Consider the following 57,671-nt stretch of genomic DNA (forward strand, 5'->3'; position numbering starts at 1 on the left):
TCATTAAATTTGTGATCTTGTTGTGCGCAGAGAAAATGCATCAGGGCAAGACGCTTGATTGAGCAATAGCTGGCTATTGTGATTGAGAGCACCGTAGCCTTGGTGTATTTTAACCAGCACAAGTGAGCAATAACTTAATGAAATTGGTATTAATCTTCAGTGCGCATGGCGAGCAACTCATACCCTGCATTAAAAATAAGCTAGCTTAAGTGCAGTGGCTGATGAACTAACTCTCTAACCTTCGACATTGATTTTCCGTCAAAAATAAACTCAAAGTGTTTAGTTTGAATAGCGCTAGTGACATGAATAGGTGAAAATAATCCCCAACAGGTGGCACCTTGATTTCTTACCGAGTAATATTGAAAACCTTGCTGAGCATTCTTTTTAAGCTCTGCGCCAAGCCGCCTTGGTAGCGAGTAATCCTCTGGTTCATAAATACCTTTAACCTGAAATAAATCAACAACACTTGCACTAAAGGTTACTTTTAAACAACGCATATCCACAGTATCATAATGTAAACCCTGCAGGTTTTGAAAGTATTTGTCTTGATGGTAAAGGGTTTCTTTAATGGCGGTATCAATCGTGTCGGCAAGATAAAGCACACCAAAGTCACCATTGCTAAAGCGTGAGCCTTCAGGATTAATATGGGTAAAAGGCGCGGTTACATAATTTACACCATCAATGCCAAAAGGAATTTCATTACTTGATAGTAGTGATAAGTCGCCAAGCTCATTTAATATTCTTGGGTTGGTTAGTGCTTGAATAGCGTAAACCGTTGCAAAGTCTTCTTGACTGACAACATCATCAAAAAGCGTCATAGGAGGAAATTTTGAGTTTACTAACCTAAAAGCAATTTTGTTCAGCAACTTTACTTTTTTAGTGTTGGCCTTCATCTTACCACTGCCCGTTACGCATGGCGTCTATCCGCTTGAAAACTTCGTATAAGGTGCCAAAATTTCCACTTGAGATCAGCGACAGTGGCGAATGGCCATTAAAGTAAGGATTATCATTTTTCATTGCCATAAAGCCATAAACATTGTCAGGATTAGAAAAAACCATTTTTAATGCTTGATGAATATTAGCAATGTAACTAATACGCTCTAATTGGTCGTTAGAAAGGCTGGCGCTTTCATTATGATTAAAACGATAATAGCTACTTTTGCTCAAGCCTAGAATAGCTTGCTTGTCGCTGGCACTGCATTGCCACTTCTCTAATATATTACTACCGAGTTTAAAAGCCACGGCGCTGTTAATTTTTGGTGCTTGATGTTGCTTATTTGCAGCCTTCATTGAGATCTCCTGATAAAATCGATGTGCCATAAAAGTCGCTAATCTTATTATATCAACTTAAGTGTAGTTTCAAATGGTACTTTTATCAATAATTCGCCTCAAATGATTCGGTTTTTTAAATGATAAGGTAATTAGCAAGCTAGTTATGCTTGGGTGCTGTGCTTTTTTTTGATAATTTTTTTAATGGTTTTTTCTGATAAGAGTAAAAATATTACCGCAGAAAGTATGGCGGAGGCGAAAATCATACACATGACAATAATTTGATATCTTACGGCGATCAAAGGAGAAATCCCTGACAGAATTTGCCCTGTCATCATGCCGGGTAATGAGACTAAACCCACAGCGAATAATGAATTAATGACGGGTATTGTCGCCGCATTAAGTGCCTGCTTACGTGCTATTGGATAGGGGGTTTTATTGTCCAGTTCTGAAAATATTCGTTCTGCAGACAAACTAATGCTGTTCATCGCGGTGGCGAATATCATACCAGCCAGTGGAATAATAACTTGTGCTTGATACCAGGGCTTTAAAGACAATGCGCCTTGGCTGATCACCAATAAAGTAAAGCCACCGCCACATAATATGGCAATAAAACCTTGTTTAAACAGCACTAATCGATATTCAGGTAATGTGCGTAAGGCAATCCAGCAAGAAATACTGACCATAGCTAATAAAATTGAGGTGATTAACCACACATTGTCGGAATAAAAAATGTAGCTTAGTGCGTAGCCGATAAATAATAACTGTATCAGCATACGTGAAAGGGCATAGCTCGCTTGTTTTACATTGAGTGACCATAAATATAAAAAAGCCAGCGCAATAACAACGGGGATAAAAGCAATAGATAGATCAACTAAGCTGATCATTTGCAGGGTATCATTCATGGGCATTAAAAGTAGTTAACCTAAGATTTTAATAAGCGTTTTATTATCAACAATAACAGGCATTAAAAGCGCGTTATTAGGAAAATTCGCTTATGGGTTGATCAAATTATTTATAAAGGTGAAACTATTATTTAGTATATTCCCTTTAGATACAAATTTAGTGTATAACACGGCGATAACATATTTAATAAAAACGCTAGTAACAAGCTCTAGTAACAAGGAACACTCAGTGAATGACACCCGTAAAAAATTTATACTTTTACTCTTAATAATAACAGGACTTTTTTCGTCATTTTCACTGTTGGCTCACGGCGTAGACGATGTTACAAAACAGTTTTTAGAGGCTAATGAAGGGAGCGCAATATTCCCATTTATTTATATTGGCGCAAAACACATGCTAACAGGTTATGACCATTTATTATTTCTGGTTGGTGTGGTGTTCTTTTTATTTCGCAGCAAAGACGTGTTGCTTTATGTCAGCTTATTCACGCTAGGCCATAGTTTAACTTTGCTCTATGGCGTATTTAGCCAGATTGAAATTAATCCCTATATTATCGATGCCATTATCGGGTTATCTGTGGTCTATAAAGGTTTTGATAACTTAGGCGGCTTTCAACGGCTATTTAACTACCAACCCAACACTAAAATTGCTGTAACAGTATTTGGTTTATTTCATGGTTTTGGTTTAGCCACTAAAATACAAGAATTTCAGTTACCCAGTAATGGCTTAGTGAGCAATATTATTTCATTCAATCTTGGGGTCGAAATAGGTCAGCTTTTAGCACTTGCCATGGTGTTAATCATATTAAGTTTTTGGCGTAAACATAGTAGCTATTTAAGCTTTGCAACCTTCACCAATACCGCGCTAATAAGCGCCGGCTTTATGCTGATAGGTTTACAACTCACAGGCTACTTTATCAGTTAGCGTGAGTGATTTACGCTCATTAAAGTACCATCAACTTTGGGCTATTTTAGCGAGTTGTTAGCGTATCAAGTAAATCAATAAAACAAATAAAAAGATATTTAGGATATAACATGCATAAATTTAATATACCTGTACATAGCACGACAACTTTAATTAAAGCCACTGCTATTGCGCTTTTAGTGGCAATAACGCTACTGATCACCTGCATTTTACCCGCAGAATATAATATTGACCCAACGGGTAGTGGCAAAGCATTAGGGCTAACGGCAATAGCCGAAGCGTCAGAAAAGTCGCCAACCTTGATCGTAGAGCGAGGTAAACAAAATGATCTATTACGCAGTGATAACGTTGAGATTATTATCCCTGCAGGCAAAGGGCTAGAATATAAATTATATATGGATAAATATGCCCATGTGGAGTACGAGTGGACATCGGGTGTTACAGCACTTTATTTTGATTTTCACGGTGAGCCAGCAGGGGATACAACGGGATATTTTGAAAGCTTTTCAATTGCCACCACAAACAATATGCAAGGTTCACTAACGACACCCTTTAAAGGCTCTCACGGTTGGTATTGGAAAAACACCACGCAAGAACCGGTAACAGTTTCGTTATCAATTAAGGGTTATTATACGATTAAAGGCTAAAGGCTTTGGTGATAAAAAGCTGTTGTTAGTGGCTTTATTAGCTAGTTTATTGACAAATTTTTATCAAATTTTTCAATGATTTATACGTTTTTTTTATATTCATTCCTTACTGAAATTTTTACAGCAGTTAGGAGTGTCTAGACCCTATATTCGCTATATTAAGTGTCTTATCACTCTATTATTTAGGCACTCTATTATTTAAACACACACTTTGTCAGTAAGGAAACGGCTTTGTTTTCACGTTTATATAACTTTATGCCTGGCTTGAAGGTTTTGTTCAATTATCAGCGTAAATGGCTCGCTGATGATGCAAAAGCGGCATTGTCGGTTGCAGCAGTCGCTTTACCGGTTGCTATCGCTTATGCACAGCTAACCGGTGTTAATGCTGTTGTTGGTTTATATTCCTGTGTATTACCCATGATCATATATGCGCTATTTGGCACCTCCAAGCAATTGATTGTTGGTCCTGATGCCGCGACCTGTGCGGTTATTGCCGCCGTGGTAACGCCTTTAGCCGCAGGTGACATTGTTAAGCATTGGCAATTAGTGATCACCATGACGGCGATGACAGGTTTTTGGTGCATAATTGCCAGTCGTTTTAAGCTTGGCGTATTGGCGGATTTTTTATCTAAACCTATTTTGATGGGACTATTAAATGGTGTCGCCATTACCATTATTGTGGGTCAGTTTTCTAAAGTTTTTGGTTTTACATTTGACGAAAGGCACCTGGTTGAGCGTTTAGGGGGTGTACCTGAATATCTCTCGCAAGCGCATGTGCCAACGCTATTAATGGCCTTATTTACTGTCAGCATTTATTTTGTTATCAAACGCTTAAAACCCACTTTTCCCGCTTCTATGTTCGCCATCGCTTTTGCAGCTACGTTAGTATGGTTTTTTAATTTAGAACAGTTTGAGATAAAAACCATTGGCATTGTTGAGGGTGGTTTACCCTTATTTAAAGCACCTGATTTTGATCTTGGTATTATGCGTGGGCTAGTTATGCCAGCACTTAACCTAGCGATAGTCAGCTTTGTGAGTATGATGCTAACCGCACGCAGTTTTGCTGAAAAAAATAGCTACGATATTGACTCAGATAAAGAATTTATGGCCTTGGGTATGGCAAATTTTGCGTCTGCTTTATCACAAGGCTTCGCAGTGAGCGGTGCAGACTCTCGCACGGCAGTGAATGATGCCAATGGCGGTAAAACACAATTAGTCTCTATTATAGCGGCGATTATTATCGCCATTATTGCGATTTTTTTAACGGCGCCACTTGAGTTTATTCCCAGCGCTGCATTGGGTGTTGTATTGATCATTGCGTCAATACATCTTTTAGATTTAAAAGCGGTATGGCGATTAAGATTAAAAGACCGGCAAGCATTTTACTTAACCTTAATCACATTATTTGCGGTGCTGTTTATTGGTGTTATTCCTGGTATTACGCTGGCGGTATTACTGGGTTTATTTCAATTTATTCGAACCGTAATGCGCCCTACAGACAATATACTTGGTGTTGATATCAATGGTGTGGTGCGAAGTTTAGATACTAGCGATAAAGCCAAAGCGATAGACGGTGTTTTCATCTATCGTTTTAATTCACCGTTAACCTACTTTAATTCTAGTTTTTTTAAACGTAGGTTATTAGAGCAATATGCCCGACAAAAAGATGGTGTTGAGTGTGTCATTATTGACGCGGTGCCATGCTTCACACATTTAGATTTAAGTGTTATGGCCATGCTGGCAGATTTGAATACTATCTTTAAAAAGCGCGGGGTACGCCTTGAGCTTGCCGGTAGAAAACGCCAACTGCTGGCGTGGTTTAAAAACGCAGATATTAAATCAGGTAGCGAGGGCATTTATGTTCATTCTGACTTGTATTTAGCGTTGAGAATAAATAAAAGTAAACAAATCGCCGATGAAGAGGCGCAAAGGTAAGGTCTTTATGCGATCAATGTGCCACTAAATATTAGTTTTTACACCATTATATTCTAGTAAAATTAGGCTGACTTGTTGAACACGTTTTACGAAACTCTTTTTACATGCTCGCTCGTCTTTTGTATGGTCGTGTTCCCCAAAGGGACCAAAACCGTCAAGTGTCACTACGCCCGCTGCTGAAACAATATTGGCATCACTAACGCCGCCTCTTGTTTCTGTCGGTAATTTTTCACCTAAAATAGATTCTAGCTTGGCGAGAAATTGAGCCTGCTTATCGTTAGCTTGCATAACGTCGCGTTGAATACCACCAGACAATTTGGCGCTGACCCCTTTTACCTGCTCGGTTGCGACGATACCATTGATTGCAGCGAGTAAACGATCTCGTTCGTTGTGTGTTTTGTAACGAATTTCCAGTAGCAAATGTGCATTGGGTGAAATCGTATTGGCACCGATTCCGCCGCTAATTTTTCCAACATTTACTGTTGTGCCTTGTGCAAGATTGGTCAGCTGATTTAGTTTGATAAGCATTTTTGCTGCCGCTAAATTAGCATCTGCACCCTGTAGATAATTATTACCGGCATGCGCGGCTTTACCGCTAAGATCAATAGCAAAAGTGCCAACACCTTTGCGTCCAACCACCACTTCTCCGTTTTTACCTGCGGCTTCAAATACCAGACAGGCCTGATAGCTTTTTGCTAATACAGCGGTGATCTGGCGGCTATCATCACTGCCTGTTTCTTCATCGCTTACTAGCAGCACGTCAATATTAGCAATACTTCCACGTCTTTTCGCTACTTCCCTTAGGGCGCAAATGGCGACATGAATGCCGCCTTTCATATCACAGACGCCTTGTCCATAGATCCACTCTTTATCTTCACTAAACAGGTTAGGTACTTCTGGCGGTAAAACAGTATCTAGGTGACCTAGCAGTAAAAGTTTATTGCCGCTGTTAGTTTGGGCGCTAAATAGCAGATGATCGCCGATATCATTTCTGGGGTATCGTTTGGTGTGATACCCCAGTTTTTCAAATAGGCTTTGATAGCGCTTACCTAAAAGATCGACGCCTTTTTTGTTGTGGGTATTGGAGTTCATTTTTATGAGTTCAGCGAGCTCTGAAAAATCATAATTTGATCCGTCAGGTTTCATTGGATCAGTATCAGCTTTTAAATCTAAATTAATCTTCATGTGGCTCCTTACCGGTTAATCATATAGGGGATAAAAATACAGATGACAGCTTAAAACAAAGGTTAAAAAATTTAATAATCCCTCACCCTGACATTTGTCAAATTAGTTGCAGGTTAATTAATTTATAATTATTCAGATGAGGTTAATAACTGCTCGAACTAAGCTTGATATTTGATAACGATACAAGCGTTTATTTTTTTGATTAACTTTACTGAGTGGCAACTATATGACTGATTACATTATTGGGATGTGGATGTACCGAAATGGCGGTGGGGAAGTAATACAGCAACGTATTATTAAGCAACTAAATCAAAATGGGATTGCAGTTATTAATAATTTGAGCTTGAAAAATGGCTATGCAAATAATGGTCATATATTTTCCGGCGAGGTAGACATGGCAAACCTAGATCTCTACTTTTCCTATAACGCTAGTGAGCAGAGTGATTATCAGGTGTATCTCTACCAAGCGCTTAATATGACGGTGCCTTGTATTAATAGCTTTGAAGCTTTTTGTGTGTCGGAAGACAAGTTTAAAACTTCTCATTTACTTAATCAAAATGGTATCCCAACCGCTAATTATCAATTATGTCATCACCAAGAGTTGGAAAGGGCCAGAGAGATATTGCGTAACTGGGGCGGCAAAGCACTGTTTAAACCCACTAACGGCTGGGGCGGTAAGGGTATTATTAACATTGAAAGTGCAGCCGAGTTCGAACGGTTATTACCGTTATTAAATGAGACTAAGCCTGGTTATTTTTATCTCGAAAGATGGATAGACAATGACTTTACAGATTTTCGAGTAGACGTGGTTGATGGGACGATTGTGGGTTGCTACGGACGCAAAGCAGCGCAAGGCGACTGGCGTACAAATATTTCTTGCGGTGGTTCGATAATTTTACGCGAGATAAACGATCAAATAGCCTCTATTTCGCTACGCGCAGCTAGGTTAACAGGCTTAGATATTGCGGGGGTTGACCTGATTTATGACCGAGAACGCGAACAATTTGTGGTATTGGAAGTCAACGGTATTCCTGCCTTTGCCACACCGGAACAAGAAAAATTCGGACTGGATTTTAATACGCGAAAAATTGATAAAATCGTCAATTTAATCAAACGCAAAGTTAAATTTAATTCTAATTCTATAGGAAATATTCATGAGCAAGCACTTGCCAAATACATTGCCTAAAATTGCCTTTTTATATCTCGACCATGTACAACGTTTTTTTGATTACTCTAATTTTAAAGGCTGGCCTGATAAAATAGAAAAGGTGGTTTATCATTGGGGTAAAGACAAAGAACGCTTTATTGCTGCGGTAAAAAGTAAAAAAATTGACGTATTGATCGGTAATATTCCGGCAACCGCTTATGAGACTTTTCGTGAGATTGCGCGCGCGTTACCGGCAGTACAATTTATCCCCTCCCTTGATAGCCAATTCTCAAATAAATCGAAGGAAAATGTGACCCGGTTTTGTAAAAAATATGCACTGCCGATCCCTAATACGCATATTTTTTATCAACCACAAAAGGCCTTTGATTTTCTGTCTAAGGCAGCGTACCCGCTCATCATCAAAAAATCTTATGGTCCCTCTAACTATGGCGGTTATTTCGTCCACAAAGTAGATTCATTTGCGCAGGCCTGTGAACTTTTGGAGTGCAAAAAATATTACCCCGTATACGTACAAGACTTTATCCCGATGGCAGCAGATATTCGAGTGATGTTAATCGGTAACAAACCAGTATGTGCCTTTTGGCGCAGACCCCCGCTAGGTAAATGGCTAACCAACACGAGCCAAGGTGGCTCTATGGATTATAAAGCAGTACCCCGAAAAGTTTTGCAATTATCGGTTAAGGCATCAAAAGCAGCAAACGCTGAATTTTGGGCATGTGATATCGCCGTGGGAAAAGATGGTCAATACCGCATTTTAGAATGCGCCACGGCTTTTGCCGCATTTTCTTATATCAGAGACTGGATAGGCCAGTACCTAATGTGGAGTTTGTCTTCAGGCCAATTTTCTAAGCCTTATATCCCCCTTTATAACTGGGAAGAGTTAGGGAAAATAAATTCTGCTTTGCTTCGCACTATGCGTCACATCAGTTTTTCAAGACAATGTCATCAGAGCGTCAACGATAGTGGTGAAACCTTCGACAACATAAGTGCAGACGGTTCCCCATTACTTAATACTGAGCCAAATCAGTACGAAGAATGGCCGAGTGATGTTTGGAATTATCAAGATAATTATGCGCGTTATCAACCAAGCCTTGATAAAACCTCTGAAGTGGCTGTTCAATCCGTTGGTGCACAGGAGAGTGATATACCTGCTTTTGAAAATGTAGGCAGAGAAGACATACAAGTAAAAGAGCAATTGCCGCCGGTACTGCCTGTTATAAGTGAATAACAGTAATATTATTCGATTGAAAAATAAAATGGCCTTCTATTATGAAAAAACAATATTCAACTTATCAGCAAACCTGTGAATTTTTGGCCAATGCGATGCGCGAATACCCTGATCTAATTCAGGTTAATAGCATTGGTGAAACGTGGGAAAAACGGCCCATCATGATGGCAACAATTTCCAATGATGTGAGCAACGCGGGCAATAAACCGGCTTTGCTTTATACCGGTTCAATTCATGCGCGCGAGTGGATTGGCAATGAGTTAGCGATAAAGTTTATTCAATATATTATTGATAACCATCAATATCATCCGATGTTAGCATCGGCACTCAATAGTAGTAGTCTTTATATTGTGCCTTGTCTTAACCCTGACGGTTTTGAATATTCGCATACCCATTTTTCATTTTGGCGCAAAAATAGGAGGGACAACGGCGACAATACCTTTGGTGTTGACCTTAATCGTAATTTTGGCGTGCGTTTTAAAAAAGGAACGGACACCAGTTCGGCGATATATTCAGGTCCAGCCGCATTTTCTGAGCCTGAAACTCAAGCCATCAAAGTGTTTGTTGAGACTCACCCCAATATTCGTGTTGCTCTTGATTATCATTCACAAGGTAATGTTTTTTTCCCCGCGCATAAATTCAATCACGAGAAAGAAATTGAAGGCACTGATTTGAATGTGTTGTGCGCCAACATGAACAATGAAATCAGGAAAGTTACCGGACGAGAATACGGTATTCATCGAGGAAAACCACCGTTTAATTTGATCCACGGTAGCGGCCGTGAGTATTATTATGATAGAGGAATAATGAGCATAGTGGTTGAAGTGGGTAGCCGAAATATTCCCGATTATTTGCAATATATGGCGCAATCGATTGATGAAAATATTCCGGCCTTGTTGCTTGCTTTCAGAACAGTGAGAAATTACGTTAAAGAGGCTCCACCGCGTATTGAAAATTTCAATGTGACTGATATCACTGCTGATAGCGTTAGTTTGAGTTGGGACAGTCTGGAAAATAAAGCGATATATTTTGAAATATTTCGCAGTGACACCTCTAAATCAGCTTGTTCAAGAGAGAATTTGATTGCGATCACTCATAGTGTCGAGTTTACCGATATTCAATTGAAGAGCGGTCAGATGTATTATTATAATCTTCACGCGATTGATCCCAGCAATATGCTAAATTCACCGTTTAGTCCCGAAATCAGGTTAAAAACAAAGTTGGCGCCGGATGAATTTTCTCGTGCCTTACTCCCAGCCAAAAGCGATATTGGTTACCTTGGCGAATATAGTCTTGATGCCAATAAAAAACATTTTGGTCGAAATTCTATGTTTATTGGTGTTTCTAGTAAAAAAGGGATCTGTTTTGGCTTAATTGCTTTTTCACTGAAAAACTTATCTCCTGAGCTAACCATTAAATCGGCCATTTTTTCTTTATATCCGATGAATAGAGTGGGTGCCAAAATTGAAACCTATGGCGAATGGAGTATTTCGATCCTTGACGCTAATACGCTGGAAGACATCTCTGATTTCAATCAGGTTCAAAATGCTGTGCCTTTACTTACCTTAGGGCAAACCATTGAGTCTGATCATCTCAGACAAGGTATATGGAAAGAATGGCGCTTTAACGGCGTTGAGCGTGCGTTATTACAAAATCAAATTACGAGTGGTCGTATTCTGTTTAGAATACAGGGACCAAACACATTGCCCTTAGGGCAAAAATCTCAGCTTATGCAGTTTGATATTGGTTATGGTCCATTTGGTGGAGGGGTCCATTATCGACCATTCCTTGATATTATTTATCGTGCGAAACCAACAGAGCTAAGATTAACGCCGGTAGCGTTAAACACCATTTCAATGCACAAAATTGACGAAGATTGTCTGAGCTGCGGGTTTGACAGTGAAGGGGGGGTTGTTTATGGTCAAATGGCTTTTACATTGGATCAGTTACCAGACCCCGAGGAAACGGTGATCACTGATGCTTACCTTGTTATGCAGAATAAAAACAGTATTAATACTAACAAAGATATTCGCTTTACGATTGAACTCGCAGAGCTTAAAGATCTGGATTATGTTAGCGTCAAGAATCGACAGAAAATTGAATTTATCGGTTATGAAATCAGTAACACACAACTTAAAAAAAGTGCCCAGCACCATCTGATTTTTGACAGCTATTGTCGTCAAGACCTGGAACGGCTTCACTCTGAAGGAAAGCCCGTTTACTTCATTATCAGACCGACGGCTATCTCCCAAGAACGTGACGCTATTATTGACTGGTCATGCAATGACAAGAATAACGAACCAAGTCTAATGATTGACTATGTCACACGTCGTAAAAATTCCGTGTCACCACCCACTAATTTATCGCTAACGATTGAAAATTCATTGGTGAAATTGAGTTGGGATAACCCAGAAGATAAAGATTTTATTGGTTGTTATGTGGTGAGAAATTGTTTTCATCCACCCATGTCACCTTTCGATGGGGTTAAGCTCTATGCGGGAAAAGACCAATATACCTACGATAAATATGGTAACGCCAATATTCCCAAATACTATTCTGTTTTTAGTTATGATGTGGTGCCAAACTATTCAAAACCCGCAAGTATCTGTTATAACGTGACTGATACCCTTGTTGTTAATGAAGATTTCATCGACTTCGATCATTTTGATGAAATGTTGAGCGAGTACGAAAATGATGACGGAGATATTGAATAGCCTGCTTGTTAAGTGTCATTGTACTCGCTCTAATTAAGACAATAATGGGCTTTGTCACTCACACATGAAAACCATCAATAATGATACTGGCTTTTTTTTCTCAAGTGTTTTATCAAGTTTTTGATGCTTGAACATTGTGCTGTTGTGTTATCTCCTGATTAATAACTTCTGGGTCATCAGTACGCTTATTAATACTCAGTGGTGCAGGTATCTCGGCAACATATATGCCTTTGCTACGCCATATTCCTGTATTCCAACGCTTTAAGGCTATAATTCCGCGAATACATTCATCTAAACTGGTTGCCAGCCAAATACCCACTAAACCATAGCCGAAATGTAGCCCTAACAGCCAAGCTAAGGGTAAAGCCATAAACCACATAATAATAAAGCCAACCATTGACACATAACGTGCATCGCCAGACGCTCGTAATGATGCGCCAACAATCAAATTAAAACTTCGGCCAAACTCACCGATGATGGCAATAATCAATATCAGCTTGCCCAACGCCCAAATTTCAATATTGCTGGTAAATATTGCAAACAACTGGTCAGAAAATGTCAATAAGGTGAAAACAAAAAACATCGCCCCGGCAATACCCAGCTTAAGTCCCAACATCAGTTGTTGATCAGCCTCTTCAAAACGCTTGGCACCGATATAATGGGCGACCTTAATTTGTACGCCTGAACTGATAGCAAAGCCATATAAAATAGCGGTAAAAAGTAAATTAAAGCTATAAACACGCGTGGCTAAAGCAAGCTCACCCATACTGACGATCATAACTGTCATCAAGATTTGGGTTAGATGCCACGACATAGGCTCTAACACCGATGGCAGTGCTATTTTTAAGATGGGCGCACTATCCGTTTTAAATAATAGCCAGCGCTTGGGTAAAGTAATCTTGATATGTAAATGTTTAATAATGATCACAAGGGTAAAGCATAAACTGACAACCCAAGCGATGACCGACGCATAAGCAACACCTTGTACTCCTAAATCAGGGAAGCCGTGTTTTCCGTCAATCAATAGATAGTTAAATAATATATTGACTATGGTCATGACGAAAGTCGACCACATATTCCAATGTGTTTTACCTTGAGAGGTTAAAACAGCAGCGGCAGCAAAGCGTACGGCTAATATCGCAGTGCCCATACCTATGGTGCTTAAGTATATGCTCGCCATACCTGCCATATCATCGGTTAAACCCATCCATTGCGCGAAGAGAGGCGCAAAAGCCATCATGACAATGCTTAATAAAATACCGATAAAGAGCAAAATGGCAAACAGCACACCATAAGTTGCGGCTAACTTGTTATGATCTCCAGCGCCAATACGCTGTGATGCAATACTACTGCCGCCTTGATGCATAGTACTATAAAGCGCAAAGGCAATACCTAAAATAGGTATAACGGCACCTATTGACGCAGCTGCAGAATCAGATATACGGCTTAAAAACCATGCGTCAGTCACATTGATCATGAAAATGAAAAATAGATCAATAAAAATGGGCCAGGTTAAACTTAAAAGACTTCGGTCAGCAACTGATTGACTTGATTTAGGCACAATATCTCCGGAAAATTCGCAATAGCACAGTATATCAGTTGCCACGGTAATTACTGATGAATACGATTGTTACAAATCGTACTTGTGTGGTGAAAGTTAAGCGCACTGCAAAAATGAGATAAATGTGAAAAAACTGCTAGTAAAAATCACCATTTGATGATTTATTAAGCACTTAACAATAAAAATCAAACAAAATGCCTAATAAGCTAAATTAGCACTTTACAAAGCAGTGAACAGTATCTATTATTCGCCCCGTTCTCAAGCAGCAATGCTTTCGAACATTGGAGAGATGGCTGAGTGGTCGAAAGCACTGGTCTTGAAAACCAGCAAGGGTTTATAGCCCTTCTAGGGTTCAAATCCCTATCTCTCCGCCAAATTATAAAAAACCGCTAATCGAAAGATTAGCGGTTTTTTTTCGTCTAGAATTTAGTGGATTACGACAAGGTAAGGTTTATAGCGCCAATCCTTCGAGTAGGGTTCAAATTCCTATCTCTCCGCCAAACTATAAAAAACCGCTAATCGAAAGACTGGCGGTTTTTTTTCGTCTAGAATTTAGCGAATTACAACAATGTAGGGTTTATAGCGTTGATCTTTCGAGTAGGGTGCAAATGCCTATCTCACCGCCACATTAAAAATGAAAAAGTCTTTTATATTCAACGGATTTTTTATGTCTACAGGTTTTCAAATCAGTTCAGCAGGATTGACTGAGACAATGTACTTATTTAGACTCACTAATTGCACCTATTTTACAAAAGACTTAAAAAACAGAGGTTCCCCTTTGACATAAAAATTTCATTACTTACCAAAGTACGTCAGTTTGTAAATTTATTGATCCAACTGATGTCTGTCAATTGCAACATTTAATTTAAAACTTCCAAGCTGTATTAGGATTTATCGTCGCATCGTTTCTAATGATTGGATATAAAGAAAATGGTTAAAAATAGCTGAAGTGAAATTTATTTTTTTGATGTTAGCCTTTATCAATACTCGTGTTTACATAGAACATTGATTTATATATCAATATGTTGTACTTTACTTGCAAGGCAAGTATGGAGAAATTCATATACGCAAAGTTTACGACCTTAATGTTTCGGACAAAGGTAGCGTGACTGCAATTCCCTCTTGCTTGCCTATCTATAAAAATTTAATTATAAAATTATATCAAATCGAAAGCTGTTGAATTTAGTTCTACATGGTTGTAGAAGCTTATCAACTCTCGATATAAAGGAATAGTCGTAATATGTTCAAAAATGTCATCAAAAATAACTTTATTAGAAGCAGTGTTTTTGCTGCTATTTGCACTTCTTCTTCGATAGCTAACGCTGATGAAATAAGAGTAGTATTCTCAGATGCTGAAGGCGTAGGCTTTAATAGCCAAGAAGCTTACGTTCCTGAAGGTGGCAATAACGCTACAACACTTGGAGAGGCCCGTAAAAACGTATTGTTTCGTACAATACGTATGATTGAGTCTCAGATAAATATAACATCTGACTTTGCAATAGAAGTAGAATTTGAAGCGTTAAGTGGTTATGGCGCTATTACGCTAGGACCTTCCTTTTCGAGCTTTGATGAAGGTGGTGCTAGCCCTTATGGCATAATGGAAGTAAATCGTCAGTACCCAACCAATTTACGTTATTCGTTACAGAATATTGATACTAGTTCGTGGGATATAGAGAGTGACCCTGTCAGTTCAACACAATTTTCTCCAAATAGCTCGATATACCTTGGTTTTGATAATGAAGGACAACATAGAAGTTTTATTACTACTACCTTGCATGAGTTAACACATGTGATGGGTTTTGCTAGCTTAAATTGTTTAGGTGATTGTTTCCCTGCACCATTATCTAAACCAAGTCACTTTACTAAATTTGTATTTGGCGAAGGTGATCCTTTAGTCGTTTTTGACAATTTATCTATCAGAGAGCAAGAAGAGGTTGTTTCTTCTGGTGATGGACTGTTGTTTCTGGGCTCTACCTCCACACAATCTAAATTATCTGGATTACTCACAGGCGGAATACATAATGGTGCGGTTGAACTACATGCTGATGGACAACTTGACGGACAAGAAATAGCTCATTTTTCACCTAACGTTTATCCTGAACAGTTAATGGCGTCTGTTGGTTCCAATGTATTAAACCTAGGCGCGGCGGCTTATGTTTTATGTGATATAGGTTGGTGTCGTGGCTCTGGTAAGGTTATAGATATTGGATTAAATGTTGAAAATACCAAATTCAAAGCGTTACCTAATGATGGGGTATATGTTGATTTTAATATAGAGAACGCCACAGACGCTCCTGCTAGTGATCTTCTTCTTGAAATAAGATTCCCAGAAGGAACTGCGCTATCAAATGCTCTATTAGAAAATGGTCAGTGTACAATAAATAATAATGCACTTATGTCGTGTACTGCCAAAAATATAGGGGCTAATGAGACGCTTGACGTTCACTTTATGTTGAGTGGCAATATCGGTGATTATGCTTTATCGGGCGAGTTGTCATCCACTTCTTTTGATGTCGATTCAAATGGTAATAATAATTTATTTGATATTGAATTCACCGCTACATCAAACCAAGCACCACAGATAACCTTAGACGAATCAGTAAATGCAAATGAAGGGGATAATGTGTCAATTATTGCGTCTGTATTCGACTCGGATGATGACGAACTTACATATTCTTGGACTCAAATCAGTGGCCCTGATGTAACGTTAACCGATGCTGACATGCAACATGTTAAAGTTACAGCGCCTCAAGTATCAAAAAATACTGACTTAGTGCTTAAATTTAGCGTTTCCGATGGGGAAGATGAAGTTTCACAAAACATTACAGTGTCGGTTGCTAATGTACCCAAAACTGACACAGAGCAATCAAAAGAAAGTTCTGGTGGTTCATTTGGGTGGATACTCGTCAACCTATTTGGTCTTGCTTTGTTCCGAAAATTCAAACGTGCTAACCCATCTGCACATTCCAGTAAATAACCAATCAAATAAGTAATTAATTTTAATGCAAATGGTTCCAATGTGTGACGCTAGTTCTTGTGTCGATTAATTTTAGCCATTCTGCATTAATTATTGTTCACCAATGGAATATGGGGCTATCGCGGCGTGATAAAAAATGTGTCCGTTTTATCGGGGAAATATTATCAAGGGTAGTTATAACATCACTAAATGCAAATAATTGCTCTTACTTGATGTAATTTAGTGGGTCGCCTGTGGTTATTTTCCATCTCAATTCCTTCCAAAATAGAAAAGAACCTCCTTACTCAATATTCTCATTTATGAATATGAATTCAGTCATATTCTCTTACAGATCACCATGGGACTTCATTGCAAAGATTTTGATTAATTGTCAGACTTCTTTTTGCTATAACAGTGCTATATCCATTTAAATGAAAATCGTTCAGTTTGGTATTATTTATATAGCGAAAGTTTCTGCTGTTTAAGTCGGTCTGCTCACTTGTATGAACAAATGTAATGTTACTTACAAGGCTAAAACAAGCTTATTTATAAATTTTAATTCGACATAAATAGTTCTGTATTGCATTGTTATTTAATAAGGTTAAATGAGATAAAGCGTATTGTTTTATTCATAAGCATCTTAAAAAATAGCTTTAAAATACATTGTTACGAATTCAAGTTACTTAATTAATTCAATCATATATATACAGAGGTAATATGAAAGCCCCATTTTTAAAAACATTTTTTACTTTAGTTTTATTACTTAATTGTCATCAGCTTTTTGCTGGTGAAATTGCAAAAACAGCAACATCTATGACACCATTAACCAAACCTAAAGTTATTATTTTTGATGTTAACGAAACACTACTCGACTTAACAAGCATGCGTAAATCTGTAGGCGATGCTATTGGTGGACGAGAAGACTTATTACCTTTATGGTTTTCAACTATGTTACATCACTCTTTAGTTGTTTCAGCAACTGGCGAATATGAGAGCTTTGGTAATATTGGTGTAGCTGCGCTACAAATGGTTGCTAAAATTAATGGTATAGACATTACTAAAGAAGACGCTAAAAAATCTATTTTAACGCCATTACGTTCACTACCTGCACACCCTGATGTTGCTGAAGGTTTAGCGGCATTAAAAGCGCAAGGTTATAAATTAGTAACATTAACTAACTCTTCGTTAGCGGGTGTTAAGCTACAACTTAAAAACTCAGGTTTAAGCCAATACTTTGATGCGAACTTAAGTATTGAATCTGTAGGTGTATTTAAGCCTCATCTTGCTACTTACCAATGGGCAATTAAAGACTTAGGCGTTGATGCTGACGAAGCATTAATGGTTGCTGCTCACGGTTGGGATATTGCGGGTGCTGATAAAGCAGGTTTACAAACAGCTTTTATCCGTCGTACAGGTAAAGTGTTATTTCCACTTGCTGCACAACCTGATTACAGCGTATTAGATGTTAATGACCTTGCTAAAACATTAGCTAAGTTTAAATAAACAACTATCTGCCATGCGTTGCAGTATTTTACTCAACGCATGGCGCTATCCCTTCTAATATCACCTCAAAAAATCAACTATTCAACTTGGTATAACACTCGCTTTACTTCATAATCCTACATAACAAACCACCAAATCAATAAACATTTCATTTCGATTTCTCTATTTTTAGCTGGTGATCTTGCCCCGATAAAACGGAACTATACCTAATAATGAAAATATTTTTACTTACACATGAGCGTGAATTACATAGGGCAACTAATACCGGCGCTCTGGCACTAGAAAGTGCTAATGAAATTGTTGAACGTGTACTCTGGGAAAGAGTAAACCCTAACAAAGACCTGACTCGACTCATAGAAAATAATGAGGCGGTATTATTATATTCGAAGGCAGAATCATCGTCTGCAGCATCAAAGCCAAGGCCAACAATTGAAGCGTATGAAAACATTATTATTATTGATAGCACATGGCAGGAATCAAATAAAATTTTCAACCAGAGCTCGTATTTAAAAAATGCGCCACAATGCACTTTGAAAACGGCAAATGCTTCGTTATATAACCTGAGAGCCAATCAACCTAAAGGTGGCCTATGTACCATCGAATGCATAATCGAAGTATTAAGGCTTAAAGGACAAGATAAGATGGCAGCAGAATTATCATTAAAATTTGAGCAATTTAATGGCAAAAAACTTAACAAAAAACTTAACAAAATATTAAACTAAAGATTAGGGTTGGCTGCGTTTACGCTACTTTTTATCCAATGAACAAGCTAAAAAATCACTTTAGAATATCTAGCTATCGTACTAAATATCTAACTAAAGTCCTATAAGTCATCATGGTTATTCTAAATAAAGCCAGGTCGGCTTAAACCTTGTTGTTCATTTTTAAAGTAGCGTGTGTGTTTCAGTTAAATTGGTACGCTAAATTTATGGCAGCGAAACAAGATCAACTTGGACGTTATAGTGACAAATCAAATGAAAATTCGGTTGAATCTGATGCTTTGCATGGTAACGGTAATAAGAAGTGTTTAAGATACCCCCATTATCATTTAAATTGCTTGTTTTATTCGCTTTAAAAAGCCAGTTATCCTGTTGTATTCAATCCTAATAGCCGGCTATTAGTTAATCATGCGCCTTATTAGTTAACCTTTTTAATCCGACTTAAATCTACGTACTTTGAATGCTCATAACATTTGGCATTTGCCACTCATCATTGATTATTTAACGCGGAATTTACATGAATTTAGAACAAGCTTTATTAGTAATAGGTAATGCACATGACAACGAACTGCCTGTTGCCGCGCTCGACGTAGCTAAAACGAATTGGTCAGCATTTTATGCTGAATTAGAGCAGATAATAGATCAATTTGTCGCAGATGATAGTTCGCTAACCGATGAACAGAATGCCGTTTTATTTTTTGGCACCTTATTATTAGCCGAATTAAAATATTCTCCCGCGCTGTCAAAGTGCTTGCAGCTTTTTTCGTGCAGTGACTCGTTTTTAACGCCTATTGAAGGGGTGTTTGGTGATGCGATTACTGAATTAACATCAACCTTATTTTATAATGTCGCCAATGGTAATACACAAGCTTTGTCTGACTATATTGTTGCTGGTCATCAAGCTATGTATGGCAAAGCATCTGCTATGGAAGCGGTATTTGCTCAATACGAGGTGGGCACTATTGATAAAGCTGAATTAAGTGAACATATTACGCTTTGGTTAGCCGCATTTTTGGCTTTACCCAGTTCAATCAGTAGTTTTTTAATGAGCGCATTAGCTGATTCTTGTATCGAATATCAACTTGATGATCTTAAAAGTCAGTTTATTGGCTTATGTGATAAAGACGTATTTGATGAATACCGTTTTAAACAAGATGAAGTAAAAGCATGGCAAAGCCTTGATGGGCGTAAGTTGATTGAGTCTGGCATTATTCAAACAGAGTTTAATCTTGTTGACACCTTAAATTCTTGGGCTGAAGGTGATGGCTCAGATGATGAAGTATTCGACAATCCTTCAATCGATAGCCTTTCAAGCGACAACCTTTCGAACGACGACCTTGATGTATTTGATTCGTTAATGGGCGAGGGCGGTTTGTTGTCTAATATCTTGTACGACGAAAATACCATTTTAGAGAACAGTGTGCCCGTGAGTTCATTAGCAACGGCTGGCCGCAATGATCCTTGCCCGTGTGGCAGCAACAAGAAATATAAAAAGTGTTGTTTACAGTAAAGTAGCAAGCTGGAATAGCCAAAGTAATAACCAAAGCAATAAGATAAACACTCGCATCTACACCATCTAGCTAACGGGCTATAAAACATTATGGCTCTGTTAAGTAAAGTGATGTTGGCAATGATGGTGTAAAGGTTTATCTTCATTTTAAATTAGCGTGAGTGTCCTAGTTAAACGCTAGTTAAACGGCCAAAATAAGATTGCTGAATAACATCAGCAATCACAGTATAATTGCACATTATCATCAGGTATTTAATCAAAGGTATTTAAAAAGTAGTATGGCAGAACAATTAAATTATCCCGAACTAACCGTTACCCAGCTTGATCTAACTGAAGCACATACCTCAGATGCCATAAAACCTGATGCCATAAAAAAGTGTACACAGGTTGCTGAGATAAACAGTGATGAAATGGATAAAGCCGTGCCTAAAATTGTGCTTGCTACCCTCAATGCTAAATACTTTCACACCAGTTTTGGTTTACGTTATCTTTACGCTAATTTAAAAGAATTAAAGGATTATTGTGAAATAAAAGAGTTTATTATCCAAACGCGTGCCATTGATATTGTTGAACAAATTCTTGCGTCAAAACCTGATATTGTTGGGTTTGGGGTCTATATATGGAATATCGTTGAAACCACCGATGTGGTTAGCTTATTAAAAGTTATCGCGCCTGACATTAAGATTATTTTAGGCGGGCCAGAAGTCAGTTATGAAACTGAGCAGCAAGCCATTGTTGCCAATGCCGATTATGTATTGACAGGTCCGGCGGATTTAAGTTTTTATCAACTGTGTAAAGACATAATAGATAACACGCCACCCGATAAAAAAATAGTTCACTCAAAACCGGTTGAATTAAATGAGTTAGCATCACCTTATCAGTATTATACCGATGAAGATTTAACCCACCGTTTGCTTTATGTTGAAGCCTCGCGTGGTTGCCCGTTTAAGTGTGAGTTTTGCTTATCGTCTTTAGATAAAACCTCTGTGCCATTTGAGATAGTCATATTTCTGGAGCAAATGGAAATTTTATATAACCGTGGCGCGCGTAATTTTAAATTTATTGATAGAACCTTTAATTTAAATATTAATACCACGATGAAAATCATGCAGTTTTTCTTAGACCGAATGACTAATGATCTTTATCTGCATTTTGAAGTTGTGCCTGATCATCTGCCTAGAAAGTTAAAAGAGGTGTTAGCGCAATTTCCAGAGGGCAGTTTGCAATTTGAAATTGGTATACAAACTTTTAATACACAAGTGCAAAAAAATATTAGCCGTAAGCAAAACAACGCTAAGTCGAAAGACAATTTAATCTGGTTAAAAGATCATACCCACGCACATATTCATGCTGATCTTATTTTTGGTTTACCCGGCGAAACTTTCGAGACCTTTAAAGACAGCTTCAACCAACTTTATCATTGTCGTCCGCATGAAATTCAAATGGGTATATTGAAACGTTTGAAAGGTAGTCCGATTATTCGACATACCGAAGCATTTGATTTGCGTTTTAACCCCTTGCCACCTTTTAATATTTTAAGTACCGACCGGGTGAGTTTTACCACCATGCAACGTATTAATCGCTTTGCTCGCTATTGGGACATGATTGGTAATTCAGGCCGTTTTAAATACGCTTTACCCCATATGTTGTCGGATGAACCGTTTGATGATTTTATGGCGATTACCGAGTGGATTTTTAATAAAACCGGGCAAATTCATAAAATTAACCTGAAAAAGTTATTTGAGCTAATTTCACAAGCGGTTGAAGCTTTGTATCCTGAAAAGCATGAAGCGGTTATCGAAAAAATAGAGCAAGATTACGAAGCCGCTAAATTGAAAAGCTTGTTTAGTAGCTTGAGCCTTTATGCGGTTCCACAAGCAGCAACCACAGTGAAAAATAAATCACTGCAGCGACAACAACGTCATATGAGTTAATAGCTGATTTAATGTCATCATTTTTATCAGCTCAAAGTCTGGCAGGGCAGAACCATGACTCAAAAGGCAGTTACCATGGGCTTAATCAGGTTCAATCATATTTAAAGTGTATCAATTCTGTGAGCTCAATGCCGACGGTGATATTTAATTGGCATTACTCGCCATATACTTTGCTGACTAACTTTAAAATGACAATGTTGTCATACTTGTTGCGATAGCAATGCCTCAGGTGAGATAATTTCGTGAGTTGCTTAAGGAGGTAATTCAATGAAGATATTACTTGTTGAAGACGAACAAAAAATTGCTGACTTTATCTGTGAAGGCATGCAAACAAAAAACGTCACTGTTACCCATTGTGCTGACGGTAACCAAGGCTATGAGGTCGCGAGTAAAAACACTTTCGATATTATCATTCTCGATATTATGCTTCCGGGTCGTGATGGCTTAGATATTCTTCGCTCTATTCGTCAAATGGGTATCGATACGCCCGTTATTCTTCTGACCGCACGTAATGAACTTGGTGATCGTGTTCAAGGCTTAGATATGGGCGCTGACGATTACTTAGCAAAACCTTTCTATGTAGAAGAGCTCAATGCTCGTATCCAGGCATTACTTAGACGACATGCCGGCACACAACAACATGTAATTGAAGTAGGTTCGTTACAACTTGACTGCATTAACCGCAGTATCAATTGTCAGGGGCAATCTGTCGAACTCACTAGTCGTGAATTTAGCCTATTGGAATATTTAATGCGCTCGCCAAATAAAGTATTAACACGCGGACAATTATTGGAGCATGTTTGGGGCTATGATTTTGATCCCTGCACCAATGTTGTCGATGTGTGCATTAAACGTATTCGCCGTAAACTTACCTCTCTGGAAAGCGCAGGGAAAATGGTTGGTGCCATTGAGTCAGTTCGTGGTACAGGTTACCGTTTAAGCCCACGTTAAGGTGATAAAATGAAGTTTCGTACGCGTATTTTTTCCATATCTATCTTAACGGTAAGTGCTGTACTCGCAGTTATTGTTAGCTTAAGTTGGTCACGTATTATGAAAGTGGAACTTGAGCAACTTGATGCCCGCCTTTGTATGGAAGAAAAGCGCATAATGGACTTTAATTTACGTAAAGAACGGCGTGGAAATAATCCGTTGAGCGCCTTTCCCATGGTAAGTAAGGCAGCTAATGCTGATGACTGGCTTATTAATGATTTAATGCAGAAGCTGCGCATTAGCTCTGCTAGTCAACTGATGATATTCGTTGAATCGAATGAGTCTGGTGTATTAACACAATCTGAAGGTGTAGACGTTCAAGCAGTAATAAGTACGTTGAACAATGAGAGTGAAGAGCAATTAGCGTCAACGGATAGAAATGGGGCGACGGTTCTTTGTCAGCTTGTTTTCTTTGAGCATAATAAAAACCAATGGCGAGGTAGTTTTTTTCATACCGCTCAAGCGCAAAGCTTCATTGCTGTTGACGTTTCAGCAACAACTAACCAACTAAAAAGTACCTTGCGAGAGGCACTTGTCGTTGTTATCCCTTTCTCTGTATTACTGTGTGTTCTTGGTGCATGGTTTATTACGAGCAATACCATACGACCGATAAATCGCTTACAAACATCAATGAATATGGTGACAAAAAAAGACCTTAGCCATCGCTTGCCTGAGCATAAAACAGACGAAGAATTTAAACTATTAATCGCAGCATACAATACAATGTTAGAGCGACTTGAAGATAGTTTTCAACAAATTTCTCGCTTTACGGCTGATGCTGCTCATGAGCTTAAAACGCCACTGACGGTGCTAAGAGGTAAGCTTGAACAAGCGGTTATCAATGAGAATGCCGAGCAATTAGATCTCAATGCCATTCTTGATGAAGTGGGGCATTTGTCGGCTATTACACGAAAATTGCTACTGCTGTCGCAGGCGGACGCTGGCTCGATGGCGCTGCATCTTGAAGCGATAAATATAACAGACTTATTAGATGAGTTAACTGCCGATATGGAGCTGTTGTCGGATGAATTGGTACTGCATTGCGCTATTGAACAAGCCTTAATAACTCAAGGTGATACTGTATTATTAAAACAGCTGCTAAATAATTTGCTGGTTAACGTGATGCGCTATAGCCTTCATGAGAAAGGTGTGACTATTCAAGCTAAACAAAACGGCAGTCAAATAGAAGTGCTTATCAGTAACTTTTGTCTGCCTATGTCAGATGCAGTGAGAGTTCAATTATTCGAACGTTTTTATCGTGGCGAGCCTGAGCACATGCAAGGACTGTCAGGTAGCGGCCTTGGGCTAAGTTTAGCGCGAGAAATTGCCCGAGCACATGACGGCGATCTCATTATTGAAGCGAGCGATAAAGAGCTATTTACTCTGCGATTGTCGTTGCCGATAGCTAAATGACAAGCTAGAAATGACAAGTTAAATGACAACATTGTCATCCATAGCCAATGGCTAATTGTTAGCATTAGGGTAACTCATAAATGGTTACCTTAATTGCTAAAGAGATTGGTCATGAATATCAAAAATATTACGTCCCTTATTCCTGTTGTATCGATCGTAAGCTTGATACTACTCATGTCAACGGCAACTAAAGCCGATGAAACCCTTAAACTTTTCAGCCCTGCGTTTTTAGATAATCAAGCACTACCGGTTCAATTTACCTGTGAAGGTGACGGTATTTCACCGCCATTAAATTGGCAAGGTGTACCTGATGATGCGAAGTCTTTGGTGCTGATTATGGATCATATGCCCATTGATCATAGACCCAATAAAAATCCACTTGATAAGCCAAAAACCAAGGGTGCAGGTAACGAGGGAAATACGTTACCTTTACTGCACAAAGAAGCTAAAACCAAAAAGCCAGAAGGCTTGCGTTGGTACTGGAGTATTTACAATATTCCAGCGAATGTCTCTGGTATTGTATCGGGTGCTAACGCGGATGTTAGTTCTAACAAGGAAAATGAGCAGCCAGTCGGTACGTTTGGTAGCAATGTAGTCAATGATAATAATGAATATGCACCACCTTGTTCAAAAGGTCCGGGCTTAAAAAACTACACCTTTCATTTATATGCACTTTCAAAAATTTTAGCACTCTCTGAATCAAAGCATGTATCAGCAGAAATTTTACGAGCCAATATGCAGGGTTTTGTCTTAGCTTCTGACGCTTTAAGCGTCAGTTTTGAGCGCAGTTGCCAATCGCGAGCAAAACCTCACTTGGAGCCAGACAATCACCAAGACAATCAGCAAGGTAATCAGCAAGAAGAAAAAAGGCATCCACCATCAACATTGCCACTATGTGAGCAAGCTAAAAGTACAACCGATGAAGACGCTGACTCTAGTACTTCTCTAAGATAAGCAGCTTTGAAGCTTTAGTTAAGCACAGTTATAAAATATATCTGCACAAAAATTGAGAGAGTTACATGAAAAAAAACATTAAAAAGACCTTGCTATTAGTGCTTTTTATCGTCGTTATTATCGCAGGCGTAGGCTACAAATACAGCATGTCACAGCAGGTTCAAACGGTATTTATCACCGATATTGTTACACGAGGCAATATTGACAGTGTGGTACTAACAAACGGTGTGTTATATCCGTTTAAATTGGTCAGTGTTGGTGCTCAAATTTCAGGATTGATAGAAAAAATTGATGTTCAGTTGGGTGATGAAATAAAGCAAGGAGATTTGATTGCTCAAATCGATAATTTAACCCAACAAAATGCTTTAAAAGAAGCCGAAGCTTTACGCAAGAGCATCGATGCTCAGTTACGGGCAAAACAAGCGCAGATTAAAGTGGCGATAGCTGAATTTACACGAATTAAAAAGATGCTGGCGAATAACGCAAGTTCACAATCAGACTATGACACAGCTGAATCTATACTGGCAGTTTATCGAGCAGAGCTAGATCAGTTAAGTGCCGAAAAAGAGAAATCTATTATCAGTGTAGATAACGCTCAGGTTGATCTAGGTTATACCCTTATTGAGTCGCCTATCGACGGCACAGTAATTTATGTCTCGGTGGAAGAGGGGCAAACGGTCAATAACAATCAAGGTACGCCGAGTATTATTGAACTGGCACAACTTGATGTCATGACCATTAAGGCACAGGTTTCTGAAGCCGATATTATAAACGTCAGTGCAGGACAAAAAGTTTATTTCACTATTTTGGGCGCAACAGGTAAGAAATATCACGGTGTTTTACGCGCCATTGAGCCAGGCCCAACATTGCTTAGCGGTGATGATAGTTCGTTGAAAATTGGTGACGATGAAGCGATTTATTATAATGCGCTGTTTGATGTTGAAAACCCTGATAATTTATTACGCTTTGGTATGACAACACAAGTTTCTATTATTCTTGACAAAGCAGAAAACGTCTTGCTTGTGCCGTCGCAGGTATTACTTAAAAAATCTGGCCTAAATCCTTCCTATCAGGTGCTAGTGAAAAATGGCGACCAAGCTGAATATCGAGATGTGGAAGTTGGCATCAATAATAAAATATACGCACAGATACTATCAGGGCTTAATGAAGGCGATGAAATAGTGATTAGTCAATTATCAGGTCTTAACAGTATGGCTTCCTCTAACGCTATAGGCAGCTCGATGGCTGGGCTAGCAGGTGGTGGTATGCGTGGACAAGGTGGTCCGGGTTCAGGTCGGGGCTTATAAATGATGACTGATGCACTGATAAAACTTGTCGATGTAAGCCGCAGTTTTACTGCTGGCGATAATGAACTTATTGTTTTAAAAAATATTAACTTGCAGATTAACCGTGGTGAAATGATCGCTATTATTGGTGCCTCTGGCTCTGGAAAGTCGACACTGATGAACATGCTTGGCTGCCTTGATAAGCCAAACAAAGGCAGTTATTTCATCAATGGACAAGACACCTCTACTATGGGGGAAGATGAACTTGCCGCATTACGACGTGAATACTTTGGCTTTATTTTTCAGCGTTATCACCTTTTAAGTGATTTAAGTGCATTGGGTAATGTAGAAGTTCCAGCCTTGTATGCCAATGAAGATAAACACGCTCGACAAGCAAAAGCGAAACAACTGCTTACCCGGCTTAGCTTGGGCGATCGTTTAGATCATAAACCAAACCAGCTGAGTGGCGGTCAGCAGCAACGAGTGAGTGTCGCCAGAGCTTTAGTCAATGGTGGCGATGTTATTCTAGCCGATGAGCCAACCGGTGCATTAGATAGCAAAAGTGGCGAAGAGATGATGAAGTTGCTTCAGGAGCTACACGGCGATGGCCACACCATTATTTTGGTCACACACGATCCTAATATTGCAGAGTTTGCTGATCGTGTTATAGAGCTAAAAGATGGAGAAATTATTAGCGATAAAGCTAATGGCAATAACCCTAGCAGCATTGCACAAGAAACTTCTTGTTATGTCATTGCAAGCAAAACAGTTGAAGGCAAAGCAGTTGAAGGTAAAGAACTAGAAAGTACAAAGAAAAAAGCTAAAACAAAAGCTAAAACGAGTATTACTTGGTCACGTTATTTTGAAGCATTGAAAATGGCGCTTATTGCCATGTCTAATAATCGTCTGCGTACGTTTCTTACCATGCTGGGTATCATCATAGGTATTGCTTCAGTGGTGTCAGTGGTTGCACTAGGCACGGGTTCGCAGCAAAAAATTATGGATAATATTGCTTCAATGGGCACCAATACCATAGAGATAAAGCCTGGAACAGGTCGGGGAGATCGTCGCTCTGGGCGAGTTCATTCACTCACCGCAGAGGATGCCAAGGCGCTTAAAACATTATCGTTTGTCGATAGCGCTACTCCTACAGTTAGAGCGAATGTTGCCATTCGTTATTCCAATGAAACGGTTACCGGCTCGGTTCAAGGCGTTGGTACTGAATATTTCCGTGTACGGGGTTATAACTTGGCACAAGGACAATACTTTGGCGAAGACAGCGTAGATACACTAGAACAAATTGCGGTCATTGACGCGAATACCGAACAAGCACTTTTTGCCGACGGTAATGCACTCGGTAATGTCATTTTTCTAGGCCGACTTCCCGTGCGCGTTATTGGCGTGACTAAGCCAATTGAAAGTATGTCTGTCAATAGCGATGAACTGAATGTTTGGTTACCTTATACCACAGTATCAGGCCGTATATTTAGGCAAGATTATGTCGATGATATCACCGTAAGGGTTGACGCAAATGTATCGAGTGAGGTAGCAGAACAAGGAATTATTAACTTACTGACCATGCGGCACGACACGGTTGATTTTTTCACTATCAACACCGACACGATACGAAAAAGCATAGAAAAAACATCTGAAACCATGACATTACTCATTTCTGCTATTGCGTTCATTTCGTTGTTAGTGGGGGGGATTGGTGTCATGAATATCATGTTGGTTTCAGTAACTGAGCGCACGAAGGAAATAGGTATACGCATAGCTGTTGGAGCTAGGCAGATGGATATCATGCGTCAGTTCTTGATCGAAGCCGTGCTGGTATGCTTTTGTGGTGGTGCGCTGGGAATAGGGTTAGCCTACTTGGTTGGTGTAATTATCACGTATACGGGTAGCGATTTTCAGATGATATATTCTAGTACGTCGATCATCGCCGCTTTTGCTTGCTCGACACTGATAGGTATTATATTTGGTTACCTTCCAGCCCGTAATGCGGCAAAACTGAACCCTATTGAAGCTCTGTCAAGGGATTAGGGTGAGTTCAAACGCTTCAGCGATCAGAGAATAGGCAATATTAAATGTATCGCAGAGTATAAAGAAGGCGTTGAATCAAAATAATTGCTTAGCGGCACGGCTGATATAATCTATTGCATTATATCAGCCGTGCCTAAAGTGTTTATATTGAGAAAATAGTTTATGTCATCTGAATTTTTAAAAAGCTTAAAGCTTAAAGACTAGAGACATGGGACAGTTATCTGTCAGGATAACTGTGCCATGTCTCTACAAACTCATAACTGCCCCAAAAGTAGGTTAATGTGTAATCTAAAGGGCAGTATTGAGCTATTATCAGCGATGAAATAGCCTTTAGCGTTAACTTTTCTATTAGGCTGAACTCATTGATTATTTTGTTTTTTTAGCTTGAGTAATAAAATCGTTTAAGTAGTCTATTTGCTGTTCGTCCTTTCGAATACCTACAAAAATTTGTTTACTAATACCTTGCTTCCCAAAACGTAGACTTTTGATTGGCATTGATTTTGAGTATTCATCGACTAACCAGCCCGGCAAGGCACAAACACCTCGACCAGCGGCCACCATCTGTAACATGATCTCAGTTGTTTCAATAATTTTATGTTTTTTAACTGAACACTTTGCTGGATTAAGAAATTGACTAAAAATATCTAGCCTCATTGGCTCAACAGGGTAACTAAATAACACTTCTTCGCTTAATTGCTCGGGTAATACAAAGTCCTGCGTTGCTAGCTTGTGAGATGTGGACACAACAAGTCTATGCTCATAGTCAAAAACGGGGATGTAGGTTATTTGGGGTTTAAAGAGTGGGTCAGGTGTAATAAGCACATCTATTTCATAACTCAGTAATGCACCTAAAGCGCCAAACTGGAATTCCTGCTTCACATCTATGTCGATGTCTGGCCACTGAACAAGATAAGGCTCTATGACTCTGAGTAACCATTGATAACAAGGATGACATTCCATGCCTATTCTAAGCGCACCCATTTCACCTTTTGCAATCTGATTTAATAATAATTCTGTATGTAAAAACTGAGGCAATACTCTATTGGCAAGCGATTGAATACGCTCACCAGCAGCAGTAAGACGAAGGTTTCGGCCATCTTTTTGCCATATCGGAGTCGACACTTGGCCTTCTAATTTTTTAATACTGTGACTTAATGCAGATTGAGATAAATGTAATGAATCAGCCGCTTTTGTTAGCGTTCCATGTTCTTTTATTGCCGTTAGTATTTCTAAATGAATCCTTTCTATCATCAGTTAACTCCTGTCTTTTGTTTTAATGATGAATTATATTCATTGAATGATGAAGTTATATCATTTTTACTCATTGAACAAGTATTGGTACAATTATTTTAGATAGCTAAATTGGTAAAAGATCATTGAAATGAAGCCATAAAAGTAATCATAAAAGTAGTCAAAAAATTAATAACTAGAGTTGAAAGCAGTACTTAATATTAGCTTGGTCATATAGCAGCGAAACATTACGTAAAGTTTGCCTTGTTTTTACCTGAACCCAGCTGAAGGAACATAGTATTGCTACGGTTTGACATAAAGAGCTAACATCGGGGTGGTAGCTTAGCCAAGAATCGCGGGCTAAGTTTTTGCCGATCATTAAAAATAGAAGTAGTAGTTAATGAATATCATTGAATTTATAACAAATAATATCCCTACCATTTTAACCTTGGTTACCACCGGAGTATTCGCAGGAATTTTAGCCGGCTTATTAGGCGTAGGCGGCGGTATCGTCATCGTGCCTGTGCTATTTTTCTTGTTCCAGAGCTTTGGCGTATCGCCAGAATCTGCCATGCTGATTGCTACTGCAACGTCATTGGCTACCATAGTGCCAACCTCTATTAGCTCAATTCGTTCGCATCATCAAAAAGGTAATGTAGATTTTGATCTGCTCAAACGTTGGGCTGTATTTATTCTTATGGGTGTATTAGCGGGAAGTTGGTTAGTGACTCGCGTTGAAGGTACTGTGCTTACTCTGTTGTTTGGCGTAATAGCGACCCTATCTGCGCTAAACATGCTGCTCAGAACTGGAAAATCCGCTTTGTTTCAACAACTGCCTGCTAAAGCAGGGCAAACGGTTATGGGCACATCTATTGGCTTTTTCAGTGCTATGGTCGGCATTGGTGGTGGCACTATTTCGGTTCCGTTACTCACGCTATATAATTATCCAACCCATAAGGCCGTTGGCACCGCAGCAGCGATAGGATTAATCATTTCGTTGCCAGGAGCACTAACAATGTTAGTTATGGGGAACACTCCAACCGATGCACCAGCGGGAACATTTGGCTTAGTTAACCTTATTGGATTCATTTGTATTGTGCCGCTCACGGTATTATTTGCGCCGGTAGGGGCATCGTTGGCAGCTAAATTAGATGCTGGAAAACTGAAAAAGATTTTTGCCTTGGTATTACTGTTGACGGGCCTACGCATGTTGGCACAAATTTTCTTATAGGTTGTAATGTGCAATTAGGATATGACTTTAAAAAAAAGGTTACTTTTCCTAAAGCAATAATACAGCGCTGTGATTCATAGCGTTGTATTATTGTGTTCGATTTCAACAGCCATTATCGGATAATTTGTTCGATAATGGCTGTTGAATATCATCAAATAAAAAATCCCCGACACATATTATTAGCTTGGTTAGTTATTAGGCTAACAGCTCTTTTCGAACGATTTCTGCACCTGCACTTAAGGCGTTTAGTTTATCTCTTGCCACTTGATGAGGTAAGGGTGCCATACCGCAGTTAGTACAAGGGTATAGCTTGTCAGCATCGACATACTTCAGCGCTTTTCGCAGGGTATTGGCCACTTCTTCTGGTGATTCAATCGTATGGTTTGCCACATCAATGGCGCCAACCATCACCTTTTTACCGCGAATGAGTTCAAGTAGTTCAATGGGCACATGAGAGTTATGACATTCTAGTGAGATAATATCGATAGTAGACTTTTGCAGCTTGGGAAATGCTTCTTCATATTGTCGCCATTCAGAACCTAAGCTTTTTTTCCAGTCTGTATTGGCTTTTATGCCATAACCATAGCAAATATGGACAGCCGTTTCGCATTTAAGCCCTTCAATGGCTCTTTCTAAACAAGCAATTCCCCAATCATTTACCTCATCGAAAAATACATTAAATGCAGGTTCATCAAATTGGATAATATCAACACCCACCGCTTCTAACTCTTTGGCTTCTTGATTGAGTATTTTGGCGAATTCCCAAGCTAATTTTTCGCGACTTTTATAATGATCATCATAAAGTGTATCTATCATTGTCATGGGGCCTGGCAGCGCCCATTTAATAGGTTGCTTGGTTTGCTGACGTAGAAATTTGGCGTCTTCAACAAACACTGACTTTTGGCGACTAACGGGGCCGACAACTGTTGGTACACTTGCATCATAGCGATCACGAATTTTAACGGTTTTACGTTTCTCAAAATCAACGCCGTTGAGGTGCTCAATAAAGGTAGTAACAAAATGTTGGCGCGTTTGCTCGCCATCACTAACAATATCAATCCCTGCATGTTGTTGATCTTGTAATGACAAACGTAAAGCGTCTTGTTTGCCCTCTATTAATTCATCACCTTGCAATTTCCAAGGCGACCAGAGTGTTTCAGGTTGTGCCAGCCAAGAAGGTTTAGGTAAACTGCCAGCCGTTGAAGTGGGTAATAATTTTTTGCTAATAAGTGCTTTGTTAATAAGTGCTTTCATAAAAATGATGCCGTATGTAGAGTGTTTATTTAATGTTGCTATTGTGTATAACGTTTAAACGTAAATATTTAACGTAACTATTTAATGTAGCTATAAAATCTAGCTATTAAGATAGTTAGCAGACCATTGCTCAAGTACCGCTTGGTATGGTTTGATGAAGTTCTCCTCAGCAAACTTTCCTTGCTCGCTACCTAACTTGCTACGTTCTTCTCGGTCATAAACGATTTGAGTTAATGAATGATCCTGATTCTTCAAATTGGGTTGATAGGATTTTCCTGCAGCAGCATTGGCATTATAAATCTCAGGTCGGTAGATTTTTTGAAAGGTGCCCATTGTACTTATGGTACTTATCAGCTCAAGGCTAGTGTAATCATTAAGTAAATCACCAAAAAAATAAAAAGCTAAAGGTGCAACACTGTTTGGCGGCATAAAATAACGCACTTGTAAGCCCATTTTTTTGAAATATTGCTCAGTCAAAGACGATTCATTTGGCTGATATTCTACACCCAATACAGGATGCTGATTTTCAGTTCTCTGATAGATTTTGTTATCTGAAACACTAATGCATATAACGGGTGTTTTACTAAAATTTTGTTTATAAACCTTTGAATCGACAAAATACTGAAAAAGTTTGCCATGCAGTTCGCCAAAGTTATCTGGAATACTAAATTTGGACTGACCCTTATTATGATCTTGTAGCAATACGCTAAAATCATAATCTCGCACATAAGATGAAAAATTATTTCCTATAATACCTTCAATGCGTTTGTTATTTTTACGATCAACAATATTCGTTTTCAATACTTCAATCGATGGGAAGGTTTTACCACTGCCTTCAATATCGACACCAACGGAAACGATTTCAAGTTCGACAGAATAACGATCTCCTTTGGGGTTATCCCAATGTGCTAAGGCATTAAAACTATTATCGATCATCTTTAAAGCGTTGCGTAAGTTCGCTTGGCGATAGTTTCCTCTGGCCAAATTAGCAAAATTGGTCGAGATACGGGTATTGTTTGATGGTTGATAATCTTCATCGAGACAAATGCTCTTAATGGTAAATGTAAAATCTTTGTTATTCATGATCTGGCATCCAATGTATTTATTTCTATTTCAAGGTTTTACAAGGTTATTTTCTGATATTTATTATCAGTAGCTTGCACAGCATTTTTATTTTCCTCTACTGGTCAAACTAAGAATTAACGGTCGTATTGCCTAGAGTTAAGAGTACTGTGTGTTTTATACTTGGTTTGTTTTATGAATAAAATTGATTTAATTTCATTGAACTATGAAATATTTGCATGTATTGCTTTGATTTACATTTTTGAGAACATTTTGGCGTAAATTACTGATTAATTTCGCTATGATAGTGTTATGTCTCAGTCGCCTTATCAAACATTATTAGGCCATTAGCTTTGAGTTGTTCAAAGATTAGCTTAATTTAATATCTGCTTTTTCCCGTTTTAATATCGTCAATATTAGTCGTTATTACGGGGGGGATGTGTGAGGCTTTATCTGAAATACTATTTACAATGTGATTAGGCTATAAGTTCACAAAGCTCGAAAGTTATTTGAGTTCGGTTCGTTTTTTAATCTGCTCTGGTGATACACCACAACAGCCACTTACAATCGATCCGGCAGCGTTAATCCAAGAGCATACAAATTCACGGTATTTTTGGGGAGAAATATCGTCTCTAATAACATGTTTGTGAGCATAATCGTTGTAAATGGGCGTGTTTTTCCGGCAAAACTGATTAATAATCCTTGTCCACTTGAATTAAAACCTACAGAAACCCATATTAATAAATATTTTAATAACGGCTTATCTTTTCTAAATAAATTCTAAACAAGTTTTAAACGACTTCTACGGAGATCCACTATGTCTGATTCACTTATTCAAATAGTTTGCGCAAGTTGCAGTACAAAAAATCGCTTAGCTAAAGACAAGCTCAATAATAAACCTGTTTGTGGCAAGTGTGGAAAACCTGTGCTTTCCACTAAACCTGTTGTGGGCAGCGATAAAAACTTTAGCCGTTTTGTTACAGACAATGGTTTACCTGTGGTCGTCGACTTCTGGGCTGCATGGTGCGGACCATGTAAACAGTTTGCTCCTACCTTTGAACAAGTTGCCGGTGAAATGTTTGCTCAGGCTTGTTTCGTTAAGTTAGATACAGAACATAATCAACAAACCGCTGGTGGTTATAATATTCGTTCAATTCCGACTTTAATGATATTTCATCACGGTAAAGAGATTGCGCGTATGTCAGGCGCTTTACCTAAAGCTCAATTTGAACAATGGCTAGCTCAAAATTTACCAACCGTTTGAAAGTAATAACTTATAGTCTTAACTCAGGACATAAGTTCAGTACGTTAATTAAAGCCATTAATTCAATATGTTAATTCGATTGACAGGCTGCTGTTATTCACTGGTAACAATGAATAACAGCGCTAATTTTGGTGATTTGGAAATTATTTTGCTAACAAAGAGATAAAAAAGCTCATCTCCAAGGCGCTTTCTTTTAAGCGTTTAAAACGTCCTGATGCACCGCCATGGCCCGCGTCCATATCTGTTTTAAAGAGCAGTAGGTTATCATCTGTTTTAAACTCTCGCAGTTTTGCTACCCACTTCATGGGTTCAAAGTACTGTACTTGTGAGTCATGTAAGCCGGTGGTTACCAGTATATTGGGGTAGTGCTGGGCGCTGATATTATCAATAGGCGAATAAGCTAAAATATCCTGGTAGGCTTGTGCTTCGTTTGGATTACCCCATTCGTCATATTCATTAGTGGTTAGCGGTATGGTTTCATCGAGCATAGTCGTTAATACGTCTAAAAAGGGTACATGGGCGCCAATGCCTAAATACAACTCAGGTGCTTGGTTTGCTATAGCGCCCATTAATAAGCCGCCGGCGCTGCCGCCTGAGGCAAATATTTTATCTTTAGCGCCATAACCTTGTGCCACCAATGCTTGGGTAACATCAATAAAGTCATTAAAGGTATTTTGTTTATGTGCCATTTTACCGGTTTCGTACCATGTTCTTCCTAGCATTTCTGAGCCACGAACATGGGCGATAACGTAAACAAAACCTCGGTCGAGTAAGCTTAAGGTTTGACTAGAAAAATTAGGATCTATCGTAATACCATATGCACCATAACCGTATTGTAGCAGCGGGTTAGTGCCGTCTTTTTTAAAGCTACTGCTACGATATACTAGCGATACGGGTACTTGTGTGCCATCACGTGCGCTAATAAATAAGCGCTCTGATTGGTAATCTTCTTTGTTAAAGTCGCCTAATACTTTTTGCTGTTTAATCAGCTTTCGCTCACCAGTGGCTAAGTCAAAATCATATAAAGAGCCGGGGGTTGTTAAACTTGAATAATAGAGTCTTGCAGTGGTACTTTCTGGCTCAGGGTTATCACCTAAGCAAGCAAAATAGCAGGGGTCGTCAAACGACAGGGGATATTGCTGGCCTGCATTTTCACCCTGTGTGGTGTGAACTATAAAACGAATTTGGCCATTTTCTCGTTCGGTAACCACAATAAAGTGATGAAATAATTCAATGCCTTCTAACAGCACATTTTCTCTATGTGGAATAACTTCTTGCCAGTTATTGATATCATTAACTTGATCAACCGCCACCTTCATTAATCTAAAGTTTTTCGCCTGGTAGTTAGTGACAATGTAAAAGTGTTCGGCCATTTTATCAGCGTGGTATTCGTGTTGTTCTTGATATGGAAACAACTCAACAAACTTGCCATCAGGCTCGTCAGCACTTAGCGCTAAACAATGTGTTGATTCAGTGGCGTGTAAACAGATATAAATTTGACTGTCATCTCTGCTTTTATCTAAACTCATGTAAAAACTGTGATCTTTTTCCTCATAAACCAGCACATCATCAGATTGTGCCGTGCCTAATTTGTGACGATAAACTTGCGTACCTAACAAGGTTTCTAGATCTTTTTTGACATAGAATATGGTTTGATTGTCGTTAGCCCAAACCACTTCGCCTTCAGTTTCGACGATAATATCTGTTAAATAAATATCGTCTGAGTCGACAGCTTGGTTTAAGTCTTTAAAGATAATGGTGTAAATACGGCGGCTGTCCGTGTCTTCAGAGATTGACATTAATTGATCATTAGGACTTATTGAGACATCGCCTAAATCATAAAACTCATGGTCTTTGGCGCGTTCATTAACATCTAATAATAGGGTTTTGTTTTCACCAGCAAAGCTAGTTGCTCGATAAAAATTTGAAAACTCTTGCTCACCACTAATTTCGCTGTGATACCAATACTTACCGTCTTTTGCTGGCACGGTATTATCGTCTTTTACCACTCGGGCTTTAAGCTCTTGAAAAAGTAATTCCTGTAAAGGCTTTTGCTCAGCTAGCATAGCATCAGCATAATCATTTTCATCATTAAGGTGCGCCAATACCTCTTCGTCAATTCGCTGGTCATCACGCATCCAATAATAATTATCCACCCGTTGATGATGGTGAATGGCCATTTTATGTGGAATTTTTTTGGCGATTGGCGCGGAAACTTTTTTGTTTGACATAGCTGATATAATTGAAGATGTTGGCACTAAGTGCTCCTATTTTAAAAGATATTGTATAGAGTTTTGCTTGAAAATTTGATTGATTATGAGATCTTTTCTAATGGTATTTAGCCATTGTTGTGGATGAAAAAGTATCACACTTAATTAATCAAATGTATTTAACTCAAGAAAATATTTAATGAACAAGTCTATCGAGCTTTTATACATAAGATTAGTTAATTGTTTAATAATTTTTTTAGTAAACTTTATCATTAAAAATTTTTATTAAGATAAAGACAAGAGCCTTAAAATCACCATCTTACTGTCAATTATAGCAAAGCTGTTAATCGTAAGGTTAGCGGTTTTTATTTAAAAATTCAGTTAAAAGAGTGGTTAGTGTCTTTTTTCTAAAAGTGCTCAAATATTTATTCTACCGCCAAATTCAATAGAAAACGTTTAGCAAACACCAAAACGTAAAATAAAGACTGAGTCTTAAGTTAATTTTGCCATTGATTGCGCTAGTTAATATCATACAGAGTGATGGTTGGAACAGTGGTAAGTATTACTGCTTAATTTTACGCCTAAGTGTATGTTTTTTAGTCGTAATGGCTTATTCAGCTTTACTGTTGATAATTGTTACATAAATTACGCTAATAATTACGCTAAAAAGTAGCATTTTGTCTCACTTTAGATTAAGTTTGCCGCCTTTATTTACTACAGTTAACCAGAGCGCCTTATGTCAGAAAATACTCTTCCGCAACTCGAACAGCTGATTGAACAGATCATTGCAAAAAATAAACTATTAAAAAGCCAAGTGGCAGAATTAGAACTACAAAAATCAGTGCTAGTCGACGAAAATGAAATGTTACAATTAGAAGCACTTGAAGGTGAAGAAAAACAGAAGCAAACAAATAGCGTATTAACCAGCCTTTTAGGTAAGTTACAAAGTGTAGAAGAGCTTAGTTAATGTTGGTTGAAGACTCCAAAGGCATCAGCATTGAAATTATGGGCAAGCAGCACCAATTTTTTTGTCCGGCTGAACAAGTAGAGGATTTAAAGCAAGCAGTGAGCAATCTTGTTGCTATGTGTGATGACATTAAGAAACAAAAAAGTACAGCTAGCAGTGAGCGTGCTTTATTGGTGGCATCAGTTAATTTAAGTTATTCACTACTCATGGCAAATAATAAAATTAAGTTGTCTCAACACGAGCAAGAGGCTTTGATTTTAAAACTGAAAAGTGCGTTATAGTATTTTAATTTTCTAGCATTACTGCTATCTATTGGTAAGATAACAGTAATACTGGCTATTTTATGTCAAGTTGCATTATGTTTAGTTGCATTTATCAGGTAAATTGCACCCGGATACATTGAGTTTTTATTTAGGAACACCTTTATTATGGCTGCTGCAAGCATTGAATTTAAAGGGTCAAGCTTTACCCTTTCTGTTTTACATTTAAGAACGTCAAAATTAGCCGATATTCGTGCTGATTTAATAAAGAAAGTGGCTCAAGCCCCCGATTTTTTTTACCTAGTGCCTGTTGTGGTCAGTATCGAAAAACTGGTGGGCAGCATTGAATACCAAGCGCTAAAAACATTAATCGAAGAATTCAATTTTACTTTTGTTGGTTTTACTGGTGATGTAGCGACAGAGCAACGCAAACTTATTCGTGAACTTGGTTTTTCTTTTGTTAATACCACAAAAGTGAGTACCGCAACAAAAACGGCGATTGCACAAGAAAGTGTGACAAAAATAGCCGCTAGTGCTGAATGTCATCTATACACTGACAAAGTCCATCGAGGCCAAGTTCGCTCTGGTCAGCAACTTTATGCTAAAGATCAAAATTTAGTGGTTATTGGCTCAGTTTCAGCCGGTGCTGAAGTGATTGCCGATGGTAATATTCATGTCTATGGTTCGTTACGTGGTCGAGCAATTGCTGGCGCAAAAGGTCACCATAAAGCGCAAATATATTGCCAAAATCTTGAAGCTGAATTAGTCTCCATTAATGGTAATTATTGGCTCAGTGAGTCAATGCAGCAACATTGGGGCTCACCTGCATTTATACATTTGACTGACAGTGAATTAACGTCATCAAAACTCATATAATTTCTAACTCATAAAGGATATTCGCTTATGGCACGCATAATAGTAGTTACATCAGGTAAAGGTGGTGTGGGTAAAACAACATCAAGTGCTGCCGTTGGTATTGGTTTAGCATTAAAAGGTCATAAAGTTGTTTTAATTGATTTTGATATTGGTTTACGAAATCTTGACTTAATTATGGGCTGCGAACGTCGCGTTGTGTATGATTTTGTTAATGTCATTAACGGTGAAGCGACCTTAAATCAGGCGCTTATTAAAGATAAACGCGTTAGCAGCTTATCTATATTACCGGCTTCACAAACGCGCGACAAAGACGCATTAACTAAAGAAAACGTTGGTAAAGTATTGGAAGAGCTGTCAAAAGCTTTTGATTATATTATCTGTGATTCACCTGCAGGTATTGAAGCGGGCGCGATGATGGCGCTTTATTATGCGGATGAAGCTATAGTGACGACCAACCCTGAAGTTTCATCGGTACGTGATTCTGATCGCATTTTAGGTATGTTAGCCAGTCGCTCACGCAGAGCAGAGCTTGGTTTAGAACCAATAAAAGAACATTTATTATTGACACGTTACTCACCTAAGCGAGTGGAAGAAGGTGAAATGCTCAGTGTTGAAGACGTTGTAGAAATTCTCTCAATACCCTTGTTAGGCGTTATTCCAGAATCACAAGCGGTACTCAAAGCATCAAATTCTGGCGAGCCAGTAATTTTAGATATTGAAAGTGATGCAGGTAAAGCTTATCAGGATGTTATAGACCGTTTATTAGGTGAGACAGTTGAATTTAGATTTTTAGTTGCCGAGAAAAAAGGCATTTTCACTCGTATGTTTGGAGGATAACATGGCCCTATTAGATTACTTTTTACAGAAAAAAGAAAAACAGGTAACAACCGCTTTTAAAGCAAAAGAGCGCTTGCAGATTATTGTTGCGCACGAGCGTACTAGTCGAAATAAACAGCCTGATTACTTACCGCAACTCACTGAGGATATTCTTAACGTTTTGCGTAAATATATTAAAGTATCAGATGAAAGTTTTTCAATAAATCTTGATAAAAAAGAGGGTAATTTAAACGTCTTAGAACTCAACATTGAATTACATGATGAAAAGAATACAGACTAAAGTTATTATTTTTTTGGCTCCGCTCTTAGTAAATGATTATCAGCGTATTAATAGGCTAGCAGTCTAAAAGCAGCACATAAATAACTATAAAAACCATAAACGACAATGCACGATGGTGATCATAAAGTAGAGTTTTGTTTGGTAAAATTTATCATACAGGCGCTAATCAGGCGGTAAATCTGTTTTTTGATATGAAAATCTCAAGTATTACGTGCAGTCGGTCATATTTTAATGATTAAGATGAACAAAAAAAATAACTAAACCGGTCTTAATTATTATGGTGTGAATTTTTGGAAGTTACTCTTTTGTTGCGTAGTTTATTGATACAGGTACTGGTTTTTTTATTCATTTTTAATGCTATCTCGATGTGGCGAGAAACTAGCATGCTATCTACTAGTGCCGATGTTTTGCCTGTTAAACATCAACTAAAAACGCTGATGCATAATGATATAATGCTACAAGCTAAGGGTAAAAAGACCATTGTTTATTTTTTTGCACCTTGGTGCCAAGTATGTAACTTTAGTATTGATAATTTACAAAATGTTTATCAAAAAAATCCTAAAATAGACGTCATCGCTGTCGCGTTAGATTTTGTCGACCTTGATGAAGTTAAAAAATTTACTAATAATCATCAATTAACCTTCCCGGTTGCTTTGGGTAATGAGTCAGTAAAAGCTGATTTTCAAGTGCAGGGTTATCCAAGTTATTATGTGTTAAATGGAGAAAATGCCATCATTGGTCGTTCTCTAGGCTATTCTTCTGAAATTGGTCTGTATTTAAGGAGTCTTTAGGCTTCTGATCTTTTACGGGTTTGTGTACACTAAGGCCATCAAAACAATCATGAGCAAAAGGCCTTATGCAAATTTCCGCAAACTTTGACTCAGGTAATATCGATGTTATCTCAGCAAAAGACCCAAGTAATATTCAACTAGCCATTAAAAAAGATAATCAATCAGAATTCTACCAATGGTTTCACTTCAAACTTCATAATACCGAATACGCTGAACATGTCATGCATTTAACTAATGCAGGTAAGTCGGCTTATGTTGATGGTTGGAAAGATTATCAAGCTGTTGCATCTTATGACCGCCAACATTGGTTTCGTGTACCAACAGAATTTGATGGTGAAAATCTTACTATTACTTTCACACCAGAATATGACGCGACTTATTTTGCCTACTTTGCACCTTACAGTTATGAACGTCATCAAGACTTAATTCACAGTGCACAACTAGATATTGATTGTCAATTACAGGTATTGGGGCAAACACTCGATGGCCGTGATATGTCGGTATTGAAAGTGGGTGAAGAGGGTGCAGGTAAAAAAGTTATTTGGATAACTGCACGTCAGCATCCGGGTGAATCTATGGCCGAATGGTTTATGGAAGGCTTTATTGATCGCTTATTAGATGAAGACGATGGGGTTGCCCGGTCATTGTTAAACAGTGCAGTATTTTATTTAGTACCCAACATGAATCCTGACGGCTCAGCTCGTGGTCATCTGCGTACCAATGCTAAAGGTGTTAACTTAAACCGTGAATGGCAAACGCCCACGATGGAAAATAGTCCTGAAGTGTATCTTGTGCGTGAAAAAATGCTTGCGACAGGCGTAGACATGCATCTAGATATTCATGGTGACGAAGCTTTACCTTTTAATTTTGTTGCCGGTAGTGAAGGTGTTCCTTCATATAACGAGCGTATTAAAGGCCTTGAAGACAAATTCAAAAATGTGCTTTTAGCTATAACACCAGAGTTTCAAGATGACAAAGGTTACGATAAAGACGAACCTGGCCAAGCTAACTTAACGGTTGCGGCTAATTGGGTGGGCGAACAATTTAAATGTTTAGCCTACACAGTTGAAATGCCATTTAAAGACAACAATTTATTGCCCGACTATAGTGTCGGTTGGTCAGATGAGCGCAGTAGTTTATTTGGTCGAGACTTTTTAACCGCCATTTACCACGTGGTGGATGATTTACGTTAGTGGTTAGTCATAACATAGGTCTATCACTGTTCCGCACTAAAGTGTAACTTCAGCGGTAAACTAGGTAAGCCGATTAAGCGTATTTGAGGATAAGGGTTATGCCCTTATCCTGTATTGCACAGGCTCTGTGTGCTAGATAAAAGCTAAGTACATACATGCGGTAATCTTGGTTCTCTAGTTTAGCTGGCTAAAGGCAAGTGTTCGGGTATATATTACAACGCAAAATAACTTTAAAAAAATAATAATTATCAGGAGTCTAGGATGCAAGAAATTGTTAATAACATTAATGGCTATATTTGGAGCCCATATTTAATTTATCTTTGTTTGGGAACGGGTGTTTTCTTCTCTATTTTAACGCGTTTTGTACAAATACGTCATTTCCGTGAAATGTTCCGTTTATTACTTTCAGGTAAAAGCTCAGAAAAAGGCATCTCCTCATTTCAAGCACTCGCTGTTTCGTTATCTGGTCGTGTGGGTACGGGTAATATTGCCGGTGTTGCCGCGGCTATTGGTTTTGGTGGCCCCGGTGCTGTATTTTGGATGTGGGTGGTCGCATTTTTAGGTGCGGCGACTGCTTATATTGAATCAACCAATGCACAAATATACAAAGAAGAAGAAGATGGTCAATACCGTGGTGGTCCAGCGTATTATATAGAAAAAGCGTTAGGTCAAAAATGGTATGCGTGGATCTTTGCGTTAGCAACAATTCTAGCTTGTGGTGTACTTTTACCGGTTGTGCAATCAAATGGTATTGGCGATGCTATGGTCAATGTTTTTGGTAGTGGCGGCACAGTTAACTCTTTCATGGGTGAATTACCTTTGACGAAAGTTTATAGTGCGGTATTTATTGTTTTATTACTCGGTTTTATTATTTTTGGTGGCGTTAAACGCATAGCCAACTTTACCCAAGTTGTCGTCCCTTTTATGGCGTTAGCCTACATTATAATTGCCTGTTCAATTATTGCTTTGCATATTGATCAACTACCCGATATTTTTATGTTGATTATCACTGATGCATTCACTCCTATGGCGGGCTTTGGTGCGGCGATTGGTTGGGGCGTAAAACGTGGAGTTTATTCCAATGAAGCGGGTCAAGGTACTGGCCCTCATGCGGCGGCGGCTGCTGAAGTTGATCATCCCGCCCAACAAGGCTTAGTTCAAGCGTTTTCTGTTTACATTGATACACTATTTGTTTGTTCTGCAACGGCATTTATGATTTTAATCACTAATTCGTATAATGTTATGCCTGAAGGGTCAACAAGCTTTATTGTTAACAATTTAGCCAATGATGTGGTTATTAATGGTCCTGCTTTTACACAGATTGCCGTGGACAGTGTGTTAACCGGATTTGGTAAGCCGTTTATTGCAATAGCGTTATTTTTCTTTGCCTTTACGACCGTGCTAGCTTATTACTTTATTGCAGAAAATAACGTTTCCTACATTAATAAAACCATCAAAATGCCGATACTTAGGTTTGTCCTTAAATTGGTACTTATGTCAGCTGTATTTTACGGTACAGTGGCACAACCAAGTGCTGCTTGGGGTTTAGGCGACATTGGTGTTGGTTTAATGGCTTGGTTAAATATTGTTGGTATTATTGCCATTTTCTTTATGGCTAAACCGGCGATTAAAGCGTTAAAAGATTATGAGCGACAGCAAAAAGCTGGTGTTAAAACTTACACTTTTGACCCAAAAAGCTTGGAAATTACAAACGCTGACTTCTGGGAAAAGCGTTTAGAAGAACAAAATAAAAAATAAATGTTATTTAGTGTAAAAAAACGCCCGCAAGGGCGTTTTTTTTAGGTAAAATAAAGTATCGAAAAAGAGGTGTAAATATGGCTGTTATAAATTGCCCAAAATGTAAGAAGAAAATTTCCGATAAAGCAAAAACGTGCGAGCATTGTCAGTTAGATTTAACCGTCTTGGACGCAGATAAAATAGCGAGTTTAAAACGTGTAAGTGTCGTGGCAAAATCGCAACAATTGATGAATCATTCTTTTATCGCCATGTTGTTATTTTGTGGTGGTTTCTTATTTCTTTATTCGCAAGATGCTCAACCGGGTACTTGGCAATATGTTGTGTCTATCGCCAGTGCAGTTTTAGGCTTTATTCTATATCTCATCACCCGAGTCAGACTTATATTAATCAAGCGTAACCGATCATAATCAACATTACCTAAAAGAGAAATTCATGGATATAATTCAGTTAGTCGACAATATGTCAGAAGAAATGTATTTGCGTTTAAAGTGTGCCGCTGAAACCGGTAAATGGCCAGAAGGGACTCCGGTTGATAAAGAGCAGCAATTAAGCGCAGTACAAATTACTATGGCTTATCAATCCAAGCATCTAAACTCAGATCAAACCCTCTCTATTGGCCCTAAAGGTGAGATGATCATTAAAACAAAACATGAACTGCGTGCAGATTTCCCGTCAGCGTTAGATAGCAATGATATTGCTAGGTTTTCAAATCTATGATTTTCTCTAAATTTTTAAAAAAGAAATGGCAACATAAAAACAGTGTAGTGCGTGTTGAAGCGATTAATAGTAGCTTATCAATTGATGATCCAGCGCAACGAGACATTATTATAGCGCTGGTCAAAAACGACGACAATGAAAATGTTCGACGTGCAGGCTTGATAAAACTTGCTAGCTTTCAATCTTGGTTAACTCAGAGCCAAGAAAATACCATGGCGAAAGTAAAAAAATATGCTAGCGACAAAGTAGCCGCTATTTTAATGGATCAAGATGCCATTAAAGTTTCTCAGCAAGAAAAACTCAGTTACATTGCTGAGCACAAGCAATATGGTTTGTATGAAAACTGGTTGAAAACTACCGAAGATGCTGATTTGATCATTGCCTTATTTGAAAAAATCGCCAATAAAACTCAAGTGAACGAGCAAAGCAATAAGCTAGCATTAAAGCCTCAGTTATTACTTAACCTTTTCACTCAAAAGCAAAATGTACAGGTTCAACACTATATCATTGAAAAAGTAGCTGACTTAGATACTTTAGAAAAGCTAAAGAAAAAATCACAGCAGGCTGAGATCACACAGCAGTTGACTGAAAAAATTGCTCAAATGCAGTTTGCCATTGCACAACCGATAGCATTACGCAAAAAAGTAAATTTAGTCTTAGCTAAGCTCCAAGCACTCAAAGATCAATACGAGTACCAAGACTATCTTAATAAACGTGAGCTGTTGAGTAATGAATGGCAGGTATTAGCGACTGAGTTTAGTTGTTTTGACGCCACTGAAGTAACAACTTTTAAAGATAAAAAATTAGCCATCTTAACGCAACTCGATAAATTGTTTATCGCCAAAGCTGAGCAACATGTGCAAGCTGAAATTATTCGTCAGCTTAATGAACAAAAACAGCAAGCGCGTATTCACTTTGATAAAACCCTAGCGGTTATTGACCAAACATTAACCACCAGTATTTTTGAAAATGATGAAATTGAAGAGCAACAATATCAAACGCTATTTGACAAATTAACCAGCGAAATTATTGTTTCAGTGTTAGTTAAAAAGGAACAGAACGAATTTATTGCTAAAATATGTCAACAACAAAAAAAGTTACAGCAATTACCAGAAATTGCAAAATCGGTCAGTGAGGCAACGTATTTAATTTCAAAAATATCACAGTTAGCCCTACCAGCAACGGCTGAAGAAATGGATGAACGACTGCCGGTTTATCAAACATGGCTAAGCGACTGGAAAAATGCTGAGAAAAACGCCTCAGGTGCTTTACCTGATTCAATTAAGATTGCGGTAAATGAAATTCAGCAAAACTGGCGCCAAGCATTAAAACCTTTGCAACAAGCACAAAAACAAGAATTTTCTATAACACAGAAAAAACTCCACGATGTTAGAAGATTAATCTCTGCTGGAAAGTACAATGCAGCGTTTGGTGTTTTCAAAAAGGCTAAGCAATTATTTAATGCTTTAGCTGAACAGCAACAACACCGTATTCAAAAAGATTATGATTCACTCAGTGAAAAAATTGCCGAGCTAGCTGATTGGGAACGCTACATTGCCACACCACGTAAGCAACAACTATTAGCGGACATTAAAGCGATTGTTGAAACACCACTTGATAATCCCAACGAACAGGCAGAGAAGGTTAAGCAATATCGTAAGATTTGGAATAGTTTAGGTCATGCCGATGACGACGCAGAAAAAAGTTTAAATAATGAATTTAATCAACTATGTGAAACAGCGTTCACTCCTTGTCGCTTATTTTTTGCCGAGCAAGAAAAGTTAAGAGCGCAGCACTTGATCACTCGTGAATCATTTGTCGAACAGGCAAAATTACTTAACGAGCAACTAAGTGGTGGTAAAAACACTAACGATGAGAGTCCGACTGTTGATTATAAAACCTTAGAAGTAGAATTAAACCAATTGATAAAACAATGGCAAAGTGCTGGCCAGGTTGATCGAGGTGTTTATCAAGATATTAATAATCAATTTAATCTCACGTTACAGCCAATAAAATCTGCAATTAAAGTCTTCCACCAAGAAAATAAAGTCTTAAAGCAGCAACTTATTACTGAGGCTGAAAAATTACTAGCGACAGGAGATGTTGTTAGCGCAGTTACGCAAGTTAAAGCCTTGCAAACACAATGGCGCAACACGGGTTATGCTGGACCAAAAGTAGAAAATAAACTTTGGCAAAATTTTAGAAAAATTAATGATGATATTTTTGCTAAACGTGCAGAACAAAATGTACTTGAAAAATCAGCCACGTCAGCTAGAGCCACAGAACTCCAAGGTGCTTTAAAAACGCTTGAAGAAAAATTTTCTCAAATAACACAATTAAACGATCTGCAGATGTTTGAGCAAGCGTTGCAAGTGCTAAATAAAGATGTTGCACAACAAAAGCCTAAAATGTTGAATCTCGAAAAACAAATTAGTGCTAAAGAAAATACCATTGCACAGAGAATTGTTGATTGTAAACTTGCTGATGAAAAACGCCAATGGGGTTATTTATTTTTGACCCTTGAAGAAAGTATCAGTAATGCAGAAAGTTTTACTGAGCATAAAGAATATCTACAGCTAACCGCTTCTTGGCAGAAAAAGTTAAAAGAATTAGCAAATAACACCACTCATTTTAATAGAGAAGAGGCGACGTTAGAGCTTGAAATTTTATCAGGTAATCCTTCGCCAAGTAATTTACAACAACAGCGCATGACAGTGCAAGTCAGTTTAATGCAAGCGCAAATGTCGTCAGGCACAGCTATTGATTTACCTGCTAAGTTTTCTCAGTGGTTAATGTTAGGAAAATTGACTCAACAAGACCTTGGGTTACTAGAAAGGATAAAACCTATTTTTCAATAAAATAGTTTTGTAGTCGGACTATAAAAAATCAGCAATTTATTGCTGATTTTTTATTTTTTGCCACACAATACTGTTATTAGGTTATGAAGTTTGTCATTTTTATGATGATAGTTTGATTTGATTTGATTTGATTTGATTTAATTTTATGGACTGAAGTGCCACTTTAATCCATCAAGCGTTAAGCATGCGATGAATAGGAGGGCGAAAAAGCATTTGCCGCTTAATAATACTTTTTCGCGTGGTATCTTGCCGACAACAATTAACTACAATAGAACCAATTTTTATAGTTGATAGTTAATCGCTGCCAGTGATTAACTTAATTCGCCGCGTAAACTCACTTCCAATAATTGGCAAATTTTTTCTTGGCTGTAATCTTTACTCAACAAGTAATGCAACTTAGTTAATGTCGCTTCTAAAGTCATATCATGACCACTAATAACGCCTATTTCACTCAAGGCATTACCGGTTGCATAGCCTTTCATATTTACTGTGCCTTTAATACACTGACTACAATTAACAATAACAATTCCATCATCATTGGCTTGCTTTAAACAATCTAACATCGCCTGATTTTGTGGCGCATTGCCGACACCATAACTACGAATTATTAACGCTTTTACCGGTTGTTTAATGATGTTTTTAATCAGCTCTACTGATATACCAGGATATAAATGCACAACACCAATAGGTTGAGGCGTAATTTGCGCTAATGTTAAGGGTTGAGATATTGGCGTGGAAATTTTCCCTTCAATTAACTTAATGTTAATACCCGCTTCTAGCAAAGGGGGTAAGTTTGGCGAATCAAAGGCATTAAAGCCATCGGCATAAGCTTTTATACTGCGATTACCTCGAAAAAGTCTATTATTAAAATATAGGCCTACTTCATTAATCGGAAAGTTAGCGGCAATATATAATGAATTTAGTAGGTTTTCTTGTCCGTCTGAGCGTAATTGGCTAAAGGGTATTTGCGAGCCTGTAACAATGACAGGTTTACCTAAATTTTCCAACATAAATGAAAGCGCAGAACTCGTGTAAGCCATGGTGTCTGTGCCATGTAATACGACAAAACCGTCATATTCATCATAATTTTTTTTGATATCATCAGCAATATGTTGCCAATCTGAGGGTGACATATTTGATGAGTCAATTAATGGATCATATTCATTAATGGTAAATTCTGGCATTTCTTCACGATGAAAATCAGGCGCTTTCATTATCGCGTCGGTTAAATGCTGCTTCTGTGGAATGTAACCATTTTCGCTCGGCTTCATACCTATGGTACCACCGGTATAAGCGATATATATGCGTTTTCTCATAGCTTAAGTCTTAATATAGAAATTGGCATAAATAAATAGTGCCAACAAAGTGATGAAATTGCTCGAGATTGTAACACAAAGCACACAAGTAAAACGGCTAGCTAGCGATAAAAAAAGCCCCGATAATTCGAGGCTTATATCGCTTGATTAAGTTAAATCATTATTCAATTTCACAGGCAAGGCAAAAGGAATAAATACCTTGAGGATCATTTAATTGTGCTAGTTGCTTAAGTTCAAGTGACAGTGTGCTAATAAGGCTAGTGAGCTTATTTTCACTGTAAATGTTCTCTGTTGGCTGGCCAAAAAATATTGACGCTTGCCCAAGCAAGCTTTGTAAGAACAGCGTACGGGGGCTTTTTTCTTTTTCAATTAAAAGCCTGTCATAATCTTCTAAATTTGCTAGCTGAGCTGCTGCTTCAATCGCGTTATCAAGATCGCCCAGGGCATCAACTAAACCCAGTTCTAACGCTTTTGATCCCGACCATACGCGGCCTTGAGCAATAGCATCAACTTGCGCTGTGGTCATATTTCTATTATTTGCTACCAATTCAACAAAGTCGCGATAACCCCGTTCGATATTTAATTGTATAATATTAGCCATACCTGGGGTTAATTCACGTGTGATGCCAAAACCAGCAATATCTGTGGTGCCAACACCATCGGTATAAATACCTAATTTGCTTAAGGTATTTTCAAAGGTCATAAAAAAACCAAATATACCAATTGAACCAGTAATAGTCGTAGGTGATGCATAAATTTTATCAGCAGGGGCTGATATCCAATAACCCCCTGAAGCGGCATAAGTGCCCATTGAAGCAACCACAGGTTTTCCGGCCGCTTTTAATAATTCAACTTCTTGGCGGATAATTTCTGAAGCGTATGCGCTACCACCTGGGCTGTCAACACGAAGTACCACGGCTTTAACATTTTCATTGTCACGGGCTTGGCGTAATAAAGCGGCGGTACTTGTGCCACCAATGGTACCGGGTTTTTGGTTACCGGTTAAAATTGTGCCTTTGGCTACGATAACGGCAACTTTATTGGTGCTGGTACTGTCCATTGAAGTGTTTGAGTTGAACAGCGTTAAATAATCATCAAATGCTATATTTTTATAACCTTTATCGCCGTTACTGCCAACCACCTTAATCAAATCTTGCTTCATCTGTTCTCGTGTTTTTAATGCATCAACCCAATTGTTGGCTAAAGCATACTCGGCAATATTGCCATTAGCTGCTTTTAGCTTGGTGACTAACACATCAATGTTTTCATCAAAATTACTGACTGCAAAATTGCGCTGTTGGGCGACATCAATTTTATATTGCTGCCACAGATCGGTTAACCACAATTGGTTAGCTTCTTTAGCTGCAGTTGACATACTGTCGCGAATATAAGGTTCAACCGCAGATTTATAAGTGCCAACGCGAAAAATATGCTGGCTAATGGAAAGCTTTTCCAAAGCAGATTTAAAGTAAAGTTGATAACGTCCATAACCGTCTAATAACATCCAACCTTTGGGATTAAGCCAAATATCATCGGCATAACTGGCTAAGTAATACTGGTTTTGACTGTATTGCTCACCAATAGCGATTATTTTTTTACCCTGACTTTTAAACTCTGTTAATGCTTTGGCTATATCACTTAGTTTGGTAATGCCAGAGCCTTGCATATTTTCTAGATCTAGCACCATCATACTAATACGGTCATCAGTTGCTGCCTGTTTGATGACAGATATTATATCAGTTAGCAGTACTTCAGAGGCGGTATTAGGTTGTTCAAGTGCTTCGTTGATAAAAGCGTCCATTGGGTCAATGTCATGTTTTTGCTCAACAATATCACCACGTATATTTAATATCAGCGCTGATCCTGGTTCAACGGTAATATTTTTTTCATCGCGGGTAATAGCAATAATAAAAATCAATAGCAGAGTGAAAAACACTAAATTAATAATGATTTTTCGTGAGGTATTGAGCAAACCAAATAGCCCTAAGGTTATTCTTGCTATCGTACTCTTTTTTTCTTTCATAAAACGCCGTCTATAGTTTGCTTTAGTATTAGATAGCCATATGCTACTGAAAATTGTTTGGTTTAAGTAGTCGTAAATGTAAATATTTTTGTTTTTAGATAATTGAAATAAATTATGGCTGATCACATACTCCTAGAAATATCGCTGATCCGATTTATAAGTTATTTCGTATAAATGTTAATAAAAGTGTTAACTTGTATTATTTTGATAACAAATTAATGCTAATGTATAAAATAACAAGGAGATAGCGTTTAAATGCACTAACAAGGTACTGAACTTGGTTGCCGTATTGAACAACCTATTAGTCATTAAACCCCAAAGAACAAAACAACAGGAATCTACAGTTTTATGAACGTTTTGGAATTTTTACATACTCGTCAGTCTAATCCTTATCTACATGGAAATAGTCCTGATGAGCACGGCATTAGTAATATTCTTAAGGCCGGCATGCGCGTTCCTGACCATGCAGGCTTAACACCATGGCGGTTTACCATTGTTAAAGATGATGGCCTGACAAAGCTCAGTAAAGCATTCAAATCAGCGGCTATCAGTGATGGCGGCGATGAGCTTAAAGTAGAAAAAGCAGCTAAAATGCCTTTTCGTGCGCCTTTAATTATTGTGATTAGTACTAAGTTTCATCAACACGTTAAAGTGCCAAAACAAGAACAGTTAATAGCGGCAGGGTGTACAGTGCATGCAATGCAGATGGCAGCCACCACTTTAGATCTAGGTGCTGTGTGGCGCACGGGTGAAATGAGTTACCATCCTTTAGTCAAGGAGCGTTTAAACATTGAGCTACATGAGGAAATTGTTGGTTTTCTTTATATTGGCGAAAAGTCGAAAGAATTACCAGTAAAGAAAGCTAGAGAATTTGACGATTACGTCAGCTATTTTTAATTATGCTTATTGTTTTCATAGCAGTTAATAGTTTTCGAGCAATCACCTAGTCAGTACCTAGTCAAATACCTAATTAACAGTCTTATTGCTATGCGAATACAATAAGGCTGACCATTTTTAACTTTTTGATTTGTAGCAATGAAGTGTAAATAGCTTTTAATACCTTGATAATTTACTCCTTACTCCTTACTCCTTACAACACCGGCATTAATGTCATCTTTAGCTACTTTCATCCAATGATATAAATATCACTAGCCTTCGCTCCTGCGATATCCCGGGCTATAGTTGCATCAAATAGCCAGTTTATTATCATCATCACATCATAGTTTTCAGGTATCTTGTGCTCTTAGGTTGTTTACCGTCTAATTTAATGATCATAAACCAAGCGCTAAGTTTATATAGCAGATAATTACCACTGCTTCAAAAGGTTAAAACAGCATCGAATACAGCGCGTTTTTGAGCCATAGTGCAAAGCCAAACCCAATATTCTCTGTTCGCGCCATGGTATCAATGAGCCAGTCGTATTACACTAATCACCAGCAGATTAAAGCATAAATAATACCGTCAATAGGAAGATAAATGACCTTGAAAGTTGCACCAAGTAGTAAACTATTACGCATAATTTTGATTGATAGCTACTTTAAGGGGAGAAGGGTTGAGGTTGACGTTAGTGGCCATACTAATCTCAGTGGCACCAATGCGGCAGGTAAAACTACCTTTTTAAAACTGGTCAGGATATTCTTTGCTGATGCACCCGGTGATGTCGTTAAAGTACGGGGTAAAATCAGAGAGTCTTTTGTAAACTATTACCTCCCTAGACTGACCAGTTATATTGTTTTTGAATATCAAACACACTCAGGTATTAAACAAGCCGTGTGTTTTAGTAAGAACGAAAGTATAAACTACTTATTTGTAGATAAGCCGTTTGAACTTGCCGATTACACGGCTGAGCCTTCGCCTGATGGCACGCTAAATTTAATCCCCTGTACAAACATTTATCGCCATTTCCGTTTAAAGCAGGTGCCTGTTAAAGCAGTATCTTCGCCATCACATTATCAAAAAATTATTCTCGGTACGGCAGTATTTAGTGAGAAGGATCTGACCGAAGCAAAGCATAGGTTTTCTCTTGCCGCCCCGGGCAAAAATTTATCAATGCTCAATACCGTAGTTGGTGCGGCATTAGAGCGCAACACGGACTTTAAACGTATTAAAGAACTGCTATCGTCCATTATGCTCAATGGCGGTAAAAATGAACTTGAGTTTAATATGGACGTAGCGAGCCTATCTATCTGGAAAACTGATTATAACGCGCTGAGGACTTACGATGATTTAGCCAGTAGCATATTACCCAAATTATCCAAATCTCTTTACACGGCAGAAAATTCTGAAGCCATCTTGGCTGAATATAAACATAACTTGTTAGCCTATACTGAACAATTCGATTATTCACTTAAAGCGCTAACGCTTGAGCTTGCGGCATTAAATACTGAAAACTCGACTGCAAACTTAAAAACATCAGATGAAAAAAACAGCTTAGCCGATCAAATAAGTGACAATAATCGCATAGTTGACGGCGCCAAAAGGCAAATAGAGACCATTGAAGCTGAAAAAATTTCCTGGGAAGAAAAAGATGTTGGCAGCTTAAAAAGTGACTATGCCAATATTGATCATTATCAAACACAACTTGACAATGCCAGTGTTGAAAAATCAAATTTACTGGATGAAGCTCAAAACATTACCGCGAAATTCGACAAACTTAAAGCTAAACGACAAGCACAGTTTTATAACTTAAAAGATCAGCTTAGTAGCCAGCTTAGCGTCGCTAATGCTGAATATAGCGAGATTACAGTAAAACAAAACAGGGTAATGAGCGAAGCGGGATATGATCTAAAAACCGCCATCTCAGAGAATGAAAATCAATTACAGCAACTTTCTGCCGATTATGAAAATAAACTCAGCCATTGTCATTTTAAATTACAAAGTGTTGATGTCAGTAAGGAAGCAAGAGCACAACTTAATTTAGCACAAGAGGAATTGCAACGGGCAAACGAAGCGCTTAACGCAGACTCAAGGCAAGCCATCGATTTTGAGCGACAAGCGCAAAATAGTGCGATGCAAACGGATAAAATACTGAGCGAAATAGTCGATACCGCCAACACAATAAAAACTAAGGTATCAGCAAAAAATGACTTGGAGCGTTTACTTAATCCGCAAAAAAATTCGCTGCATGAGTTCTTAGTGAACAATGTTGATGACTGGTCTGAAAGTATAGGTAAGTTTCTTGCCCCCGCGGTATTAGCGTCAACCCATCTTAACCCTGACTTTAGCCCTGAAGGCTCAAAAAATGACTTCAAAGGCTTAACGCTAGATTGGGATCGTGTTTATAATGACTTTGCGAAAACAAGTGACACTATTAGCGCCGAAATTGAACAAATTGACCAGCATATTCTGCAATTAAATGAGACAAAAGAAAAACTGTCAGGCAAAGTTAAAGCCATTGCCAACGAGCAAAGTGCGCTGCAACAAGACCTTATTAAGATTAAAGCTAACATAGCGTTAAAGCAGCAATTACTTGAATCTATTAATGCCAATATCAATCAGCTTAACATTGAACAAAAAAATGCCATTGAACAAGCCAAGTTAGTTTTAGAGACTGAAGCTAAAGCGCTTAACAATGCCCTGAGTAAACTGGGTCGAGAAAATAAAGACAAGCTAAGTCAGATTAATCAACAGCACTTAGACCGTATTCGAAGTTTACAAGAACAACATATGGGGCAAAATGTTGAACTAGAAGGTTATATCAAGCAGACAGAAGAAAAATCAAGCCAAAACACTACTGAATATAGCTTAGCGATTAGCCGCTTAGCCGCGGATGAAAAAAATCAATTAAATGATAAAAATATTGATACTGAATCGCTAAACAAACTTGATAATGAAATAGTCACGTTAGAAAAACAACTTAGCCGATTAAAAAATGCTCCAGGTATCATTAGTAGTTACAACGCTTTTATGAGCAACAGCTATAGCCAACTTGACAGCCTTAATGATAAATCGTTTAAGGCTTCGCAAGGGGTGACAAACCTGACCCAATCACTTACTGAACTGACTGACATGATTAAAGCCCGTAAAGCCGCTTTTATCATCAACCGTGACGCGATTACCGGTAAGCTGTCAAAGGTTAGCCAACAGCACGAAATGGCCTTACGCTTAACCAACCGATTAGGCGAATTTGAGCAAGCTTTTGACATTGCACAAACCCATTCATTTGAAACCATTTGCGGTGAATTAGATAACATATTAAAAAGTCATCGTAAGGCATTAAAAAGCATTAAAGGCTATGCCGAACAAGTTATCTCCCAAATGAATATCCACTTGAACAGTGCGATAAAAAAATCCATTGATATGAAAAGTAATGCCTTGGAGATAGATCCTAATCTCAGGCTTATTTCAGATTATATTGTCAAAGAGTTACCCTTAGTTATTAATGAAGTACGTGATTTAATTATCGAGAATGCGGCACTACGGGGTATGGAATTATCTGGTTTTTATGATCAGCTCAAACGTTATGAATCTGATATTAATGCTTTTAGTTTAAGAGTTAATAGCTACTTAGAGAAAAAAACTGTTTTTAGCGCCTTAGGTAAAATATCAATTAACCTGACACCTTTACTCGAATCTCACGAAGTATTTTCGGCCTTAAAATCATTTAAAAAAACCTATGAAGCTTGGAGCAAAGACAATCAACAAAGCCTACCTCCTGAAAGTTATGGCGTTGCTATGTCAGAAGTTTTGACTAAATTTACCCATAACAAACTGGTAGAGAGGCACTCTAATTTATACGATATTTCTTTTGAAGCTGTCGTCAATAATGAAAGAAAAATCGCGCGTTCAGGTAATGATTTAAAAGACATATCTTCTAATGGCATGAGTTACTTAATTCTGCTGGCGTTTACCACTTCATTAGGCTCTATGATCAAAGGAACACAAGATGTTGATATTTTATATGGCGTTGATGAATTAGGTGAAATCTCAGTGGAAAACGTCGACTCACTATTCGCGATGTTTGATAAAGAAAAAGATACCATTTTTACTGCTATTCCTAATGCAGATAATAACTTCATGGGGGTTTATCACAAGCGCTATTTTATTAATAAACCGAAAAATAGGTTTGAACAAATCACCGCTAACGATGATCCTTTGCTTAAAGCAATAAGTGCCGCACAAACCAGTACAGTAGGTACCCCGTCATGATTTTTGATGAAGTATTCACCAACACAGTAGAGTCACTTTTAACCGGTAAATTCGTTTGCCCGATAACCTGTGCTACAAGTTACGACTTTCTAAGTTCAGATATCAACAGAGAGCGTGTACAGACCTATTTGTATCAAACCGGCAAAACATTATCTCATATTGACCACGAATTTTATTATGCCTCCTACGAGTCTATGACCCCAGATAGAAGGCGATCGTCAAGAGCGATATTTAAGCAAACTCAGCAAGAAATAAGGCCAGTAGTCGAGTTTCTAAGCTTAATGATGCGCGTGAGTAATGACGAACGTGCACTCTATACCGGTGATGAAATACACCTAGCTCAAATTGTCAGTAAAATTGAAAACGATAAATCACTGTTAAAATCATTAGACCGGATCATTATCCAGATAAAAGGTCAGTTAAAAGGCAGTGTTTTTGATAAAACCAAACAATTGATTAATAGCCTAGTTAAAACTGAAATTTTAAAGCAAATTGAACCCAAGATAGATATCTATCTTTGTACGGGTAAGCTTGCCTACTACATTAACTTGATGGAATTTATTATGACTTATCAAGCTGAGAAATTTGATGACATCGACTTAGATGAGCCAGCACAGGATGATTTGATATAATGTCGGGTGCCATGAGAAAAATGTTTCGTATGTTAGCAAAGCATGCGGCAACCATTGACACCATTATAACCGAGGGAGTACTTCCGCCGACTGAAGAAGCCCTGAAAGGTTTTGATGAACTTCACAATTATAATCTGGCTTTTGAAACTGCCTCAGGCAGTATAAGACTCAGCAGTGCCTTTCAAAATTTCTTAGAAAATGCGCTTAAAACAGAAAGAACACTGGCTATTAATCTGGATGTGGGCGGCTATTGGCGCAGTATTTTATTTAATATAAATCAACTAAACCACTCAAATACCCTGGGCGCTTACAGTGACAGCGATATGTACAAAAGACTGGTCATTGACTCTATCTATCAATTACTCGATGGTATAAACAACAACATACAACAATTAAGAAACCGTATTGAAAATCAATTTGGTTATGTGCATTCAATATCAGCAAAGCGTAAAGAAAATGAACAAGCCATTGCAGAAGCAAGAACCCTTAGACAAGCGTTAAATATTATTGATGAAGCAGAACTATTGGAAAGGCCTATAACTGATTTACGACTACGTTCCATTATCAATAACGACTTATTTGGTGGTAAACAAAGTGCGATTAAAGAACTCATTAACGCACTGACACTGATGCAAGCCTTGTTGATTGGCTTTAGAAAATTGGAAGGTAGAGGTAAACTTGTTAGGCAATTTAAACAATACTTCGACACAAAAACCGATCATGACTTTAGTGATCTTATCAGCGTTGAAGACATTAGCATGCCGCCAAACATCACCAACTTAGTTAAAGCAATGAACATCGATGTTTATCCTGATGAGTCGAGTTTACTAACCCGCAATGATTTAATCGATCTGGCACAATCGCTTAACTTAGAGGAAGGTGAACGGTTTAAAAAAGAAAGGGACAATAATTCTTCTCT

At 38.2% G+C, this 57,671-nt stretch carries 45 protein-coding genes, 1 tRNA gene and 1 riboswitch (1 of these 47 running past the window's edge); of the genes, 34 read left to right on the forward strand and 12 right to left on the reverse strand.

All coding sequences use genetic code 11. The features are described 5' to 3' along the window. Positions 1-200: 200 nt before the first annotated feature. The 3 genes from H4J59_RS15795 to H4J59_RS15805 all read right to left on the reverse strand — a co-directional run bounded on the left by H4J59_RS15795 (position 201) and on the right by H4J59_RS15805 (position 2,180). On the reverse strand, positions 201-818 hold the full coding sequence (locus H4J59_RS15795) for an RES family NAD+ phosphorylase (protein WP_259369568.1): 618 nt from the start codon (positions 816-818) through the stop codon (positions 201-203). 76 nt (positions 819-894) lie between these two features. Continuing rightward, positions 895-1,290 (reverse strand): antitoxin Xre-like helix-turn-helix domain-containing protein, encoded by a 396-nt coding sequence (locus H4J59_RS15800; RefSeq protein ID WP_182240969.1) that lies wholly within the window; start codon positions 1,288-1,290, stop codon positions 895-897. A 143-nt stretch (positions 1,291-1,433) separates the two neighbouring features. Beyond that, entirely contained in the window at positions 1,434-2,180 is a 747-nt protein-coding gene (locus H4J59_RS15805) for an ABC transporter permease (RefSeq protein ID WP_259369569.1), read from the reverse strand. A gap of 223 nt (positions 2,181-2,403) precedes the next feature. On the opposite strand from H4J59_RS15805, the gene H4J59_RS15810 reads away from it, so the two are divergent. From H4J59_RS15810 to H4J59_RS15820, 3 genes are all read left to right on the forward strand, one after another. Then, positions 2,404-3,099, forward strand: coding sequence for a HupE/UreJ family protein (locus tag H4J59_RS15810; RefSeq protein ID WP_182198685.1), 696 nt, complete (start codon positions 2,404-2,406; stop codon positions 3,097-3,099). A gap of 110 nt (positions 3,100-3,209) precedes the next feature. After that, on the forward strand, positions 3,210-3,746 hold the full coding sequence (locus H4J59_RS15815; RefSeq protein WP_182240971.1) for a hypothetical protein: 537 nt from the start codon (positions 3,210-3,212) through the stop codon (positions 3,744-3,746). Between the two features lie 231 nt (positions 3,747-3,977). Continuing rightward, on the forward strand, positions 3,978-5,681 hold the full coding sequence (locus tag H4J59_RS15820; protein WP_182240973.1) for a SulP family inorganic anion transporter: 1,704 nt from the start codon (positions 3,978-3,980) through the stop codon (positions 5,679-5,681). A 24-nt stretch (positions 5,682-5,705) separates the two neighbouring features. On the opposite strand, the gene H4J59_RS15825 is transcribed toward H4J59_RS15820, so the two are convergent. Continuing rightward, positions 5,706-6,866, reverse strand: a complete 1,161-nt coding sequence (locus H4J59_RS15825; protein WP_259369570.1) for a M20 family metallopeptidase — start codon at positions 6,864-6,866, stop codon at positions 5,706-5,708. A 226-nt stretch (positions 6,867-7,092) separates the two neighbouring features. On the opposite strand from H4J59_RS15825, the gene H4J59_RS15830 reads away from it, so the two are divergent. From H4J59_RS15830 to H4J59_RS15840, 3 genes are read left to right on the forward strand one after another with little or no spacing between them, the layout of a single operon-like run. Next, complete coding sequence (locus H4J59_RS15830) at positions 7,093-8,052, forward strand: RimK family alpha-L-glutamate ligase (protein ID WP_182240975.1); 960 nt, start codon at positions 7,093-7,095, stop codon at positions 8,050-8,052. Beyond that, complete coding sequence (locus tag H4J59_RS15835; RefSeq protein ID WP_182240977.1) at positions 8,021-9,262, forward strand: RimK family alpha-L-glutamate ligase; 1,242 nt, start codon at positions 8,021-8,023, stop codon at positions 9,260-9,262. Before H4J59_RS15830 ends, H4J59_RS15835 begins: the two co-directional genes overlap by 32 nt. A gap of 41 nt (positions 9,263-9,303) precedes the next feature. Further along, the gene (locus tag H4J59_RS15840) at positions 9,304-11,976 is read left to right on the forward strand and encodes a M14 family zinc carboxypeptidase (RefSeq protein ID WP_182240979.1); all 2,673 of its coding nucleotides are present in this window, start codon (positions 9,304-9,306) and stop codon (positions 11,974-11,976) included. Between the two features lie 112 nt (positions 11,977-12,088). On the opposite strand, the gene H4J59_RS15845 is transcribed toward H4J59_RS15840, so the two are convergent. Continuing rightward, complete coding sequence (locus tag H4J59_RS15845) at positions 12,089-13,582, reverse strand: MATE family efflux transporter (protein WP_182240981.1); 1,494 nt, start codon at positions 13,580-13,582, stop codon at positions 12,089-12,091. 238 nt (positions 13,583-13,820) lie between these two features. Between H4J59_RS15845 and H4J59_RS15850 the strand changes: the two genes are divergently transcribed. The 11 genes from H4J59_RS15850 to H4J59_RS15900 all read left to right on the forward strand — a co-directional run bounded on the left by H4J59_RS15850 (position 13,821) and on the right by H4J59_RS15900 (position 28,845). Next, a tRNA-Ser gene (locus H4J59_RS15850) sits at positions 13,821-13,911 on the forward strand. 658 nt (positions 13,912-14,569) lie between these two features. Continuing rightward, positions 14,570-14,654: riboswitch (cyclic di-GMP riboswitch) on the forward strand. 123 nt (positions 14,655-14,777) lie between these two features. After that, complete coding sequence (locus H4J59_RS15855) at positions 14,778-16,514, forward strand: PKD domain-containing protein (protein ID WP_182240983.1); 1,737 nt, start codon at positions 14,778-14,780, stop codon at positions 16,512-16,514. A gap of 792 nt (positions 16,515-17,306) precedes the next feature. Then, a complete protein-coding gene (locus tag H4J59_RS15860) occupies positions 17,307-17,996 on the forward strand; it encodes a haloacid dehalogenase type II (protein WP_220469862.1) in 690 nt (229 codons plus the stop codon). 212 nt (positions 17,997-18,208) lie between these two features. Further along, positions 18,209-18,718, forward strand: coding sequence for a tRNA-uridine aminocarboxypropyltransferase (locus tag H4J59_RS15865; RefSeq protein WP_182240987.1), 510 nt, complete (start codon positions 18,209-18,211; stop codon positions 18,716-18,718). 514 nt (positions 18,719-19,232) lie between these two features. Continuing rightward, positions 19,233-20,225 carry a DUF1186 domain-containing protein gene (locus H4J59_RS15870; RefSeq protein ID WP_182240989.1) on the forward strand — a complete coding sequence of 331 codons (993 nt, stop codon included), beginning with the start codon at positions 19,233-19,235 and terminating at the stop codon, positions 20,223-20,225. Between the two features lie 278 nt (positions 20,226-20,503). Beyond that, complete coding sequence (locus tag H4J59_RS15875) at positions 20,504-22,159, forward strand: B12-binding domain-containing radical SAM protein (protein ID WP_182240992.1); 1,656 nt, start codon at positions 20,504-20,506, stop codon at positions 22,157-22,159. Positions 22,160-22,426: 267 nt separating this feature from the next. Continuing rightward, positions 22,427-23,110, forward strand: coding sequence for a response regulator transcription factor (locus H4J59_RS15880; RefSeq protein WP_182240994.1), 684 nt, complete (start codon positions 22,427-22,429; stop codon positions 23,108-23,110). Between the two features lie 9 nt (positions 23,111-23,119). Further along, positions 23,120-24,562, forward strand: a complete 1,443-nt coding sequence (locus H4J59_RS15885; RefSeq protein ID WP_182240996.1) for an ATP-binding protein — start codon at positions 23,120-23,122, stop codon at positions 24,560-24,562. Positions 24,563-24,673: 111 nt separating this feature from the next. Beyond that, positions 24,674-25,516 carry a YbhB/YbcL family Raf kinase inhibitor-like protein gene (locus H4J59_RS15890; RefSeq protein WP_182240998.1) on the forward strand — a complete coding sequence of 281 codons (843 nt, stop codon included), beginning with the start codon at positions 24,674-24,676 and terminating at the stop codon, positions 25,514-25,516. Between the two features lie 65 nt (positions 25,517-25,581). Further along, positions 25,582-26,823, forward strand: coding sequence for an efflux RND transporter periplasmic adaptor subunit (locus H4J59_RS15895; RefSeq protein WP_182241000.1), 1,242 nt, complete (start codon positions 25,582-25,584; stop codon positions 26,821-26,823). A 3-nt stretch (positions 26,824-26,826) separates the two neighbouring features. After that, positions 26,827-28,845, forward strand: a complete 2,019-nt coding sequence (locus tag H4J59_RS15900; RefSeq protein ID WP_182241181.1) for a MacB family efflux pump subunit — start codon at positions 26,827-26,829, stop codon at positions 28,843-28,845. A gap of 366 nt (positions 28,846-29,211) precedes the next feature. Here the strand turns inward: H4J59_RS15900 and H4J59_RS15905 are convergent, their stop codons facing one another. Further along, the gene (locus H4J59_RS15905) at positions 29,212-30,096 is read right to left on the reverse strand and encodes a LysR family transcriptional regulator (RefSeq protein WP_182241002.1); all 885 of its coding nucleotides are present in this window, start codon (positions 30,094-30,096) and stop codon (positions 29,212-29,214) included. 379 nt (positions 30,097-30,475) lie between these two features. Between H4J59_RS15905 and H4J59_RS15910 the strand changes: the two genes are divergently transcribed. Then, positions 30,476-31,306, forward strand: coding sequence for a sulfite exporter TauE/SafE family protein (locus tag H4J59_RS15910; RefSeq protein WP_182241004.1), 831 nt, complete (start codon positions 30,476-30,478; stop codon positions 31,304-31,306). A 195-nt stretch (positions 31,307-31,501) separates the two neighbouring features. On the opposite strand, the gene H4J59_RS15915 is transcribed toward H4J59_RS15910, so the two are convergent. The 3 genes from H4J59_RS15915 to H4J59_RS15925 form a co-directional block, all read right to left on the reverse strand. After that, complete coding sequence (locus H4J59_RS15915; RefSeq protein ID WP_182241005.1) at positions 31,502-32,560, reverse strand: methionine synthase; 1,059 nt, start codon at positions 32,558-32,560, stop codon at positions 31,502-31,504. A 99-nt stretch (positions 32,561-32,659) separates the two neighbouring features. After that, complete coding sequence (locus H4J59_RS15920) at positions 32,660-33,643, reverse strand: DUF1852 domain-containing protein (RefSeq protein ID WP_182241006.1); 984 nt, start codon at positions 33,641-33,643, stop codon at positions 32,660-32,662. 484 nt (positions 33,644-34,127) lie between these two features. Next, positions 34,128-34,322: a homocysteine S-methyltransferase family protein gene (locus H4J59_RS15925; RefSeq protein ID WP_182241182.1), complete on the reverse strand. Its 195-nt coding sequence runs from the start codon at positions 34,320-34,322 to the stop codon at positions 34,128-34,130. A gap of 117 nt (positions 34,323-34,439) precedes the next feature. On the opposite strand from H4J59_RS15925, the gene trxC reads away from it, so the two are divergent. Then, positions 34,440-34,886 (forward strand): thioredoxin TrxC, encoded by a 447-nt coding sequence (trxC, locus tag H4J59_RS15930; protein WP_182241007.1) that lies wholly within the window; start codon positions 34,440-34,442, stop codon positions 34,884-34,886. Positions 34,887-35,029: 143 nt separating this feature from the next. Here trxC and H4J59_RS15935 read toward each other — a convergent pair whose 3' ends face one another. After that, entirely contained in the window at positions 35,030-37,117 is a 2,088-nt protein-coding gene (locus tag H4J59_RS15935; RefSeq protein WP_182241183.1) for a S9 family peptidase, read from the reverse strand. A 715-nt stretch (positions 37,118-37,832) separates the two neighbouring features. Here H4J59_RS15935 and H4J59_RS15940 point away from each other — a divergent pair. The 11 genes from H4J59_RS15940 (at position 37,833) to H4J59_RS15990 (ending at position 47,633) form a co-directional block, all read left to right on the forward strand. Then, positions 37,833-38,063, forward strand: a complete 231-nt coding sequence (locus H4J59_RS15940; protein ID WP_182241008.1) for a DUF904 domain-containing protein — start codon at positions 37,833-37,835, stop codon at positions 38,061-38,063. Further along, entirely contained in the window at positions 38,063-38,344 is a 282-nt protein-coding gene (locus tag H4J59_RS15945; RefSeq protein WP_182241009.1) for a cell division protein ZapA, read from the forward strand. Before H4J59_RS15940 ends, H4J59_RS15945 begins: the two co-directional genes overlap by 1 nt. Positions 38,345-38,491: 147 nt before the next feature. Further along, positions 38,492-39,199 carry a septum site-determining protein MinC gene (gene minC, locus H4J59_RS15950; protein ID WP_182241010.1) on the forward strand — a complete coding sequence of 236 codons (708 nt, stop codon included), beginning with the start codon at positions 38,492-38,494 and terminating at the stop codon, positions 39,197-39,199. Positions 39,200-39,226: 27 nt separating this feature from the next. Further along, positions 39,227-40,036 (forward strand): septum site-determining protein MinD, encoded by an 810-nt coding sequence (gene minD, locus H4J59_RS15955; protein ID WP_182241011.1) that lies wholly within the window; start codon positions 39,227-39,229, stop codon positions 40,034-40,036. A 1-nt stretch (position 40,037) separates the two neighbouring features. Then, the gene (gene minE, locus H4J59_RS15960; RefSeq protein ID WP_182241012.1) at positions 40,038-40,316 is read left to right on the forward strand and encodes a cell division topological specificity factor MinE; all 279 of its coding nucleotides are present in this window, start codon (positions 40,038-40,040) and stop codon (positions 40,314-40,316) included. Positions 40,317-40,699: 383 nt separating this feature from the next. After that, positions 40,700-41,107 carry a TlpA disulfide reductase family protein gene (locus H4J59_RS15965; protein WP_259369571.1) on the forward strand — a complete coding sequence of 136 codons (408 nt, stop codon included), beginning with the start codon at positions 40,700-40,702 and terminating at the stop codon, positions 41,105-41,107. A 65-nt stretch (positions 41,108-41,172) separates the two neighbouring features. Beyond that, positions 41,173-42,300 (forward strand): carboxypeptidase family protein, encoded by a 1,128-nt coding sequence (locus H4J59_RS15970; protein WP_182241013.1) that lies wholly within the window; start codon positions 41,173-41,175, stop codon positions 42,298-42,300. 261 nt (positions 42,301-42,561) lie between these two features. Then, positions 42,562-44,058, forward strand: a complete 1,497-nt coding sequence (locus H4J59_RS15975) for a sodium:alanine symporter family protein (protein ID WP_182241014.1) — start codon at positions 42,562-42,564, stop codon at positions 44,056-44,058. A 77-nt stretch (positions 44,059-44,135) separates the two neighbouring features. Next, on the forward strand, positions 44,136-44,465 hold the full coding sequence (locus tag H4J59_RS15980; RefSeq protein ID WP_182241015.1) for a zinc ribbon domain-containing protein: 330 nt from the start codon (positions 44,136-44,138) through the stop codon (positions 44,463-44,465). 25 nt (positions 44,466-44,490) lie between these two features. After that, positions 44,491-44,775, forward strand: coding sequence for a YeaC family protein (locus H4J59_RS15985; RefSeq protein ID WP_182241016.1), 285 nt, complete (start codon positions 44,491-44,493; stop codon positions 44,773-44,775). Continuing rightward, entirely contained in the window at positions 44,772-47,633 is a 2,862-nt protein-coding gene (locus H4J59_RS15990; protein ID WP_182241017.1) for a DUF349 domain-containing protein, read from the forward strand. Before H4J59_RS15985 ends, H4J59_RS15990 begins: the two co-directional genes overlap by 4 nt. 311 nt (positions 47,634-47,944) lie before the next feature. On the opposite strand, the gene ansA is transcribed toward H4J59_RS15990, so the two are convergent. Both ansA and sppA read right to left on the reverse strand, forming a co-directional pair. Next, positions 47,945-48,949: an asparaginase gene (gene ansA / locus H4J59_RS15995; protein WP_182241018.1), complete on the reverse strand. Its 1,005-nt coding sequence runs from the start codon at positions 48,947-48,949 to the stop codon at positions 47,945-47,947. 160 nt (positions 48,950-49,109) lie between these two features. Further along, complete coding sequence (gene sppA, locus H4J59_RS16000) at positions 49,110-50,972, reverse strand: signal peptide peptidase SppA (RefSeq protein ID WP_182241019.1); 1,863 nt, start codon at positions 50,970-50,972, stop codon at positions 49,110-49,112. 348 nt (positions 50,973-51,320) lie between these two features. On the opposite strand from sppA, the gene H4J59_RS16005 reads away from it, so the two are divergent. The 4 genes from H4J59_RS16005 to H4J59_RS16020 all read left to right on the forward strand — a co-directional run. Then, positions 51,321-51,869, forward strand: coding sequence for a nitroreductase family protein (locus tag H4J59_RS16005; protein ID WP_182241020.1), 549 nt, complete (start codon positions 51,321-51,323; stop codon positions 51,867-51,869). A gap of 579 nt (positions 51,870-52,448) precedes the next feature. Beyond that, a complete protein-coding gene (locus H4J59_RS16010; protein WP_182241021.1) occupies positions 52,449-56,120 on the forward strand; it encodes an ATP-binding protein in 3,672 nt (1,223 codons plus the stop codon). Then, positions 56,117-56,752, forward strand: a complete 636-nt coding sequence (locus H4J59_RS16015; RefSeq protein ID WP_182241022.1) for a condensin complex protein MksE — start codon at positions 56,117-56,119, stop codon at positions 56,750-56,752. The genes H4J59_RS16010 and H4J59_RS16015 overlap by 4 nt, the downstream gene beginning before the upstream one ends. Next, positions 56,752-57,671: the 5' portion of a hypothetical protein gene (locus tag H4J59_RS16020; RefSeq protein ID WP_182241023.1), read on the forward strand. The gene runs 301 nt beyond the window's last position; the window shows 920 of its 1,221 coding nt (coding positions 1-920); the start codon lies at positions 56,752-56,754; its stop codon lies off the right edge, out of view. The genes H4J59_RS16015 and H4J59_RS16020 overlap by 1 nt, the downstream gene beginning before the upstream one ends.

Source organism: Colwellia sp. MB02u-10 (assembly GCF_014077185.1).
GTDB lineage: Bacteria > Pseudomonadota > Gammaproteobacteria > Enterobacterales > Alteromonadaceae > Cognaticolwellia.

Bases quoted from the DNA above. Each gene is read 5' to 3' on its own strand.
- H4J59_RS15795 (WP_259369568.1), bottom strand. From the start codon at position 818: ATGACGCTTTTTGATGATGTTGTCAGTCAAGAAGACTTTGCAACGGTT.
- H4J59_RS15800 (WP_182240969.1), bottom strand. From the start codon at position 1,290: ATGAAGGCTGCAAATAAGCAACATCAAGCACCAAAAATTAACAGCGCC.
- H4J59_RS15805 (WP_259369569.1), bottom strand. From the start codon at position 2,180: ATGCCCATGAATGATACCCTGCAAATGATCAGCTTAGTTGATCTATCT.
- H4J59_RS15815 (WP_182240971.1), top strand. From the start codon at position 3,210: ATGCATAAATTTAATATACCTGTACATAGCACGACAACTTTAATTAAA.
- H4J59_RS15825 (WP_259369570.1), bottom strand. From the start codon at position 6,866: ATGAAGATTAATTTAGATTTAAAAGCTGATACTGATCCAATGAAACCT.
- H4J59_RS15830 (WP_182240975.1), top strand. From the start codon at position 7,093: ATGACTGATTACATTATTGGGATGTGGATGTACCGAAATGGCGGTGGG.
- H4J59_RS15835 (WP_182240977.1), top strand. From the start codon at position 8,021: ATGAGCAAGCACTTGCCAAATACATTGCCTAAAATTGCCTTTTTATAT.
- H4J59_RS15840 (WP_182240979.1), top strand. From the start codon at position 9,304: ATGAAAAAACAATATTCAACTTATCAGCAAACCTGTGAATTTTTGGCC.
- H4J59_RS15855 (WP_182240983.1), top strand. From the start codon at position 14,778: ATGTTCAAAAATGTCATCAAAAATAACTTTATTAGAAGCAGTGTTTTT.
- H4J59_RS15860 (WP_220469862.1), top strand. From the start codon at position 17,307: ATGACACCATTAACCAAACCTAAAGTTATTATTTTTGATGTTAACGAA.
- H4J59_RS15865 (WP_182240987.1), top strand. From the start codon at position 18,209: ATGAAAATATTTTTACTTACACATGAGCGTGAATTACATAGGGCAACT.
- H4J59_RS15870 (WP_182240989.1), top strand. From the start codon at position 19,233: ATGAATTTAGAACAAGCTTTATTAGTAATAGGTAATGCACATGACAAC.
- H4J59_RS15875 (WP_182240992.1), top strand. From the start codon at position 20,504: ATGGCAGAACAATTAAATTATCCCGAACTAACCGTTACCCAGCTTGAT.
- H4J59_RS15880 (WP_182240994.1), top strand. From the start codon at position 22,427: ATGAAGATATTACTTGTTGAAGACGAACAAAAAATTGCTGACTTTATC.
- H4J59_RS15885 (WP_182240996.1), top strand. From the start codon at position 23,120: ATGAAGTTTCGTACGCGTATTTTTTCCATATCTATCTTAACGGTAAGT.
- H4J59_RS15890 (WP_182240998.1), top strand. From the start codon at position 24,674: ATGAATATCAAAAATATTACGTCCCTTATTCCTGTTGTATCGATCGTA.
- H4J59_RS15895 (WP_182241000.1), top strand. From the start codon at position 25,582: ATGAAAAAAAACATTAAAAAGACCTTGCTATTAGTGCTTTTTATCGTC.
- H4J59_RS15900 (WP_182241181.1), top strand. From the start codon at position 26,827: ATGACTGATGCACTGATAAAACTTGTCGATGTAAGCCGCAGTTTTACT.
- H4J59_RS15905 (WP_182241002.1), bottom strand. From the start codon at position 30,096: ATGATAGAAAGGATTCATTTAGAAATACTAACGGCAATAAAAGAACAT.
- H4J59_RS15910 (WP_182241004.1), top strand. From the start codon at position 30,476: ATGAATATCATTGAATTTATAACAAATAATATCCCTACCATTTTAACC.
- H4J59_RS15915 (WP_182241005.1), bottom strand. From the start codon at position 32,560: ATGAAAGCACTTATTAACAAAGCACTTATTAGCAAAAAATTATTACCC.
- H4J59_RS15920 (WP_182241006.1), bottom strand. From the start codon at position 33,643: ATGAATAACAAAGATTTTACATTTACCATTAAGAGCATTTGTCTCGAT.
- trxC (WP_182241007.1), top strand. From the start codon at position 34,440: ATGTCTGATTCACTTATTCAAATAGTTTGCGCAAGTTGCAGTACAAAA.
- H4J59_RS15935 (WP_182241183.1), bottom strand. From the start codon at position 37,117: ATGTCAAACAAAAAAGTTTCCGCGCCAATCGCCAAAAAAATTCCACAT.
- H4J59_RS15940 (WP_182241008.1), top strand. From the start codon at position 37,833: ATGTCAGAAAATACTCTTCCGCAACTCGAACAGCTGATTGAACAGATC.
- H4J59_RS15945 (WP_182241009.1), top strand. From the start codon at position 38,063: ATGTTGGTTGAAGACTCCAAAGGCATCAGCATTGAAATTATGGGCAAG.
- minC (WP_182241010.1), top strand. From the start codon at position 38,492: ATGGCTGCTGCAAGCATTGAATTTAAAGGGTCAAGCTTTACCCTTTCT.
- minD (WP_182241011.1), top strand. From the start codon at position 39,227: ATGGCACGCATAATAGTAGTTACATCAGGTAAAGGTGGTGTGGGTAAA.
- minE (WP_182241012.1), top strand. From the start codon at position 40,038: ATGGCCCTATTAGATTACTTTTTACAGAAAAAAGAAAAACAGGTAACA.
- H4J59_RS15965 (WP_259369571.1), top strand. From the start codon at position 40,700: ATGCTATCTACTAGTGCCGATGTTTTGCCTGTTAAACATCAACTAAAA.
- H4J59_RS15970 (WP_182241013.1), top strand. From the start codon at position 41,173: ATGCAAATTTCCGCAAACTTTGACTCAGGTAATATCGATGTTATCTCA.
- H4J59_RS15975 (WP_182241014.1), top strand. From the start codon at position 42,562: ATGCAAGAAATTGTTAATAACATTAATGGCTATATTTGGAGCCCATAT.
- H4J59_RS15980 (WP_182241015.1), top strand. From the start codon at position 44,136: ATGGCTGTTATAAATTGCCCAAAATGTAAGAAGAAAATTTCCGATAAA.
- H4J59_RS15985 (WP_182241016.1), top strand. From the start codon at position 44,491: ATGGATATAATTCAGTTAGTCGACAATATGTCAGAAGAAATGTATTTG.
- H4J59_RS15990 (WP_182241017.1), top strand. From the start codon at position 44,772: ATGATTTTCTCTAAATTTTTAAAAAAGAAATGGCAACATAAAAACAGT.
- ansA (WP_182241018.1), bottom strand. From the start codon at position 48,949: ATGAGAAAACGCATATATATCGCTTATACCGGTGGTACCATAGGTATG.
- sppA (WP_182241019.1), bottom strand. From the start codon at position 50,972: ATGAAAGAAAAAAAGAGTACGATAGCAAGAATAACCTTAGGGCTATTT.
- H4J59_RS16005 (WP_182241020.1), top strand. From the start codon at position 51,321: ATGAACGTTTTGGAATTTTTACATACTCGTCAGTCTAATCCTTATCTA.
- H4J59_RS16010 (WP_182241021.1), top strand. From the start codon at position 52,449: ATGACCTTGAAAGTTGCACCAAGTAGTAAACTATTACGCATAATTTTG.
- H4J59_RS16015 (WP_182241022.1), top strand. From the start codon at position 56,117: ATGATTTTTGATGAAGTATTCACCAACACAGTAGAGTCACTTTTAACC.